43 protein-coding genes and 2 pseudogenes (1 of these 45 only partly in view) are annotated in these 57,671 nt (G+C 44.1%); 17 read left to right on the top strand and 28 right to left on the bottom strand.

The window, feature by feature from the left end:
• Positions 1-55 precede the first annotated feature (55 nt).
• Positions 56-667 carry an alpha-ketoglutarate-dependent dioxygenase AlkB family protein gene (locus BBC0178_RS00750; protein WP_078038854.1) on the top strand — a complete coding sequence of 204 codons (612 nt, stop codon included), beginning with the start codon at positions 56-58 and terminating at the stop codon, positions 665-667.
• A gap of 197 nt (positions 668-864) precedes the next feature.
• On the opposite strand, the gene BBC0178_RS00745 is transcribed toward BBC0178_RS00750, so the two are convergent.
• From BBC0178_RS00745 to BBC0178_RS00735, 3 genes are all read right to left on the bottom strand, one after another.
• A complete protein-coding gene (locus BBC0178_RS00745) occupies positions 865-1,407 on the bottom strand; it encodes a copper chaperone PCu(A)C (RefSeq protein ID WP_077969897.1) in 543 nt (180 codons plus the stop codon).
• A 119-nt stretch (positions 1,408-1,526) separates the two neighbouring features.
• On the bottom strand, positions 1,527-1,898 hold the full coding sequence (locus tag BBC0178_RS00740) for a hypothetical protein (RefSeq protein ID WP_149867387.1): 372 nt from the start codon (positions 1,896-1,898) through the stop codon (positions 1,527-1,529).
• A 43-nt stretch (positions 1,899-1,941) separates the two neighbouring features.
• A complete protein-coding gene (locus BBC0178_RS00735; protein ID WP_075869935.1) occupies positions 1,942-2,178 on the bottom strand; it encodes an Lrp/AsnC ligand binding domain-containing protein in 237 nt (78 codons plus the stop codon).
• A 445-nt stretch (positions 2,179-2,623) separates the two neighbouring features.
• Between BBC0178_RS00735 and BBC0178_RS00730 the strand changes: the two genes are divergently transcribed.
• The gene (locus BBC0178_RS00730; protein WP_077969895.1) at positions 2,624-3,211 is read left to right on the top strand and encodes a hypothetical protein; all 588 of its coding nucleotides are present in this window, start codon (positions 2,624-2,626) and stop codon (positions 3,209-3,211) included.
• A 127-nt stretch (positions 3,212-3,338) separates the two neighbouring features.
• Here BBC0178_RS00730 and BBC0178_RS00725 read toward each other — a convergent pair whose 3' ends face one another.
• Positions 3,339-3,749, bottom strand: a complete 411-nt coding sequence (locus tag BBC0178_RS00725; protein ID WP_225868328.1) for a tellurite resistance TerB family protein — start codon at positions 3,747-3,749, stop codon at positions 3,339-3,341.
• Positions 3,750-3,870: 121 nt separating this feature from the next.
• On the opposite strand from BBC0178_RS00725, the gene BBC0178_RS00720 reads away from it, so the two are divergent.
• Positions 3,871-5,535, top strand: a complete 1,665-nt coding sequence (locus BBC0178_RS00720; protein WP_078038851.1) for a lysine--tRNA ligase — start codon at positions 3,871-3,873, stop codon at positions 5,533-5,535.
• A gap of 244 nt (positions 5,536-5,779) precedes the next feature.
• On the top strand, positions 5,780-7,354 hold the full coding sequence (locus tag BBC0178_RS00715; RefSeq protein ID WP_078038850.1) for a peptide chain release factor 3: 1,575 nt from the start codon (positions 5,780-5,782) through the stop codon (positions 7,352-7,354).
• A 211-nt stretch (positions 7,355-7,565) separates the two neighbouring features.
• Here the strand turns inward: BBC0178_RS00715 and BBC0178_RS12290 are convergent, their stop codons facing one another.
• The 8 genes from BBC0178_RS12290 to ahcY all read right to left on the bottom strand — a co-directional run bounded on the left by BBC0178_RS12290 (position 7,566) and on the right by ahcY (position 21,683).
• Positions 7,566-7,742, bottom strand: a complete 177-nt coding sequence (locus BBC0178_RS12290) for a helix-turn-helix domain-containing protein (RefSeq protein ID WP_188317747.1) — start codon at positions 7,740-7,742, stop codon at positions 7,566-7,568.
• A gap of 754 nt (positions 7,743-8,496) precedes the next feature.
• Positions 8,497-8,820 carry a thioredoxin gene (gene trxA, locus BBC0178_RS00700; protein WP_077969890.1) on the bottom strand — a complete coding sequence of 108 codons (324 nt, stop codon included), beginning with the start codon at positions 8,818-8,820 and terminating at the stop codon, positions 8,497-8,499.
• Positions 8,821-8,899: 79 nt separating this feature from the next.
• Positions 8,900-12,382 carry a double-strand break repair helicase AddA gene (gene addA, locus BBC0178_RS00695; protein ID WP_078038847.1) on the bottom strand — a complete coding sequence of 1,161 codons (3,483 nt, stop codon included), beginning with the start codon at positions 12,380-12,382 and terminating at the stop codon, positions 8,900-8,902.
• Positions 12,379-15,465, bottom strand: coding sequence for a double-strand break repair protein AddB (addB, locus tag BBC0178_RS00690; RefSeq protein ID WP_078038846.1), 3,087 nt, complete (start codon positions 15,463-15,465; stop codon positions 12,379-12,381). The genes addA and addB overlap by 4 nt, the downstream gene beginning before the upstream one ends.
• Complete coding sequence (locus BBC0178_RS00685) at positions 15,462-16,181, bottom strand: nucleotidyltransferase family protein (protein WP_078038845.1); 720 nt, start codon at positions 16,179-16,181, stop codon at positions 15,462-15,464. Before BBC0178_RS00685 ends, addB begins: the two co-directional genes overlap by 4 nt.
• A 4-nt stretch (positions 16,182-16,185) precedes the next feature.
• The gene (gene tsaE / locus BBC0178_RS00680; RefSeq protein WP_078038844.1) at positions 16,186-17,673 is read right to left on the bottom strand and encodes a tRNA (adenosine(37)-N6)-threonylcarbamoyltransferase complex ATPase subunit type 1 TsaE; all 1,488 of its coding nucleotides are present in this window, start codon (positions 17,671-17,673) and stop codon (positions 16,186-16,188) included.
• Positions 17,670-20,153, bottom strand: coding sequence for an ATP-binding protein (locus tag BBC0178_RS00675; protein ID WP_078040287.1), 2,484 nt, complete (start codon positions 20,151-20,153; stop codon positions 17,670-17,672). Before BBC0178_RS00675 ends, tsaE begins: the two co-directional genes overlap by 4 nt.
• Before the next feature lie 132 nt (positions 20,154-20,285).
• Entirely contained in the window at positions 20,286-21,683 is a 1,398-nt protein-coding gene (gene ahcY / locus BBC0178_RS00670; RefSeq protein WP_075869610.1) for an adenosylhomocysteinase, read from the bottom strand.
• A 315-nt stretch (positions 21,684-21,998) separates the two neighbouring features.
• Between ahcY and rfbA the strand changes: the two genes are divergently transcribed.
• The 4 genes from rfbA to rfbD are packed head-to-tail and all read left to right on the top strand — an operon-like array spanning position 21,999 to position 25,376.
• Positions 21,999-22,880 (top strand): glucose-1-phosphate thymidylyltransferase RfbA, encoded by an 882-nt coding sequence (rfbA, locus tag BBC0178_RS00665; protein ID WP_078038843.1) that lies wholly within the window; start codon positions 21,999-22,001, stop codon positions 22,878-22,880.
• Positions 22,873-23,445 (top strand): dTDP-4-dehydrorhamnose 3,5-epimerase, encoded by a 573-nt coding sequence (gene rfbC, locus BBC0178_RS00660; RefSeq protein ID WP_078038842.1) that lies wholly within the window; start codon positions 22,873-22,875, stop codon positions 23,443-23,445. The genes rfbA and rfbC overlap by 8 nt, the downstream gene beginning before the upstream one ends.
• Positions 23,442-24,476, top strand: a complete 1,035-nt coding sequence (gene rfbB / locus BBC0178_RS00655; RefSeq protein WP_078038841.1) for a dTDP-glucose 4,6-dehydratase — start codon at positions 23,442-23,444, stop codon at positions 24,474-24,476. Before rfbC ends, rfbB begins: the two co-directional genes overlap by 4 nt.
• Positions 24,477-24,491: 15 nt before the next feature.
• Positions 24,492-25,376 (top strand): dTDP-4-dehydrorhamnose reductase, encoded by an 885-nt coding sequence (rfbD, locus tag BBC0178_RS00650; RefSeq protein ID WP_078038840.1) that lies wholly within the window; start codon positions 24,492-24,494, stop codon positions 25,374-25,376.
• Here rfbD and BBC0178_RS00645 read toward each other — a convergent pair.
• Genes BBC0178_RS00645 through BBC0178_RS00630 form a run of 4 tightly spaced genes read right to left on the bottom strand, consistent with a single transcriptional unit; the run spans position 25,364 to position 29,998 of the window.
• Positions 25,364-26,512, bottom strand: coding sequence for an ATP-grasp domain-containing protein (locus tag BBC0178_RS00645; RefSeq protein WP_077969875.1), 1,149 nt, complete (start codon positions 26,510-26,512; stop codon positions 25,364-25,366). The two genes, rfbD and BBC0178_RS00645, sit on opposite strands and share 13 nt — an antisense overlap.
• 17 nt (positions 26,513-26,529) lie before the next feature.
• Entirely contained in the window at positions 26,530-27,594 is a 1,065-nt protein-coding gene (locus tag BBC0178_RS00640; protein ID WP_078040286.1) for a Gfo/Idh/MocA family protein, read from the bottom strand.
• A 26-nt stretch (positions 27,595-27,620) separates the two neighbouring features.
• Entirely contained in the window at positions 27,621-28,835 is a 1,215-nt protein-coding gene (locus tag BBC0178_RS00635) for a hypothetical protein (protein ID WP_149867386.1), read from the bottom strand.
• 50 nt (positions 28,836-28,885) lie between these two features.
• On the bottom strand, positions 28,886-29,998 hold the full coding sequence (locus BBC0178_RS00630; RefSeq protein ID WP_077969868.1) for a DegT/DnrJ/EryC1/StrS family aminotransferase: 1,113 nt from the start codon (positions 29,996-29,998) through the stop codon (positions 28,886-28,888).
• A 768-nt stretch (positions 29,999-30,766) separates the two neighbouring features.
• Between BBC0178_RS00630 and BBC0178_RS11780 the strand changes: the two genes are divergently transcribed.
• A complete protein-coding gene (locus BBC0178_RS11780; RefSeq protein WP_188317746.1) occupies positions 30,767-30,922 on the top strand; it encodes a hypothetical protein in 156 nt (51 codons plus the stop codon).
• A 508-nt stretch (positions 30,923-31,430) separates the two neighbouring features.
• Here the strand turns inward: BBC0178_RS11780 and BBC0178_RS00625 are convergent.
• Positions 31,431-31,601 (bottom strand): 2'-5' RNA ligase family protein, encoded by a 171-nt coding sequence (locus BBC0178_RS00625; RefSeq protein WP_236823655.1) that lies wholly within the window; start codon positions 31,599-31,601, stop codon positions 31,431-31,433.
• On the opposite strand from BBC0178_RS00625, the gene BBC0178_RS00620 reads away from it, so the two are divergent.
• The 3 genes and pseudogenes from BBC0178_RS00620 to BBC0178_RS00610 all read left to right on the top strand — a co-directional run bounded on the left by BBC0178_RS00620 (position 31,602) and on the right by BBC0178_RS00610 (position 33,570).
• Positions 31,602-32,534 (top strand): glycosyltransferase family 2 protein, encoded by a 933-nt coding sequence (locus BBC0178_RS00620; RefSeq protein ID WP_078038837.1) that lies wholly within the window; start codon positions 31,602-31,604, stop codon positions 32,532-32,534.
• Positions 32,535-32,584: 50 nt separating this feature from the next.
• Positions 32,585-32,776: pseudogene (locus tag BBC0178_RS12095) on the top strand (hypothetical protein); the annotation flags it as partial.
• 188 nt (positions 32,777-32,964) lie between these two features.
• Positions 32,965-33,570: a glycosyltransferase family 4 protein gene (locus BBC0178_RS00610; RefSeq protein ID WP_078038835.1), complete on the top strand. Its 606-nt coding sequence runs from the start codon at positions 32,965-32,967 to the stop codon at positions 33,568-33,570.
• A gap of 1,110 nt (positions 33,571-34,680) precedes the next feature.
• Here the strand turns inward: BBC0178_RS00610 and BBC0178_RS00605 are convergent.
• The 4 genes from BBC0178_RS00605 to BBC0178_RS00590 all read right to left on the bottom strand — a co-directional run bounded on the left by BBC0178_RS00605 (position 34,681) and on the right by BBC0178_RS00590 (position 43,295).
• On the bottom strand, positions 34,681-35,700 hold the full coding sequence (locus tag BBC0178_RS00605) for a glycosyltransferase family 2 protein (RefSeq protein WP_188317745.1): 1,020 nt from the start codon (positions 35,698-35,700) through the stop codon (positions 34,681-34,683).
• Between the two features lie 318 nt (positions 35,701-36,018).
• The gene (thpR, locus tag BBC0178_RS00600; RefSeq protein WP_225868327.1) at positions 36,019-36,561 is read right to left on the bottom strand and encodes an RNA 2',3'-cyclic phosphodiesterase; all 543 of its coding nucleotides are present in this window, start codon (positions 36,559-36,561) and stop codon (positions 36,019-36,021) included.
• Positions 36,562-36,636: 75 nt separating this feature from the next.
• Positions 36,637-41,331 carry a translocation/assembly module TamB domain-containing protein gene (locus BBC0178_RS00595; RefSeq protein WP_078038833.1) on the bottom strand — a complete coding sequence of 1,565 codons (4,695 nt, stop codon included), beginning with the start codon at positions 41,329-41,331 and terminating at the stop codon, positions 36,637-36,639.
• Complete coding sequence (locus tag BBC0178_RS00590) at positions 41,331-43,295, bottom strand: autotransporter assembly complex protein TamA (RefSeq protein ID WP_078038832.1); 1,965 nt, start codon at positions 43,293-43,295, stop codon at positions 41,331-41,333. The genes BBC0178_RS00595 and BBC0178_RS00590 overlap by 1 nt, the downstream gene beginning before the upstream one ends.
• A 335-nt stretch (positions 43,296-43,630) precedes the next feature.
• On the opposite strand from BBC0178_RS00590, the gene BBC0178_RS00585 reads away from it, so the two are divergent.
• Complete coding sequence (locus BBC0178_RS00585) at positions 43,631-45,163, top strand: YifB family Mg chelatase-like AAA ATPase (protein WP_078038831.1); 1,533 nt, start codon at positions 43,631-43,633, stop codon at positions 45,161-45,163.
• A 663-nt stretch (positions 45,164-45,826) separates the two neighbouring features.
• Here the strand turns inward: BBC0178_RS00585 and BBC0178_RS00575 are convergent.
• The 3 genes from BBC0178_RS00575 to BBC0178_RS00565 all read right to left on the bottom strand — a co-directional run bounded on the left by BBC0178_RS00575 (position 45,827) and on the right by BBC0178_RS00565 (position 51,490).
• On the bottom strand, positions 45,827-49,027 hold the full coding sequence (locus BBC0178_RS00575) for an error-prone DNA polymerase (RefSeq protein WP_078038829.1): 3,201 nt from the start codon (positions 49,025-49,027) through the stop codon (positions 45,827-45,829).
• 155 nt (positions 49,028-49,182) lie between these two features.
• Positions 49,183-50,781: a Y-family DNA polymerase gene (locus BBC0178_RS00570; RefSeq protein WP_149867385.1), complete on the bottom strand. Its 1,599-nt coding sequence runs from the start codon at positions 50,779-50,781 to the stop codon at positions 49,183-49,185.
• Positions 50,669-51,490 carry an ImuA family protein gene (locus BBC0178_RS00565; protein ID WP_078038827.1) on the bottom strand — a complete coding sequence of 274 codons (822 nt, stop codon included), beginning with the start codon at positions 51,488-51,490 and terminating at the stop codon, positions 50,669-50,671. The genes BBC0178_RS00570 and BBC0178_RS00565 overlap by 113 nt, the downstream gene beginning before the upstream one ends.
• Positions 51,491-51,734: 244 nt before the next feature.
• Between BBC0178_RS00565 and BBC0178_RS00560 the strand changes: the two genes are divergently transcribed.
• The 4 genes from BBC0178_RS00560 (at position 51,735) to BBC0178_RS00545 (ending at position 54,638) form a co-directional block, all read left to right on the top strand.
• A complete protein-coding gene (locus tag BBC0178_RS00560; RefSeq protein ID WP_078038826.1) occupies positions 51,735-52,124 on the top strand; it encodes a YkvA family protein in 390 nt (129 codons plus the stop codon).
• A 217-nt stretch (positions 52,125-52,341) separates the two neighbouring features.
• Positions 52,342-52,800: an invasion associated locus B family protein gene (locus BBC0178_RS00555; RefSeq protein ID WP_078038825.1), complete on the top strand. Its 459-nt coding sequence runs from the start codon at positions 52,342-52,344 to the stop codon at positions 52,798-52,800.
• A 150-nt stretch (positions 52,801-52,950) separates the two neighbouring features.
• Positions 52,951-54,180, top strand: coding sequence for a dual-specificity RNA methyltransferase RlmN (gene rlmN / locus BBC0178_RS00550; protein ID WP_077969837.1), 1,230 nt, complete (start codon positions 52,951-52,953; stop codon positions 54,178-54,180).
• Positions 54,181-54,206: 26 nt separating this feature from the next.
• Positions 54,207-54,638 carry a hypothetical protein gene (locus BBC0178_RS00545; protein ID WP_149867384.1) on the top strand — a complete coding sequence of 144 codons (432 nt, stop codon included), beginning with the start codon at positions 54,207-54,209 and terminating at the stop codon, positions 54,636-54,638.
• A gap of 422 nt (positions 54,639-55,060) precedes the next feature.
• Here BBC0178_RS00545 and BBC0178_RS00540 read toward each other — a convergent pair whose 3' ends face one another.
• The 4 genes and pseudogenes from BBC0178_RS00540 to rpoN form a co-directional block, all read right to left on the bottom strand.
• Positions 55,061-55,690, bottom strand: coding sequence for a hypothetical protein (locus BBC0178_RS00540; protein ID WP_188317744.1), 630 nt, complete (start codon positions 55,688-55,690; stop codon positions 55,061-55,063).
• A gap of 50 nt (positions 55,691-55,740) precedes the next feature.
• Positions 55,741-56,207, bottom strand: a pseudogene (gene ptsN / locus BBC0178_RS00535) (PTS IIA-like nitrogen regulatory protein PtsN).
• Positions 56,208-56,330: 123 nt separating this feature from the next.
• Positions 56,331-56,915, bottom strand: coding sequence for a ribosome hibernation-promoting factor, HPF/YfiA family (hpf, locus tag BBC0178_RS00530; protein ID WP_077969828.1), 585 nt, complete (start codon positions 56,913-56,915; stop codon positions 56,331-56,333).
• Positions 56,916-57,068: 153 nt separating this feature from the next.
• On the bottom strand, positions 57,069-57,671 hold the 3' portion of the coding sequence (gene rpoN / locus BBC0178_RS00525; protein ID WP_078038823.1) for an RNA polymerase factor sigma-54. It continues 960 nt past the right edge of the window; the window shows 603 of its 1,563 coding nt (coding positions 961-1,563); its start codon lies beyond the right edge, outside the window; its stop codon occupies positions 57,069-57,071.

The raw sequence follows: 57,671 nt of genomic DNA, 5'->3' as shown, positions 1-57,671 counted from the left end.
GGCGAATGTTGCTCGGCATCTTGAAGAGCGGTCACAGTCTGTTTATTTTCAAAGAATGGATTTTTATGGCTTTGATTATTTCCCGAACTATTTCGATCGCACCGGTCAGGAAGAACTGGTTGATGAGGTGAGAGAAATCGTCCGGCAAGCGCCATTATTTGTTCCCAGAATGCCAAAAACCGGAAAGCCGATGAGTGTCCGGCAAACCAATTGCGGAAAACTGGGCTGGGTCACCGATAAAGATCGCGGCTATCGCTATCAGGAAACGCATCCTCAAACGCAAAAACCTTGGCCGGAAATTCCCCGAGAACTCCAAGAATTATGGCAAAAATTATCCGGATTTGGCGCTCCGCCGGAAGCCTGCCTCATTAATTTTTATGCGCCGGACGCACGCATGGGAATGCATCAGGACAAGGATGAGGGAGAACTTGCCGCTCCGGTCATTTCAGTATCCTTGGGCGATACATGTCTCTTTCGTGTCGGAACGCCAGTCAAAGGCGGGAAAACCCATTCCTTACGGCTGAATAGCGGCGATGTTATTCTATTTGGCGGTGATATGCGTCTTGCATTTCATGGGGTTGACCGGATTTATCCTGAAACTTCTACACTTTTGAAAGTCCCCGGCCGTATCAACCTGACTTTGCGACGTATTACGCCTGTCGGGTAAAATAGAAATATTTCTGGCAAGGCTTGCTTCCTGAAAGAAGCCCCTTGCCTATCATGGAATAGCGTTTCACGTGAAAACTTTTCTCTTGGTAATGTTTTTAAAAACTTGAATAAAAATCTTGATCAACAAAAATGCGTGACAGATTTTCGCCACGCATTTTATTTTTTCGTGAAAACTTTAATTCGAAAAGTAGTCTTTTAATGATGTTGATGTTCTTCATGATTGGCAGGCATTGAATCGGGTGCTTGTGCACCAATGCCCGAAACAGTAAAGACCACATCGACAGTGCCGGCTTTTTCAAAAACCATTTTTGCCTTGAATTCGTCACCCTTGTTCAAGGTTTTGTCGAGATCCATAAACATGACGTGGAAACTGCCCGGTTTGAATTCGACTGTTCCACCGGCCGGAATGACCACGCCATCCGCCTGATGACGCATTTTCATGACACCGTCAGCCATTTCCATTGAATGGATTTGTGCTTTATCGGATAATTCCGAAGAGAGAGACACCAGCCTGTCAGCTTCTTTACCATGGTTGACAATGGTAAAGAAACCACCGGCAACTTTTGCCCCGTTCGGGGTCGCACGTGCCCAAACATTGGTAATTTCAATATCACCAATTTTATAATCGTTGGCAAAAGCACTACCGAGCGACAAGGATAGAAACAAACAGGCAAAAGCTGCCAGAACAGCAAAGCTTGTCCTGATCAAAATCGAGCATTTTTGAAAAGCGTAAGACATATATAACTCCTGATATTTAAAATATGAATTCGTGTTGAAGATGTTTATGACCATTTGCCAAAGATCTTTTCTCAGTCCGATGAACGGAATTGAAAATTGGCAAATGATAGTAAATCGGCTCAGGAAATTATATGGGGCGGCGAGCGTGCATCATAAACAAATGATGGCTGCTCGCAGGGAAGCAACAAAACCCGAATGACAGCCATTGCCTCGCTTGAACACTTGGATATTTCAAGAACGACATTAACCGGTCCGGATATTTGAAGGGCCGCAGAAAGGATACACCCGCCGATGCAACAAGCGGGGACAGGGAAATGATCTTGGGATGAACGACCTTTTCCGGCTGCGGACGCGCAAATAATGCCGCCGTAAGCATCGCGAACAGCATATTCACCAAGCACACCGGCTTTTGCCATGACAACTGATTGAATTGTCATCACAGCAACGAGCACAAATATAAAAAATTGATGCTTATGCTTTACCAACTGCATCAGCTGACCCGGTGTTTTCTCGCTATTTTCATGGTTAAGAGGTCTAGAATGCAGTAAAAGTGAGCGTTGTCAAAGACCGTGTGATACCGGGTATATCAAGAATATTGTCATTGATGAATTTACCGATATCCTTGCCTTCTTCGATGTAGATTTTTGCCAGAAGCTCGAATTCACCACTTGTGGAATAGAGTTCCGAAACAATCTCGCGTTCATAAAGTATGTCGGCAACATCGTAAGCTGTACCCGGCGCACACTGCAACTGGATAAATATTGGCTTCATGTTCATTCTCCTTTAGCCAAACAAACACATGAAATCGAGAAGAAATCAACACAGTTTCTTCATTCAGGGATGAAAACATGTTCATCAAGCGTCTCCTGCTCTAAAATTCGTTTGTGTTGGCTTCAATTTGCGAAAGGATAATTTGTTAAACGATTTCGTCCGGCTTTTATTGGGTTAGATGGAAGAGAAAATAAATATTTTACCCTTAAAACTTAACACAAATTCCAATATTCAATTTAAAGTTTAAAATTTTATTTTAATAGTGAGATCAAGCCCAATGAATTAATAATTCACGACTAAACATATTTTATATAAATATTATTATGTTAACGGATTTTGAATTCCCTATTCGTAATTTATATTGAATATTAATATTTAAAAGCAATTGCACCTATTCCCACAATCGTTTATTCTTCGGCTTTCCAATGCCGGATAGGGAATTGCCATGATACCACCCATTCCTGTGCAACTTTATGTCACGGTAGCAGCCGCCACAGAGCTGACCAACCGTCGTGCAAAAAATCTTGATGGTGATTCAAGTTCCGACACTCTTGCAGAAACATTCAATGCTGTAACACCGAGTACCTCTTCACAGGCCGAAAATGGCGCACGTCAAGTTGCCAATCGCTTCAAACCTCTGGATAACCAGAAAAGTGCCGAAGAGATCGAGGATGAAGAAGAAAAGCTTCTCTATGTGCTTTCGGAAAAATTCGGCCTTGAAAAACCGCATGGTTTGCCAATTCAGGAAGCCGCAGCCTATTTGAAAGAAATTTTATATTCTCCGCGAAATAGTTATGATCTTCGGGCCGTTGAAAAAGACCTCGGATTTGACCTTATCGGTATTTCATTGAAAGATTTTCTTGATGCTATGATTGATAGCGACAGCGATGCGGCCGCACGTGTAAGCACTGCTCTTAAAGCTTTTCTCAACTCGCAAGAAAAAGAGTTCAAGCAAATGCGTTTGAGCGATGACCTTACTGGCAATCCGGAAGATGATCAGGATCCGGGGATATATTCGCCATTCGTGAAATAATGTTTAGTGATTGAGTGAAATAAACAAATTGAAAAGCCCATTTCGCGATTCCAAATTAAAATTAGGTCAGTCTTGGCCGGAATGAATTTTAGGGGATCAGTTCTCTTTTTTCTTCGACTATGTATCTTCAAGCTTTTCTGAAACGGATTCTCGCTGAACGCTCAATTGCCGCGACAGTCAAATCCTCAAGCTCGAATTGCTCGCGTAAAATTTGCAAAAACACCAATTCTTCCTGCCTGACATCAAGATCGCTTGCCGCAACTTCAACAGCGAGAGCATAAGCAGTATCACGAAGCTTTGGAGAAAGTGCCTTGCCGGTCACTTCAAGTATTTGTTCAATTCCATCTTCAAGAGCAAGATAAGAACAACATTTTGCAGCCAATTGATCAAGACGCTTCCGGTCGAACCCTTTAAAAACCGGAAAACGCGCAACAATTTCGCTCATCAATTCCAGTTCATCGTCGCTCACCGCCGCATCAGCGGCAGAGGTTGTGACCATGATATATATTAACGCTTCGTGTGCTGTCAGTTTTTCCATAAGTTCCTCCCTTTTACTCTCTTCGTCTATGGTTTTTTCCGCTTTTTTCTTACAATGATTGACGAAAAGCTGTTTGAGCCATAGAGCTTTCTTAAACGATTCAAATTCAGGATAAAACCCCATGGCAACAGACAATTTCGTGGCAGAAAATCTTAATCAGGATGTCATTGATGCGGCAGCCGAATCCAGAGCATGGCCGTTCGAAGAAGCGCGCAAGATTGTCAAACGTTACGAGAAAAAGGGCTACCCTGATACAGTGATGTTCGAAACCGGTTACGGTCCCTCCGGTTTGCCGCATATCGGAACTTTTGGTGAAGTTGCGCGCACAACAATGGTGCGCCACGCTTTTCATGTGTTGACGGAAAATAAAGTCAAAACCAAATTGTTATGTTTTTCCGACGACATGGACGGATTGCGCAAAGTACCCGAAAATGTCCCCAACCGTGCACTGATGGAGACTTATCTTGGTAAACCGTTAACGCGAGTACCCGACCCGTTTACGAAAGATTATCCCTCTTTTGGCGCTGCCAATAATGCGCGGCTTCGCGCTTTTCTTGACCGTTTCGGCTTCAATTACGAATTTGCCAGCGCGACCGATTATTATACTTCGGGACGTTTCGATGAAACGCTCCTTAAAATGCTTGCCAATTACGATAAAATCATGGCTGTCATTGTTCCCACATTGGGTGAAGAACGGCGCGCGACCTATTCGCCATTTTTGCCGATTTCTCCTGTTTCAGGAAAAGTTTTGCAAGTTGCAATGATTGCCCATGATGCCAAAAAGGGTACGATCACCTATATCGAGCCGGAAACCGGTGAAAAAATTGAAACCGAAGTTACCGGTGGCAAGGTCAAATGCCAATGGAAAGCCGATTGGGCTATGCGCTGGACGGCTTTAGGTATCGACTATGAAATGGCTGGCAAAGATCTGATTGATTCTGTGGCTTTGTCTTCAAAAATTTGTCGTATCCTTGGCGGGACACCGCCGGAAGGTTTCAATTACGAGCTATTTCTGGATGACAAAGGACAAAAAATTTCAAAATCGAAAGGTAATGGCCTGACAATTGACGAATGGCTTACCTATGCGCCCACCTCAAGCCTCGGCCTTTATATGTATCAGAAACCCAAAACTGCCAAGCGGCTTTATTTCGATGTGATACCGAAAGCTGTTGACGAATATTACAGTTTTCTTTCAGCCTATCCGAAGCAAAGCTGGAAAGACCGGCTTAACAATCCTGTCTGGCATATGCATAATGGCAATCCGCCCAAAGTGGATTTACCGGTGCCTTTTGCCATGTTGCTCAATCTCGTGAGTGCATCGAATGCCGAGAATGCCGATGTCTTATGGGGCTTTATTTCGCGTTATGCCAAGGGTGCTACACCTGAAAACCAGCCCGAACTTGACAGTCTTGTCGGTTTTGCAATCCGCTATTTCAATGATTTCGTCAAACCGACCAAAAAATTCCGTGCACCCGATGCTGTCGAGCGTGAAACTTTGGAAAAAATCGACCAAACGCTTGCAAACTTGCCGGCAGATGCCGATGCCCACACCATCCAGAATGCACTTCTCGACATTGGTCGTGTGACAGAGCGCTATCAGGACCACAACAAAAAAGTCCCTGACGGGGGGCCTGGCGTTTCTGTTTCATTTTTCCAAATGCTTTATGAAGTTCTGATCGGTCAGGAACGGGGACCGCGTTTTGGCTCCTTCATTGCTCTTTATGGCATTGATGAAACGCGGAGCTTGATTGCCGACGCGCTCGCCGGAAAACTTGTCAACGAATAAAAGAGGTCGAAACTCACCATGAAAGGGGCTTTTCACCCTTTCATTATGATTTTGAAACAATCCGGTACAGTTCTCGAAGACAAACTTCAAGCTTGCCGCGAATTTGTTGAAAATTTTTAGATAAAGGACACAAATTCCTCACTCTTTTTTAAAAAAAGAGGTAAAAGAAGCGGAATTTTATTATCGACCGGCCGGTTATAAAAACAATCGGGTCGCTTGGATAACGAAACAACAGGAGTGAGTTATGAACGAGGCACAAGAGGTCGCGCGGCGCCGCACATTTGCTATTATCGCGCACCCTGATGCCGGTAAGACAACCTTGACCGAAAAATTGTTATTGTTCGGCGGCGCCATCCAGCTTGCAGGTGAGGTCAAGGCCAAGAAAGACCGCATCCAGACCCGTTCCGACTGGATGAAAATCGAACGCGAACGCGGTATTTCGGTTGTCACCTCGGTTATGACGTTCGAATATGAAGATCATATATTCAATTTGCTTGATACACCCGGCCACGAAGACTTTGCCGATGATACCTACCGCACATTGACGGCTGTCGATAGCGCTGTCATGGTTCTTGACGGAGCCCGCGGCATCGAACCCAGAACATTGAAACTGTTCGAAGTCTGCCGCATGCGCGACATTCCGATTGTGACATTTGTCAACAAAATGGATAGAGAAGCACTCGACCCATTAGAGATATTGGACGAGATTGAAGACAAGCTCGCACTTGATACAGCCCCTGTGACATGGCCAATCGGATCGGGCAAAAATTTTGCAGGAAGTTTTGACCTTCATAACAATCTTGTACGCCAGAAAGACGAAGAAAAAACTCCGCGCCCTGTCAAAGGCCCCGAAGAAGCAGCCCTGTTGCTGCCGGAAAATGACCGTGCGGCTTTTGTTGAAGGCGTTGTTCTTGCACGTGACGCATGTAAAAAATTTGACCTAAAATCGTTCCGTGAAGGCCAAATGACCCCTGTCTATTTTGGTTCAGCACTGAAGAATTACGGTGTGCGTGATCTTATCGACGCTCTTGTTGCCTATGGGCCAAGTCCGAGGGCGCAAGTTGCCGATACACGCATTGTCGAGGCGACAGAGCCGAAAATGACCGGTTTTGTTTTTAAAATACAAGCCAATATGGACCCCAACCACCGCGACCGCATCGCGTTTTTGCGCGTTTGTTCGGGAATTTTATCCCGCGGCATGAAAGCAAAACTGGTGCGCACCGGTAAACCCATGACATTATCAACGCCGCAATTTTTCTTTGCCCGCTCCCGCCAGATTGCCGACGAAGCCTATGCCGGCGACGTTGTAGGAATTCCGAACCACGGAACATTACGCATTGGCGATACGCTGACAGAAGGCGAAGACATTCTTTTCAAAGGCGTTCCGAATTTCGCTCCGGAAATTTTGCGCCGTGTTCGTCTCGGTGACCCGATGAAGGCAAAGAAACTTAAAGAAGCTTTGCAGCAAATGGCGGAAGAAGGCGTTGTTCAGCTCTTTATGCCTGACGATGGTTCGCCGTCGATTGTCGGTGTGATCGGTGCTTTGCAAATTGATGTTCTGACCGAGCGTCTCAAAGTCGAATATTCTCTTCCTGTCGGTTTTGAACCGGCCCGCTTTACTGTATGCCGCTGGATTTCGGCCGATAACAAAGAGGATCTCGAGAAATTTGTTTCGACACACCGCGATGCAATTGCATCCGATCTCGACGGCAATCCGGTATTTCTCGCAGAAAACAACTTTTCGCTCAATTATGAAGCGGAACGATCACCAAAAATCAAGTTTGCAACAATCAAAGATTATCAGATACGGAGCGCCTGATCTAAATGGTCAAAATTTAAAGAACTGCCGCTTCCGATTTTCGGGCACTCGCATAGCTCGCATTTCGGAATGTGCAAGCTTGCTTCGAGCTGCCCGATAATAATTTCGATAAATTTCTATTTCTTCATAATGTTCAACGAAGAAAATCAACGACAAAGGGGAAAAGCAACCGGACGTCGTTGATTATTTGATCAAGATTGTTTAAGATTCTTCATCGCTTTGAAAATTCTTCAAAATTGATATCCAAAAAATCGAGAAGCGTTATCAATCTTGACACAGCAATCCTGTCAGCCCCTTTTTCATATTTCTGTATTTGTTGGGGACTAATACCCGCAATTGATGCCAATTGCATTTGGGTAATGCCATTTTTCTTACGAAAATGACGCAACAAGCTTCCAATTTTCAGATCACTTTGTATTTCATTCTGCTTTAATGTTGAATGTTATCTGAGGAAACGTTAAAGGCAATTTCCATATCAGTCATCATTAACTCATCCCGCAAAAATTGGGATTATGTAATTTTGATAAATCCATCGGATTATCACATACATAAGTGCCCAAGTTTGTTTAAATTCGAAATTCTATTAAAAGGAATTTGCACGACCGACCCCCAATTCGATCGTTCCGTATAATCCAGGCTCACCGGGCAAAGCTCATAATGCACCTGAAGTCTCTATCCTCATGGCAGAATAACTCCAGCCATAGAAGTAAGAGATATACTAAAAACGAGAAATAATACAATAATGAAAGAAAATAAACCTAAAATTCATGAATTTTCTTATTGAACCGCTTTCTTGCCCTCGCCTTTCTATCTCCGGTTGATTCACTTTCTTGATTTTTCTGAAATTGCGAGGGTTTTAACGATTAAAAGTGAGCCGGATTATGGTTTTGCGTGGTGGTTTTTATAAAATTTGTCTCAAAAAACAGGATTGGATAATGGCCAATCCCATTTACGCTCTCTGCTTTATAAGTCGGAATACCGCAATTTTTTTGCTCCAAATCATTTGCATCGGAACAGTTTTTGCCGACAAGCCGAGACGAAAATTGACAAGCCAAATATGTAAACGGGAAACGGATAACACAAATACAAAAACGGCACCAAATGAATTGGATGCCGTTTTTATTAAAATAAATTCTACGGACTTATTTTACTCCGTCTTTAATCCAGTCTGCCAAACGGCTTTTGGGAGCAGCACCCACCATATTGGAGACGATTTCACCATTATTGAACAACAATAATGTGGGGATTGAACGGACACCGAACTGCGTTGCAAGTTCGGGATTTTCATCAATATTGATTTTGGCGACTTTGACCTTACCCTGTAATTCGGTAGCAATTTCTTCAAGCGAGGGGGCTATCATTTTACATGGACCGCACCATTCTGCCCAGAAGTCTACAACAACAGGTTCTGCCGACTTTAGCACGTCATTTTCAAAATTGCTTGTATCGACTTTTACAGTGCTCATTGATCTTTCCTTTGTGATTCCAATTTGCCTAAATTTGGCGTGCCAGACCGATTCCGTCAAGAGCAAGCTTTTTCACCCTTTATTGTTCCGGTGAATTAGTTTTTTCTTTATTGATAATGAAATCGAGTTTTTTGCCGTCGAGTTCAAAAACTTTTGGTCCGTCACTATAGATCAACAATGTTCTAACGGTCTTATCCGGATGAATGCTCATCAATAGCGTCCGGTAAAGTGCCATTTGCAACATGTAGCTGTCGGGAATTTGCTGCTCGCGTTTTGGCGCACGACCGGTTTTGAAATCTCCCAGAACAATCGTGTCATCGCCATCATTGAGGCGGTCTATTTGTCCGGAAACAACGTATTTTTTACCCCTTATTGTGACAGTTCCCATCAATGTCACTTCGGCACGCGCTTCTTTGGTAAACAAGGGGCGCAGTGCTTCATCATCCATAACCTTGAAGGTTTGTTCAAAAGCATCCGCTCTTTGTTCCTCGCTCCATTCAGGTGCTGCTTTTTCAAGATAGGCACGGGCAAGCCTTTGCCTGTCTTCCTCCTTTATTTGCGGCAAATACTGCAAAAGCCGGTGAATGATCGTCCCCCGTTCGATAGCAAATGAAGAATTTGCCGGTTTTTCTCCCAGAACCGGCGAAATCGTAACATTATTTTTTGCCGCCGGTGCATTCTCGTCAATGTCAAGTGAAGCACCTGAAGGGGTAAGCGGCTTAGGTAAATCGGTTTCCGGTTCCATACGTCTATGGAAATAGGAAGGAAGCGGAAAAGCCGGAACGACTGCTTCATCTTCCGCAGTTTTTGTTTCAACACTTGTGCGGTTGTCATCCACGCAATAACGCCATGCCTTGATGTCGGGTGAAGGTCCGGCAATTTCTTCCGAAACCGGCTTCAATGCTTCACCGACAAGTTCACTCCATGTCCCGCTAACAACATTCTTTCCCTGATAACCACAAACAATAAGGCGGTCTTCTGCCCGTGTCATGCCAACATAAAGAAGGCGCCTATATTCTTCTTCGGCTTTTAATTTTAACGTATTGATATAATTGTCACCGAATGATGTTTTGAACTCCTTGGCGGGCTGCCACAAAAAGCTCTTCTCGCCATGATCATCAATTTCGATGAATTTCGGTTCATGTTGCGCGTTCCAGATACGCGAACCGGAATCGACCAGAAAGACAATGGCGCTTTCAAGCCCTTTTGCCGCATGAACAGTCATAATACGGACTTCTTCACGGTTCTGGTCGAGTTCACGTTTGATTTCCGGATCGGAAAGCTTGATTGTTTCCAGAAAAGCCTGCAAACCGGGCAAACCGGTTTTCTGGATGGATAAGGTATAATCCATGAACGCATCAAGGACATCGCTTGCTTCCGAACCCAATCGGGCGAGAATTTTTGCTCGTCCCTGATCTTCGCTCAATATATGGCTATAAAATTCATAGACAGGCGTTTTATCGGCGAGGTTTCTATATTTTTTGAGTAAAGCCAGAACAGTTGCAAATTCGGGCTTCTCTTCACTATGGGCTTCAAGGCTATTAAACAGGCTTCCTTCACGGTTTATAGCAATATGATAAAGATCATCTTCATCAAGTCCGAAAAGCGGGCTTTTCAAAACGGATGCGAGAGAAAGGTCATCCTGCGGTTGCAGAACAAATCGGGCAAGCGCCGTTAAATCACGCACGGCAATATGGCTCGCCAGACGCAAGCGGTCGGCACCGGCAACCGGAACATTGCGGTTTTTCAATGCGCGCGCCAAAGCCGGAACAAACTGGTCGCGTTTTCTCACCAGCACCATAATATCACTGGCTTTAACTTCTCTTCCCTGACCAGAAAGCATTTCATGATGATAAAGCCAATGGCTGATCGTCGTTGCTATTTCTTCGGCAAGGCGAACAGCCGGTGCATGAAGCTGGTCAATAGGTTTGCGCCAGTCTTCCGGTTCTTCTACATCGGTCGGCGCAATATTGTCCCAGATCACCACTTCACCCGGGTCATTGCGGCGAACCGGCTCATGCACGGTTTTGATATTTTCGGCTGAAAGACCTTTATAATTTTCAGGTTTTTCAAATACCCGATCAACACTTTTTAAAACATCGGCAGTCGAACGGAAGGAATAATTCAAACGTATGTGGCCGAAAGACTTGCCAACGGCTTCGGCTTTTCTTTCGATAATGCGACCATTCGTTGCAAAATCTTCCGGTACAGCGCCTTGGAAGGAATAGATCGACTGTTTTTCGTCACCAACGGCAAAAACAGTGCGATTGACCTCTCTTTGTCCTTCCCCGACAAAAAATTCCTGTGCAAGAAGCTGGATTATTTGCCACTGGGAAGGGCTTGTATCCTGTGCTTCGTCAACCAGAATATGGTCAATGCCCCTATCCAGTTTATATTGTACCCATTGGCCTGCACCGTCGCGTTTTAACAGATTAAGCGCCCGCTCGATCAAATCATCGAAATCAAGCAAACCTTCCGCTTTCTTCAAACTTTCATAACGCGCCAAAAGCCGGTAACAGAGCTTGAAGGCTGCCAAATTGAGCCGTACCAGTCGTACACGTCGCAACTTGTCGAGATAGGAAGCGAGCTTTTCCTGACGCTTTAACAAATCGTCTGCAAGCCATGGCAAAGCTGCAAGAAGTTTTTTTGATGCCAAATTGCTTATTTTTCGCGGATTTCCACGGGTAAAATAGGCAAGTTCGATAAATTTTATGCTCTCGCTATTATCCGCCTTTTCTACAAGCTCCAATCTTTCAACAAAATCTTGGGCGAAAGAGTGGCCGAGACTTTTGAATGCCTCAATAGTCTCCTCCGAATGAAGCGCCGTTTTACGGATTTCATCAGTGAGATTTTCTTCCGTATCTTCCGGAGATATTTGTAATGCTTTTTCCAGAATATGCTTGCCATCCGGTCCACTCACACGCGTGAGAAACGCCCTTAAAGCCTGCCGTTTTTCAATTGCTTCGTCTAACAGCGTAAAAAGTCCATTTTCTCCTGCTGTTTTCAAAACCAGCATCAATGCGTCATGAAGAGAACTATTTTTTTGCAAATAAGCTTTTTCAAGCAAGTCACGGCGCGCATTTTTGAAAAACTCGTCACGCTTGAGATCGTCCATCATCTCGAAATGGCCGGCGATATTGGCTTCCAAAGGAAATTGGTGAAGCAGGCCTTCACAAAAAGCATGGATCGTCTGGATTTTTAACCCGCCCGGTGTTTCAAGAGCACGGGCAAAAAGTCTACGCGCTTCGTCAAGCCTTTTAGTATCGGGTTTTTTACCCTCAAGCGCGATCAACACCTCTGTCAATTTGTCATCGTCAAGCTCTGTCCAGCCGGAAAGAGTCTGGAAAATGCGCGTTTGCATGACAGCAGCGGCCGCTTTGGTATAAGTGAGGCACAAAATCCGCGCCGGTTCGGTGCCATTCAATAAAAGCCTTATAACCCGAAACGTCAAAACATGGGTTTTGCCGGAGCCGGCATTGGCAGACACCCACGCACTGCTTTGCGGATTTGAAGCGGCCGTCTGATTTTTAATGGCATCTTCAGGAATTTCGCGTTTGGTCATTCTTCACCTGCCGTATCAGAACCGGCCGACCATTCAAGAACCCGCGCCAAATGGTCATAATCGCCTTCATAAGTGGTCAAAGGTGGCATTGCCCGCGACAAATAGCCATGGGCGGGATTTTGATAATATTCCACCAGTTCACCCAATCTTGCCCATGCTTCTTCGGAAAGTTCGATTGCGGTTTTTTTGGCTGTGAGAGAAATGCGCTCTTCTTTTACTTCGCCGTGGGCATTCAAACGGATATAGGCAAGTTCGGACGGTTTGATATTTTTAAGCGGAACAAAGGCATTGCGCGACAAAAGAGCTGCTTCCAACGCCAATTGCGGTGCCATGAGTGTCGCCGCCTGTTTTGCGGAAGGAGTCGAGCCGGTTTTGAAATCAAGAATTTCGGCAAAATGTCTATCCAACACATCTATGCGGTCGGCGCGCCCTGAAAGAGTCGCTCCTTCCGGCACAATATGAACCGGACGGGCTGAAATTTCGACATATCTTTCGCGTGGAGAAAGTCCTTTTTCCCACGCGATGATTGATGGCGCAAGAATTTCAAAACGCGGCCACCATATAGCTTCAACATCAAGGGGAAGCTGCATCCGGTCAAATTCGGCACGCGCAATTTCAAGAAATTTTTGCAGTGCATCCGGTTTTTCCGGATCAATTTTCAGCAATGAAAAGCCCGCAACAATTGCATGATAAAGTGTGCCACGCTCGGCAACCGACGGATCATGGATTAGGTCATCAAGTGGCTTCAGGCGCAAAACCTTTTTGGCATAAATTGCATAAGGGTCGCGGCGTAATGTTTCGATTTCGGTAACAGAAAAATGTTTCGGACGTTGTTTCAATGGCGGTGTGGGGCATGGGCGCGCAATAAAATCGACATTTTTGCGACGATCGAGTTCTCGTGCCCAGTGGACAAAAACCCCGCCATGAGCGCGCATATTAGCACTCGCTTTGGCGCCCACGACTGTTTCCAGCCTTTGTAACCAGCGCGACGGCACAGAAGGGGCATTATCAACTCTCAATGCCCTGCTCATAATGACTTTATCCATGCCCATAGCCATCTGGAAATCATGGGCAGCCAAACCGATCCGTCGCTCCGGTGGGTCAAGTGTCAATGTCATTTTCATCGGCCGTGACATGAACGGGTCATTGCGAGCTGTCGCCGGCCAAGACCCTTCATTCAAGCCACCGATGACCATTGTATCAACCGTTTGCAATCGTGATTCCAATGCACCCCAGATAAAAAGACGGGGATGACCACCGGCAGAGGGGCTGACCGAACGCGCTGCCATCAAAGCTTCAAGAATGGCCGGCCATTCGGAAATGTCAAACGTAAGGCCGGATTGATCGGCAACAAGATCACGCAGTAAAGATATAATGGCTTTTCCCGCTTCACCGGCATAAAGCGCGTGAAATGAACCCTGCTCGTTAGCCCCGAAATTTTCCAGAACTTCAGTCGTGGCACGGGCAACTTCGTTCACCGACTGCGGTTCGCTTTTTGCCATCAATGCCACCAATGGCTGAACGGCTTTCACCAGTGCAGACGCAAGATTTCTTGCTTCCTCGATCATATCGGTATCAATATCGCTCGTCCCGTTTTCATCTGTTGTGAGAGCAAGAAGACGTTCTTCAACAAACTGCTCACAGGTTGCAATATTGATTCGTCCGGTTCCCCCTCTTAATGCAAAGAGCTCGAAACGCTCGGCAATTTTTCGTAAAGCTCCGCGTTCATATCCAAGCGATGTCAAAGGGTGTTTCAAAAGCGACAGGAAAGCCACCGGATCACCAGGTTGAAACAAAGTTTGTAAAATGAGCCGCAACAAAGTTGCCGGTAACACTTCGCTTAAAGGAACGCCGCCGGAATCATTGGCCTCGATGCCGAAACGTTTGAGTTCGGCAACAACACGGCGGGCAAGATTTCTGTCCCCCGTCACAAGTGCGGCCGTTTTCTTTTTGTCTTCAATTGCTTGCCTTAGCGCAACTGCGATAGCCAAAGCCTCTTCACGCTCATTGGCGGCCTCGATCAAAGAGACATCGGCAAAAATTTCATCAAAACCATCACGTTTCAATTGTGACCATGTGTCGGTGGTGACTGCCGGTCGCAATGCTTCGGATAAAATTGCAGCGCGTTTTTTCTTGTTTTCCGAAGGCGCTCCGATCTCGTCAACGACATTTCTTGTCAGTTTCATGCGGTCGAACAATTTTTTGAAGCTATATTGCGGATGGCCGAAAATGGAGGGGTCATCATGCGTTTCATCAAGTGCTGCCCACTGGGCATCATCCATGGCAAGGTCGAGGCCTGGCAAAACAACCGCACCATTTTCCAATCCGCTTACCACTTTCAGCAAATCGGCAATAGCCGGAATCGAGCCATTGGAACCGGCCACAATAACGGGATCACGCGGTTTGTTACGTAAAAGCCTTTCAGTTTCCGCCCGAATAGCCTGATTGCGCCATTCTGCCGGATTTATTTTTTGCCGTTCGGCAAGAATATCAGGCCAGGTTTTTGTTACAATTTCAAGAAAATCAAGTGTCACCTGCCACCATTCGGCGACCATATCGGGGGCAATATCTTTAAGCTTTGCCCAATCGGCGGACTCTGTCTCGACCTCGTCCATCAAACGGGCGAGATCTTCGGCAAGCCAGATCGCATCGGCTGTATTGGCCGGTATGATAATATCTTCACTGCCGAAGAGCGAGCGCACATGGGCGGGCAAATTCTCCCGCCACGGACGAATGAGACGCGCCAATAACAAGAGCCGCTCGACATCGCCAATTTTCGGATTGAGCGATAAAGCTGCCGCTCCATTATCAAGGAAAAAAGCGGTGTCTTCATCAACATCGCCCAAAGGGCGAATTGTCGGCAAGAAACTTGAATGTGTCGTACTCATCTCCACAAAGCAGGAGCGTAGCGCACGCGCGGCACGACGAGTGGGAACATAGATAAGGGTATCTGCCAAAGCTTTCTGGATATTGCCGTCTTTGCCGAAATCTTTAATCAAGCGTCCCGAAAGAAGTGCATCAACAAAAGTCGGCAAAAACGGCGCACCGCTCGAAATCGAAAACAGCTTCGGCTTGTCTTTCACGCGATTTCCCCCCTTTGGCGCATCAGCTCCTCAACCTTGCTAATCATTGCAATTGTCCCGACAGTATACCAGTTGCCATCCAAAGGAAAACCATAAAGGCGACCACGGGCTATCGCCTCGTCAAAATAGAGGTTGAGCGATTGCGGTTCGATTTTTGCAAATGAAAATATTTTCGGATTTACAATAAGTGCACCACCATAAATAACCGCTTCCGGTGCATTTGCAGGTGCGCGAACAAGTTTTTGACCTTCACCAATCAGGAAATCACCTTTTTCCGGACCCGCTGCCTGCACGCGTTTAACCGTCATAAGCAACATATCCATTTTTTCGGGGTCAAAGCGGTTTGCCATTGCTTCAAGCGTTGGCGTGCCATGGTCGACCCAGAATGTATCGGCGTTAAGAACAAAAAACGGATTTTCTCCCAAAAGTGGCAAAGCTTTCACCACGCCTCCGGCAGAATCGAGAAGTTCCGTACGCTCGTCCGAAATGGTTACATGCGGTTTTTTACGGCTTTCGACATGACTTTCGATGGAATCGGCAAGATAATGGACATTGACCACCGCTTCCTCGACACCGGCTTTTTCAAGGGCGTCGAGAGCGCGGTTCAAAAGACTTCGACCGGCAATTTTTACCAGTGGTTTCGGTGTTTTGAAAGTCAATGGCCGCATGCGGGTGCCAAGCCCCGCAGCAAGCACCATGGCATGTGTTATTTTCATTTTATCACTCTTCAACCAGTTTCGAGGCAATATAAAATTGACGCAATGATGAAAGGGCCGGATGTTCAAGATTGCGCTTCAAATAATCGCGGCAGTGCGGCAAATGTTTCAAATAAGCGGGCTTGCCATCACGCTTGTCAAGACGAACAAAAATGCCGAGAATTTTGGAAACGCGTTGCGCACCGGCAATAGCATAGACGAGTTTGAACTGTTCTTCATCAAAGATACGCGCGCCCTTTTTGCGTTCATCGCAATAAGCCTTGATAATACGCTCCTCAAGCGAGCGGCTAATAGCAACACGCGCATCCTGGGCGAGTGACACAACATCATAGGCTGTCGGGCCAATTTGCCCGTCCTGAAAATCAATGAGACCTATTTTTTTCAAGCCCTGCTCATTCTCCCGCCAGATAATATTTGGCGAATGATAATCGCGCATAACAAAACTTCGTTCTGCCTGTTCAAAAATTTCAAAAAACGGCTCCCATTGCCGATGGAACTCTTCCTTCAGGGAATGACTTGCATTTCTTCCGGTTGAATAAGGTAAATACCAGTCAAGAAGAAGAGAAACTTCGGCCTGCAAAACACTCCGATCATAAGCCGGTATATCAAGTGTCAGATCATCGAATTTTTGATGTTTTGGCCACTCTTTCTGGTGAAATGAAGAAAGCAATTTTCCCGATTCGATATAGCGGTTTTCAATCGGCTTCCTCTCTTCATCAAGCACGCCGTCCCGCCCGAGATCGTCGGTAATGAGCAAACCGTTTTTTAAATCTTGCGCTAGAATTTTTGGCGCTACAAAACCATTTTTTAAAATCAGCCGGTCAACGCCGACAAACTGGCTGACCGATGTGGCAAGATGGGCAATTTTCCCGTAAGACTGGCCACTTTGTTCCGGCATTTCCATTGCCGGCGCATTCATCAAAATCTCATGACCATCCTTGCCATAAATAATCTCGTAGGAACGCGCCGAAGCATCACCGGTAAAATAACGGCGTTTGAAATTGCCACGGTGATTGGATTTTAAAAATTCTCTTATTTCAAGCGAACGTTGGAGCCTGTCGGCAGCACGGCCTTCCGCCTCAATCGTTATTTTTCGACCATTTCCCTGATGTTCAAGAAAAATGGCAAAATCTGCTTTTCCCAATTCTCCTTGAGCTTTTTCCGGCCATTCGACAAGAACAACCCCGGCCTCTCGCGCTTCTTCAAAGCCAAGTTCGTCAATTTCTTCCGGTTCGTTAATGCGATAAAGATCGGCATGGGTGAGGCTAAATTTGGGCATGTCATAGACTTGAACAAGTGTGAAGGTTGGACTTGGAACATCCATCCCGTCATCATCTGCTAATGTGCGAACAATAGAACGGGACAGTGATGTTTTCCCTGTTCCAAGGTCGCCTTCAAGCGTAACGAGATTACCTTTTTCAAGAGCTAGCGCAAAATCCTCGCCAAAGCGTTCGGTTGCTTTTTCATCTTCAAGAAATAAACTGAAAATCATTCTGTTTCCTCTGATTGAAGCAACGTTGCGGGCGAAGGGCGTTTGGCTGGAAAGCGGCAAAAAACAGTTGTTCCTTTAGCATTTCCGGTCTCTATCGCGACACTGCCGCCATGAAGTTCGACAAAACTTTTAACGATCGAAAGACCAAGCCCTGCTCCGGCACGTGAACCATGATGGGCATGGGATGAAAATCGCTTGAAAACAGTATCAAGAATTTCTTCCGGAATTCCTGCTCCGTCATCATGGACAGAAAAGACAATGTCGTTTCCATCCTTTTTGGCAGAAAAGGTAATGACACTATTGTCAGGCGCAAAATTGGCGGCATTGCTCAATACATTGACAAAAATCTGCCGTAGCCTTGCCTGATCTGCCGGAATCGTCGTGAGGCCGTCTTCAATTTTTTCTTCAATTTGTACCGGACGGGCACCGAGACGCTCTTTCGTTCGTTCTGTTGCAAAAGCCATTGAAGCGGCAATATCGACATCTTTAATATCAAGTTCCATAATGCCGGCATCAAGTTTGGCAAGATCGAGAATATCATTGACGATATCAAGAAGCGCACCTGATTCAGAAGCGATATGCTTGAGATATTCCTGCTGGCGGGAATTAAGAGTGCCGAAAAGTCCGCTCTGTAAAATATCCGAAAAGCCGATAATATTGGTAAGGGGCGTGCGCAATTCATAAGACACATGGCGAACAAACTCGCTGCGCAATGCGTCGGCACTGCGCAATGCATCGTTCTTTTCTTGCAATGCACGGGTGATATTGACCGTATCCGTCACATTGACAAAGGTCATCATAGTCTGCGCGTTCGGCAGAGGCACCAAGGCATAATCAAGAATAACATCGTTTGTTAAATCCATACGCCCCGAAATGGCATCCCGATTTTCACTAAAACCGGTTATAAATGCACCGAATGTATCCCATGCATTGCTCGTTGTCTTTTTTGCGCAATTCTCCTGAAGTTTTGAAATATGCGTTCCTTCAACGGTCAATTCGGTGGGTAAAGACCATAATTTGGCGAGTGCCGGATTGGAAAGACGCATACGCCCGTCCGGACCAAACAAAGCGACACCTTCGGAAAGATGGTCCAGCGTTTCGCCTTGCATTTCAATGAGGCTGTTATAACGCCGTTCAAGATCTATTTTTTCAGTGAGATTTTCAAAAAGCCATGTCACGCCGCCTTGCGGATGAGGACTTGCGAGAACCCTGAGCGTGCGACCATCCGGCAAATTCCAGATTTGCTGGCTTGGTTCACCCGAACGATAAGCAGAAAAAAGCTCTTCCTTCCACCCTCTCCAATCCGGCTTTTCAGCAATAATGCCTTCTTCCCGCAAACGATCAAGAAGAAGAGTATGACTGGGTTCGCTTTCCAGAAAAACCGTATCCAACGGCCAGAGTGTTGCGAAAGCCTGATTGGCAAATTTCAGTTTTTGATCGGGACCGAAAATGGCAACTGCCGTTGAAATCTGGTCAAGTGTTTCGGAATGTCCACGCGCCATCCGCTTCATTTCTTCCGACATTTCTTCCATGGCGCTGATATCGTGAGCAAATGTTGCAACACCATCATCTGACGTCACTTGTGTGACTTCAAGGAGCCTCCGATCCCCTTCGACAATGGCATAGGCCGGCCCTTTGAAAAGCGGCTTATTTTCTAAGAGTTTCTGACGTGTTGCTTCATTAAACAGAGAGGTTTCTTGCACTTTTTCGGGGTCGTAACCGCTTGCCTTCTGAAACGCACGATTGGCATAGATAATTCTGTTATCGCGATTGACGAGCCAGACAGGTTCATCAAGCGCTTCAAGAAGAACATTACGCATTGCAAGCATCGTCTTCGTAAAAGCGGCATCTTTTTCAAGCTTGGCAAGCTGTTCCTGTTGGCCGGAAAGATCCTGAAAACGCAAAATTGCAGCTGTTCCTGCAATAAGACCGGTTGCTTCAACCAATGTTTTTTGTTTGGTATTCAGATAAAGATCAAAAGATTGCCCGTCATGTCGCAAATGATTGAGAGCTTCATCAAGGACACGGACTTCATTATCATCAAGCCACTGCCCGAAACGCAATATATCTTTCGGCTTTACTTGCAGCCGATCTAAAGTAGCCATATGACCGATTATCTTAGGAAGAGCAGCAGGCGTTTTCCAGATAAGCGCACATTGTCCCGTATGCATGAGAAAGCGCTCGTAATTGTCGATTTCCTGAAATTTATCAGAATTGCTATTTTCCTGATCAGAAGAACTTTTTGAAAAATGGCGGAAAAATATGGCGAGGCAAATAATCAATGCCGCAACGATAACTCCGCCGATAATTGCTGTCTGAAGTGCGAGACTTCCGAAATCGGGAAGCACATCAGTGGCTGCAGCATCACTCTTCAAAGGATTTACAGAAAAACAGGCAAAAGCAGCCGGACTCGAGAAAATCCCCGACAATAATTTGCTCTTATATCCACCTCTAGCCTGCAAAGTTGACTTCTCGATCATATTTAGCCGAATCAGGCTTAACCATACATGTCTATGCTTTTCAGGTGAAGTATCTTCAAAAAAACAAAGGTCGGGCATTTCTGCCCGACCTTTAAAAACAATATGGATTAGCTTCTTTCAGCCAAACCGGTTTTAGTAGCGATAGCGATCAGGCTTGAACGGACCTTCGACCGAAACACCGATATAGGCAGCCTGCTCTTCCGACAGCGTTGTCAGTTTGACACCAAGACGATCAAGATGCAGACGGGCAACTTTTTCATCAAGATGTTTCGGCAAAACATAGACCTGATTTTTATAATTCTCGCCACGTGTGAACAATTCGATCTGGGCTAATGTCTGGTTGGTGAAAGACGCCGACATAACAAAAGAAGGATGCCCTGTTGCATTGCCGAGATTAAGCAGACGTCCTTCCGAAAGAAGGATGATACGTTTTCCATCCGGAAATGTAATCATGTCGACTTGCGGCTTGATATTCGTCCATTTCAGGTTTTTCAGTGAAGCGACCTGAATTTCATTATCAAAATGTCCGATATTGCCGATAATGCACATATCCTTGACTGCCCGCATATGTTCAAGGCGAACAATGTCACGGTTTCCCGTTGCCGTAATGATAATGTCGGCAGTCGGTGCAGCATCCTCGAGTGTTACAACCTCATAGCCATCCATAGCTGCCTGCAAGGCACAAATCGGGTCAACTTCGGTAACCTTGACGCGCGCACCAGCACCAGAAAGGGAAGCGGCACAGCCTTTACCGACATCGCCATAGCCGCAAACAATAGCAACTTTACCGGCCATCATCACGTCGGTACCACGGCGAATACCGTCAACCAGCGATTCTTTACAGCCATAACGGTTGTCGAATTTGGATTTTGTCACGCTGTCATTGACGTTGATAGCAGGGAACGGAAGCAACCCTTGTTCCTGTAAATGATAGAGGCGATGAACACCTGTCGTTGTCTCTTCGGTCACGCCTTTGATGGCATCACGTTGACGGGTGAAGAAGCCGGGTGTTTCTTTCATACGTTTCTTGATTTGGGCAAAAAAGATTGCCTCTTCTTCGGATTCCGGCTTTGAAAGAACATCTTCTCCATCTTCGGCGCGGGCACCGGTCAGGATATAAGCTGTTGCATCACCGCCATCATCAAGAATCATATTTGAAGGCTTGCCGTCCGGCCATTGAAAAATAGCATCGGTATAGCTCCAATATTGTTCAAGCGTTTCGCCCTTGACTGCAAAAACAGGTGTACCACCTGCAGCAATTGCTGCGGCAGCATGATCCTGCGTTGAAAAAATATTACATGAGGCCCAGCGCAAATCTGCACCGATCATTTTCAATGTTTCGATCAGAACGGCTGTCTGGATTGTCATGTGCAGCGAACCGGAAATGCGTGCGCCACGCAACGGTTGAGAGGAGCCGAATTCCTCACGGCAGGCCATTAGCCCCGGCATTTCAGTTTCGGCAATATCGAGTTCTCTGCGACCATAGTCGGCAAGGCCGATATCCTTGATAATATATTCTTTGGCAGCCATTATGCACTCCTTGAAGATTTTTAGCTTCCGGTGATTTAACAGATGTCGCACAATGGCGCAACAGGGATATAAAGAGATCTTTATGCCAAATGTAATTTTGACAGGTGACTAAAAAACAGTCATAAGCGGCTAAAATTACGCTTATGTTTTGGTTATATAGATGCGCCTTTATTGGTTTTATGATAAACACTGTTATAATAGATATTGGAATTTGTGATTTGATTTTTTCTCGAACTCTTTGTGGATATATTTCGTGAAACACCTAAATAGCATTTTCCTTATTTTCAAAAAAACTAATCAAATGAGGCTATCGGTATGAAGGGGATTATTCTTGCTGGCGGGAGCGGAACAAGACTCTATCCGGCGACTTTGGGAATTTCAAAGCAACTTTTGCCGATCTATGATAAACCGATGATCTATTATCCGCTTGGTGTTCTTATGCTGGCAGGAATCCGTGATATCCTTATTATATCGACGCCGCGTGATCTCCCGCTCTTTCATCATTTACTAGGCGATGGCAGCGCTTACGGAATTAATTTTTCCTATGCCGAACAAGCCCATCCGAATGGCCTTGCCGAAGCCTTTAAAATTGGCAAAAACTTCATTGAAGATAACCATGTGTCACTTGTACTTGGTGATAATATTTTTTTCGGGCACGGTCTTGCGAACCAGCTTGAAAAAGCGAAATCATTTAAAAACGGTGCAACCGTATTTGCCTATCGTGTCGATGATCCTGAACGATATGGCGTTGTAAGTTTCGATAAGCAAACAGGCATGGCAGAATCACTCGTTGAAAAGCCGGAAAAACCACGATCCAATTGGGCTGTTACCGGACTTTATTTTTATGACAATGATGTTGTTTCATTTGCACGAGATTTAAAACCTTCTGCTCGTGGAGAACTCGAGATAACCGATATCAATAGCTTATATCTTGCTGAAAAGCGTTTACAGGTTGTCCGACTTGGACGCGGATACGCATGGCTTGATACGGGTACTCATGATAGCCTTCATGACGCATCGTCTTATGTTAGAGCGATTGAAAAACGACAGGGCGTCAAGGTGATGTGTCCAGAAGAAATCGCTTATAATAACGGCTATCTGACAGCAGATCAGGTTTTACAACGGGCTGATCAGCTAGGAAAAACCGGCTATGCAGAGTATTTGAAACGTCTTGTTACGGAGATCGGTAATGATTGAAGTCAATAAAACGCCTATTCCCGATGTTTTTATAATTCAGCCTAAAAAATTCGGAGATAATCGCGGTTTTTTTTCTGAAACTTATAATGCCAAAGATTTTTCAGCTCATTGTATCAACGACATTTTCGTTCAAGACAACCAGTCTTATTCTGCTAAAGCCGGTACTTTAAGAGGATTGCATTACCAACTTACTCCACACGCGCAAACAAAACTCGTTCGTGTAACACGAGGACGTGTATTTGACGTTGCAGTTGATATAAGACGCGGTTCACCAACTTTTCTCAAATGGACAAGTGTTGAACTTTCACCTGAAAAATGGAACGAGTTCTATATTCCTGCGGGGTTTGCACACGGGTTTCTAACACTTGAGGACAATTGTGAATTTGTTTATAAAGTAACAGACTATTATGCTCCCGAATGTGATCGCTCTATTCGTTTTGACGATCCTGACATAGCGATCAGTTGGCCGATCGACCTTACCCATGTCGAGCTTTCGGAAAAAGACAAAAATGCACCATTTTTAAAAGATGCAGAGCTCTTCGATTTTGCGGAGATGACAAAGTGAAAATTCTTGTGACTGGCGGTGCAGGCTTTATCGGGTCAGCATTGTGCCGACATCTTGTTAATAAGGGATATGATGTTTTTAATGTTGATAAGCTGACCTATGCAGGAAATCTTCAATCTTTAAAAACATTGGCTGGTAAACAAAACTATCATTTCTATCAATTGGATATCTGTGACAGTAATGCTGTTTTTGAAATTTTGAAAAACGAACAAATCGACGCCATTATGCATCTTGCAGCTGAAAGTCATGTAGATCGATCGATTCTCGGTCCATCGGCGTTCATTGAGACAAATATCGTAGGTACTTTTCGTTTATTGGAAGCAGCGCGCCGTTATTTTGAAAAATTGGATCATAGCAAACAAAAGACATTCCGCTTTCACCATATCTCTACCGATGAAGTGTTCGGAGATCTGCCTTTCGACAGCGGTATTTTTACCGAACAAACACCGTATAACCCGTCTTCTCCCTATTCTGCCTCGAAAGCCTCATCGGATCATTTGGTGCGTGCTTGGCATCATACCTATGGGGTGCCAACTGTTATTTCCAATTGTTCAAATAATTATGGTCCATACCATTTTCCCGAGAAACTTATTCCGCTTGTTATTCTCTCCGCGCTTGATGAAAAGCCACTGCCTATTTATGGTGAGGGAAAGAATATTCGCGATTGGCTTTATGTCGAGGACCACGCACGGGCTTTGGAAACAATTGTCTGCCATGGCGAAATAGGCGAAAGCTATAATGTTGGTGGACATAATGAACGAACCAATCTTCAGGTTGTCGAATCTATCTGTGACATTCTTGATGGACTCAAGCCCCGTGCAAATGGAAAATCCTATCGGGAACTCATTACATTTGTTAAAGACCGAGCCGGACATGACAGGCGTTATGCGATTGATCCAACAAAAATCATGACAGAACTTCATTGGAAACCGCAGGAGACCTTTGACACAGGTTTGAAGAAAACAGTCCAGTGGTATCTTGATAATAAATGGTGGTGGCAGCCGTTAAAAGAACGCGCAAAAATCGCTTGAAAAGGGGGAACAACTGTGAAAATTCTGGTTACCGGAAGAAACGGTCAAGTTGCGCAATCTATGCTGCATTCGACACAAGAAGACGTTGAAATTGTTGCACTTGGTCGACCTGAACTTGATATCACCGATAAAACTTCAATTGCAAAGGCTGTTCAAGTTTATAAGCCTGACATCGTTGTCAACGCCGCTGCCTATACTGCTGTCGATAAGGCCGAAACCGAGATTCAGGAAGCATTTGCTGTCAACAGAGACGGTGCCAAAAATGTTGCGGAAGTTGGGCAAGACAATGGTTTGCCGATCATTCATATTTCGACAGACTATGTCTTTAACGGACAGAAAGAAAATGGCTATAAGGAAGATGATGCTCCAGGACCACTGAACGTTTATGGCCTTTCCAAGCTCGAAGGCGAATGGGCTATAATGGAAGCCAATCCAAACCACATCATTTTGCGCACCGCCTGGGTTTATAGCCAATTTGGAAATAATTTTGTTAAAACGATGATCCGGCTGGCGCAAACGCATGACGAAATAAACGTTGTGAGTGACCAGTGGGGAACTCCGACAAGTGCCGATTTTATTGCTAACAATATTATTGCTATCAGCAAGCAAGTAACAGGTAAAATTCCACCACAAAACTGGCGTGGTATTTTTCATCTTGTTCCTGATGGAAAAACCAATTGGGCTGATTTTGCAAGAACAATATTCAGTTCGTTAGTCCGTTTCCAAGCCAAATTCGGTAAAATACCTCACGTAACCGAAGCGGCATATCAGACAGTTGCGACGCGACCCAAAAACTCTGTTTTGAATTGTGATATGGTCAAGCAAACATTCAACATTCCATGTAAAAACTGGACGTGGTATTTTAATGACTTCATCCACTATAGTGATCACATCAATTGAGGATCTGTAACATCATATATTTGACGTTGCATAAAGTAATCATAGATATTTAATATGCTATCTTTATTTTGCGCTTCACAAAATAAAATTCCCGCCCGATCCTTTTGCTTGGGTTGTAAACTGGAACCCAACATTGACAAGGGATAAAAAGCACGAAGCAGAATATCTTTTTTCAAATTTAGCCCATCGAATATACAAACATCGTCAGCGGTAACAGTGTGCCTAACAATCGGTTTACTGAATTTACTCGTTGCATAAAACGTTTTTCCCAAGTGATAGGAAGCATATTTAGCCGCATATTCAAAACCTGTTGAACGTTCAATAAGCAATGAGTAAAGATCTCCCGGACAACGACGCGTTGCCTCAATAATCATCGGACCGGTATCGGACAAGATGAATTGCACATGCAGCAAACCGTCTTTCAGCTTCAAATGTTCAGCCAATTTTTCAATTGCTTTTACAAGAACACTTTCAGCGGTCTTATCCATTGCCTCGACAACATAACTTGTATCTACAGCATAGGGATTGGCCGAACATCCTTCCCTTACAAAAAAATGATCTGTCAAACTTTCATTTTCGATAAATCCGGAACAACTATAAAGTTGTCCTTCAATATAGCTTTCTATAAGAAAATCGCTGCTGGGACTGGATAAACGCGCAATTTCTGCGGCCTTTTCAAATTGCTTAATATCTTTCCCTTCAAAAATAGTAACACCACGGCCACTAAAGCTATCCACCGGCTTACAGATAAATTTGCCTTCCAGAGGCAAATCCTCCGGATCTATCAACCGTGGACAAGGTAGATCCAGTTTCTTACAAACCGACCTGAACAGCGATTTGCGATTCAAAATATCATTAACCTGGACAGAATCGAGCAACTTGTTGTTCGATGTGATTTTCACACATGTATCCATTGATACATCTGTACAACCGGGTACTATAAAGTCAAATTTATCAATGATTTTAGCAACATCATGAATTTTACTATAATCTTGTTTTATCCAGCGTTTTCCGGCATGCTTTGCAATTACGTCCTCAGCACGGTTTCCAATGGCCCACACTTCATCAGTGCACTGCCTCAAAAACTTATAAACCGGTAATGATGAAAATCCTGTATCAACAAGAAGTATCTTCATAATATTAATATCTTGCCTCACAATGCATCTTCATCAACATTCACAATCGTTTTTGTTTCTATTGATTTTAATATTGCAGAAACGACTACCAAATTCATATGCCCGTCCATTGCGCTTACTCTAGGATCACGACCATTTTTAATTACATCCAGGAAGTGTAACATTTGCAACTTTAAAGAAGGACCCTCAATGCGCTGGAGTTTTTCGTATTTGAAGCTTGACCACCAGGATCTCTCACTGCCAAGAGGATAATATCTTGCTGACATTGTCGGAAAATCGATTGAACCATTTGTACCGGCAAAATGGTAGCAATTGGCATCGTCATGTTTAGGGTAATCGGGGTTTTCTCCGGTTGTCAATTCCCAACTCTGATTGCTCGCCGCCGTATCGGACAGTATAAAATTACCCAGAGCACCGTTCTTGAATACCAATGTTATAGCTGCGGTATCCTCAACCTCATATCCCCGTATCCGGTTACTTGCTATTGCAAATACTTCCTTAATCTCACCGCAAAGATACCGCACCAAGCCAATTTCATGGATGAGGTTAATAAGGATCGGACCCCCGCCTTTTTTTGTCCTCCACGGTCCGTCAATAAAATATTGATTGGGCTTATAAAAAAGCACGCTACCTGAAAAGGTGACAAGTTCGCCAAATTTGTCAGATTCCATAAAAGTTTTAACTGTTTCCAAAAGTGGATTATAGGTACGGTGATGTCCTACTAGTACCGGAACGTTCAGCTGTTTTGCTCTTTTATAAAGCTGCAATGATTGTTTAATATTTTCTGTAATTGGCTTTTCAACCAACACAGGAATGTGCCTTTCAATGCAAGATAACGCTTGAGCATAATGATATTCGTTAGGTGAGCTAATAATGACACCATCAACATGCTCTCTATCAAGAGCCTTATTTATATCGACATAAAGCTTTACATTATATTGTCGCGCAAACTCTATATTCTCACTTGACTCGGGTGCAACAACGGCAACAAGCTCTGCATCGGGCAAGTCTTTTATTAATTGGGCATGTTTATGACCAATAAGTCCGGGTCCGGATAGGAGTAATTTCAGTTGTTCAGCCATATTGCCTGCCTTCAAGCACTTTGTACTTATTTCAATTTCTGTGAAGGAAAAATTTCAAACTTTTTGTCTGCTAACTTTCGTATTTGTTCGACGTATTCATCGTAGTTATATAGTTTGTTAAATTCTTCAACAATTTTCCTGTTCAGCTTTTTATAAGCGTCAGGATGTTTTGAAAAATACAATATCTTTTCGCATATTTCATTTTGCATTGCTTTACTGGATTCAAAGAAAACCGGATAGTCTTTATACTTTTTTGAAGGGAAAAAATCTTCGTTATATACCGTAAGACCAAGCCCACCCTGATAAATAGGTTGTGCAACGTATCCGTCAAATCCTTCGCCAAATGATATAGAAAACATACAATCAGTGGCGTATTCCATATATTTATCAAAGGTTATATCTTTGATTTCTAATAACTGGAATTCTGGCAAGTTTTTTCTGATTTTATTCAGAACGACCTCTTTAAAAGGAGCTGAATCCGGAGAATATATGATTAATTTCTTTTTTTCTTCGAATGATGTCTTGGGATAATTTGATAAATCGGTATACGCAGGCAAAAGTAGAGTTGGTAAATCATATTTGTCTGCCATCTTTTGACTGAAATATGCGTGATGTGCCACTGATTGAGTTACCGAATCCGCGATTCTTCTGAGCGGCCAGAATTTCTCTTCCTCTGGCATCAACTTTATATTTTGATTGAGAATATTTATATCGAGTTTTTTTACATGTGATAGGAAATTGAATTCATCGTCCGTTAAATTATCTACAAAGTCAACAGTTACATATTCTGGTATTTGTAAATATATCTCTTTGACGTTCTTTAGGCGTTCTATTTGTGAAAAACGATACACATTTTCACTATTAATAAAATTCGAATTTCTGAAATAAGTCAGATCTTGCTTATTAGGACGAGTCATTATGACAACGTCATAACCATGCTTAGGCTTCATACGACGCAAATGAGCTGCAATTGAAAACATGGAATAAATGCCGCCGCTCATGTCGTTCCACTCCGGTACAAGGATTATAATTATGCGTTCCGCACTTTCTAGATCCAAGGGGAAATATATATCTTGGGTAAGCTCTTGTATTTTTATCAGATCAAAATTCTGTGGTTTTTTTAAAAATTCTAATGCATATTTATCTAATATTTGTTTGCGTTTTCTGCGCCGTTTCTCTTTTTTCCCCGCAAACATTGCAACGAGATTTGCGTGAAATTTACAAAGTCTATAAATTAGCATTTAACTAAGTCACCTATTATAATTTCGTATCGACTGTTATAGACGTAATCTTACTTTAAAAATTCATTACAGATATCAGTAATGTCATCTTGTTCTACTGCACTATGGAATGGTAGACACAAGACCCTATGCTTTACCACATTTGCATATGCATGATCTCTTGCAGTAACAATACCATAACCTTTATAAGGCAAAAAATCGGTGCAAATAGGATGGAAGTATTTACGAGTAAATATCTGCTTCTTTTTCAAAGCATCATAAATTTCATCCCTACTTCTCCCGAAAACTTCTTCGTCAATGACCAACGGAAAATATTGCTCCGAATTAAACACCCCTTTTTGGCACGGTGGCAATGTAATGCCTTTGATACCCTCCAATCGCGAGCAATACTCTTGTCGCAACGATCTCCTAATTGAACGTTCTTTCTCAACTAGTGGCAAATTCAACAGACCGATTGCAGCTTGCAACTCGTTCATTTTACCGTTCAAGCCAATAGATACAACTTCTTCTTCATTTTTGATTCCAAAATTGCGCAAATTATAAATCGTTTGTTGATAAGATTTATGTGGAGTCGCTATAAGGCCACCTTCAATCGTGTTGAATAATTTCGTGGCATGAAATGAAAAAACAGATGCGTCACCAAATTTTCCGATTGCCTGTCCATTAATTTTCGTGCCAAACACATGAGCAGCATCGTAAATGAGCTTCAAATTATGTTTTGTAGCTATTTCCTGAAGCTTATCAACATCACATACAGTACCATAAACATGTACAGCCAATATAGCAGCAGTTTTTGCGGTTAAAGCCTTCTCCACCGAAGCTGGATCCAATGTTAAGGTATTCGGATCAACATCTGCAAAAACCGGTTTAAAACCATTCCACTTGATTGCATGAGCTGTAGCAGCAAAAGTTAACGGTGTAGTGATAATTTCACTTTCCTTTGGAAAGTCGAACATTTTCAATGCAACAAGCAGTCCCATGGTTCCGTTGTTAAAAAGCATTGCAGTGGGGACATCCAGATATTTCTGCAGCTCCGCTTCAAGCTTGTTATGTAATGGCCCTCCGTTAGTAACCACTCTGCTTTTCCATATTTCTTTCAAGACTAATTCGAAATCGTTTATATCCGGTAAAAGGGGACGAGCAACATATAAAGGACGAGGCAAAAATCAAACTCCGTTCATAGAGAAGTTGAGAAATTATCAGTGCTAAAACTAAATATATAAGCTGGATATTTCGTTAAGCACCCATAAACTCTATTCCCTAACAATTCCATAGTTAATTTTGAACCTCCTTGCATGATTAAGCCAGCGATTTCGTCTCGATAGGCAAAATTCACAATTTAATATTGTGATTCATTTTCGAACGATTTTATGCCAATTTTGTGAATCGGCATATATAGATTAATGTTAATTAACAAAAATAGAATAATATGTTGATTTTTTCATGACATATTTTAAATTAGATCATAATTACATCTACATAATTCATCTTTTTGTTTTATTATCATATGTATCTATTAGGTCGTCCGATATATTGTTGAAATATTTTTTTCATACTATTATTTGTTATTTTATAATTATAATTACATATAATATGTTTTATTTTATAAATATTTAATATATATAGTTTATATATATTACGTTAGTGAAAAATATACATATAAACTTCTTAATCTGACTATTCTTTATTTAAATCAGGATTTAAAAAGTTGTATTTTTTTAAAAAATTACATAAAATTTGTTATAAGCTCGGGCTCACCACCCATTAATTTTATGGATAGTCTCTATGATTGAATGATGATTCATTGGTTTTAAAGATGATTGACCAATGAATGAGCTTTTATCGGGCGTTGATCGGAAGACGTGCGCATCGCCCTATTATCCATAGCCTCACGAATTAGCGTGGCCAATGAGCGGAGCGTCGTCTATGGCTTGTCTACGTTATCAAACAAGATCGAGATGTTTTTTGTCGGCTTTTGTCTGGATAACACGCTCGCCAAACGCTTTATCTGCTGGAGAGAATTGACCGTATTTGATCGTGTCTTTCCGCCCCCATCCGGCAAGGCACAAGACCTCGATGCATTATGATTGATGCAACACATCGCAAAGCGCATCTCATGGCAGCAAGCCTTTTAAAAAAGTATGATAGTGACCCGTAGAAAAGGCGGCCTGACCTCCAAATGGCATAACGTCCGCTATGAAACGGGCATACCTATTTGTCTATTATTGTCGGAAGACCGGATGACTGACAATGAGGAGGCCGCACTCCTGTTACCCGCAAGCTGATACCAGCTAATCCCTGCTGATGGAGGGGATAGTGCCAACGGGTTCAGGCAAGCCTTGATGTCGACTGGCTCAAACAAACTTTGCATATCAGGAAGATCAAGGCCTGCATTTCTCCTAGAATGGACAGAAGCACAAAACTCGCCTTCAGCAGCCGAACATCACAAAGTTAGGAATCTGTTTACCAAGCCCGAAGACCGGAAGCCTATTGCCACATACTATGACTAACATATACACATTTTTTCGCAGCTATATGCTTCGCCGCTTTCAGTCATCTTCTGTCTTAATTGATAAGCCCTGCCCCGTGAACCAATTATATTATAAATTTGTCTTCAATAACATATGGACCGCCGCCAATTGACTCGTGCGATGACATCAACACAAAGCGGTTGACCGGAAAATACCCCGTTTCAAAATGTCCATGAGAAGAAAGATAGGGCAATAGATCATCAAGCTTCACCTGTTTCAGGCGAGCAACTGTCACATGTGGAATATATTTCCCTTTATCCGATTTGAGGCCAAGTCTTTTGGCAATCGTATAGAATGGGATGAATCAGGTAAAGAACCAATGGTATCGATTATTATACCATCGGATAACATTGAAAATATTCGTGCTTCACTCAATTCTATCCTAACTCATACAGATTATACCAATTATGAAATCCTGGTCGTTACAAACTCGAAAATTATCGACCAGTTAAAGAATGAAAATCAGACTATAAGTTTCGTCAACTACGATAAGCCCTTCAACTTTTCTGATAAGTGTAATCAAGGGGCGATGCAAGCGAAAGGCCAATTTCTGGCATTTTTCAATGACGATGTTAGAATCATAAATGATGATTGGTTGAAACAGCTCGTTCACGTGGCTCTGATCAAGGGAGTTGGTGCCGTAGCTCCCAAAATGCTGTATTCAAATGGCACTATTCAACATGCCGGCATGGTCACCGGGGTTCGTCGTTTGGTTGGTACCGCATTTCATGCAGTTCCAGACATTCAACATCCTTACTTCAATATGGCAGATCAAATACGGGAAGTTTCGCTTCTTTGCGGAGCGTGTTTACTTGTTTCTGCAAAAACATTTTCACAAGTCGGTGGATTTGACAGCGAACATACACCAATTGCTCATTCCGACGTGGATTTATGCTTTAAAATACGTGAATTAGGGCAAACATGCATATATCAACCAGATTCAAAATTAACTCATTTAGGGCATCTATCAATCGGTAAACTTGAAAAGAACGTTTCTCCCAAAATTGATAAATCGGATATTTATCTCTTGAAACGTTGGCCCGAACAAGTCGCAAATGACCCATATTTCACTCCGTTAATGCGATCATTATTATATCATGACTCGCCTGAAGATTTCTCCATCTATCCAGGAAAACGATATGACAAAAATCGAAGGGCGATGTATTGATCGTAAGCCATGATCTGACAAATAGCGGTGCTCCGCGAGTTGTTGTCGAAATGGCAAAGACGTTGGAAAAAGAAGGGTATTTTGTTGTTATAACCAGTCCTGAGGACGGTCCTTTAGCAAAAGAACTACAATCACTAGGCTTCAACGTTATCATAGATAGTTTGTTGCTAAAAATGGGCGAAAGTGTGCTATCTTTCGCACGCAATTTTGACCTCATAATTGCAAACACAGTTGTAACATGGCCAATTGTTAAACAGCTTGATCCCGTTGTTCCGGTTTTATGGTACATCCATGAAGTGGAGCTTGTCTCGGATTTGGCTGATAAGTTTCCGGATTGTGCAAAAATATTACATGATGCAGCAAATATTGTTGGTGTAAGCGACTATGCAATTGAGCATATAAAAAATATCGAAGTAATAAGACTGGACGATTGGAAACCGGTTTTCCTCAACTTCAACGCAAAAACCATAAGGGAGATCAACTCCTATTGTCTACTTTCGGATCATATGAATATCGGAAAGGTCAAGATCTTCTTTTGGCAGCAATGCAATATCTTGCACCGGAATATCGCAAAAAATTCAAACTCCGTTTTTTTGGTCGAACATTAACAAAAGAACTCAAAGCAAAATTGGAAGTTGATGCAAAAAACTACGAAAATGTCTCGGTCAATGGTGAACTATCTCACGAAGATTGTGTTATCGAAACGGAAACGTCCGATCTTGTAATTATTCCATCTAGAAGCGATACACTGCCAATAGTTTCGATAGATGCTTTAGGTGCCGGTGTGCCTATTATGTGCACAAAGCAAACCGGAACAAGTCAATATTTAGAAAATGACAAATCCGGATTTATAATTGAGCAGTCGACTCCCGAAGGTATCGCAAAGGCGTTACAACACGCATTAGAATTAAGCGATAAATGGCATAACATCGGGCTTGAAGGGCAGAAAATCTTTAAAAAATATTTTTCATTGGATGTTTTTGAAAAGAATCTGTCTACTGTTGTAGAAAACCTTTTGGCTCAGAAACGCTCTTAAGTTCGTTCAACAGTAATTGAGTTAACATGCTTTATTTTTCATAACCACATATTTTATTTATGAATATGTGGTTATGTTGTGTTATATGACGTCGTTTTAAATTTATTTATAAATAAATAATATAATGATTTATAATTTTATTTAAAATTTAAAACAGAATTATTATATTTTTACCTTTCCTCGGCAAACAATTTTGTACGGCGCTAACACAGACTTGAAAATAGTTAATTGCGTCAAATGACAACGATTAGGGAGAAAAAGCTACCTATCGGAAGAAAAACAGAACAAACGGTGTAACTAAAAGACAAAAGAACGAGGCGTGCAGGTGGAAAATTTCCCATCTTCAGGCAAATGAAACGCAATAAAAACATCCACGCTTTTCACCTTTCGAAGGTGGCATTGAAGCTTCAGATCATTATACGACAATCAATCAAACCTGTTTCTATTGTCTGAAAGCATTTTGATGTTTAAAATATTTTATCCTCAACAGAGGAACAGTTCAGAAGCTTTTGCCAGCAAACGTCATCGCCTCTATGTAGTTGAGAAATTAGTTTAAAAGCAAAACGGCATATTGCGGCACTCCAATTATAACCCTGAAGAGTCGTTCCATCTCCATCTCAAAGAGTATGAATAGTGCGGCAATAACCGACCACGAAACAATCTCAAAAAAGAATTATCACAAGGATAGAAAAATTTTACCCCTTAACCACGTAACCTCTTTCTTTTTAATATTCGCTTTGGCAAAAACAATAAATCATTAATATAATATATATCAATTAAATATTTTTCTTTATTGTTATTTTTAATTAATTTTAAGTTATTTAAATATTGCATATATGTTTATATTTTGTGATTAAAAATATATTTATTGATTCATTTGCATGATATAACAAACGACCACTTTTAATTGTATCGCCGATACGAGCATTTCAATTTCCAAACAAATTTATATATTTTATTTCTTCTCAGATCGCGTTTTTGATTTTTTAATAACAATACATATATATTGTAAATATAAAACTATGAAATTACTGTACTGAAAAATACTTTTTATTTTTTATGTATATAACGAAACAATAAACATGTTTTATGGAAAATTGATTAACTAAATTAATATTTCAAAAATATCTTTTTAATAGTTCTTTCTATTTTAATCTTTAATACAGCGCGTTTCAGCTTACGTCGGATAGGCCCTCTTAATCTTGTTTTTTGTGAAATAACGTCAATGAATTGGTCTAATAATGAAATAATTTCATCGCGGTGTTCAAACATCTTGATTTGTTGAGGTGTCTTTGGCTTTTTTACGGCCTGTCTCGCCTCTTTAATGAAAGTACCCATAAAACGTGGTACGAGGCAATCCCTTATATAACGATGCCCGTAGCCGGAAACTTCGTCAAAATTATCACATATCTTCTTTACATAACGCAAACGGCTACGACTCATTTTGATACTGAAAGATGTACTATTATTATTGATACACCACACTGTCACAGCTTTCGGTAAATAATAATTAGTCCATCCTTTGCGGAATAACCTGAGAAAAAAATCATCATCCTCATAGCCTGTAAACTGTGGATCGAACCCACCGACATCTTCAAAAGCCCGGCGACTAATTAAAGAGGCTGATGGGAGAACATACATATCGTACCTTAGCATGGTCAATATACTTGTTTTAGGATGAGAATCTTTTGTACTCCGGACGACAACATTCGTTTGAACGATATTCCCTTCCTCATCCGCTTCACATAAATCGCCGTAGACCCAACCAAATTTCGGATCTTGCCATTCGACCGCATCCATTAATTGCTTTATATGATTTGGCAAAAAGAAATCATCTTGATCAAGAAAACAGATAAATTTAGATTTTGTATGTGCAACACCGAAATTTCGCGCTGACCCCTGCCCACCGTTTTCTTTACGAAGAACAGCAAATCCCATTTTCTTTGCAATAATATTTAAGAAATCTGACTCTTCTTGAATTGATCCATCATCGATGACTAACAATTCATTCGGTTTAACAGTTTGATCGAGTACGCTTTGTACACTTCGTTCTATATATTTTGATCCATTGTAATATGGAATAATAACAGAAACAGTGCGATCGTGTTCGTTTAATGATGATTTAATCAACTCTCGCTCGCTTTGAAACAAATAATATATTGCCCACTCAAACTCATCATGAAAAACCGGTAAAATTGATTCAATTAATATGAAAAATATCCCGATAGATCAATGACTCGTAGCTATATTGCGTTAGACTTCCTTTTTGACGTGATATCATAACTCCAAATACCTAGACGAAGATTATTAACACACGCGGTAGTTATCATTGCAATCACGTTCAGCTTTAAATTGTACCCGGACAATCCTCTATGGTTCGCTTACGAAAATATAGATAGTTTCCAAAACAATTCATTAATATCTATAATATGCAGGACATATCCGAAATTATTTTATTTTTAGTGCCCATTTGTCTTCAATAACATATGGCCCGCCGCCAATTGACTCGTGCGATGACATCAACACGAAGCGGTTAACCGGAAAATATCCCGTTTCAAAATGGCCATGTGAAGAAAGATAGGTCAATAAATCGTCAAGCTTCACCTGTTTCAGGCGAGCAACTGTCACATGAGGAATATATTTTCCTTTATCCGATTTGAGGCCAAGTCTTTTGGCAATACGATCAATGTCGCTTTGCAAAAACAATAATTCCTCACATGGTTCTACACTTGCATAAATCGAATGGGGCGTTTTTGAACCGAAGACATCAATGCCTTTCAGTCGCAAATTGAAAGGCTTTCTTTCAATGTGATCAAGTGCGTGAACAAGTTCATCAGCCATCTCGTTGTTCATATCGCCGAAGAAGCGCAGGGTGATATGATAATCCTCTACTTCTATGAAACGTGCTCCAGGTAAACCGCCTCGCAAAAGTGACAAGGACAACGCGGCATCATGCGGCACTTCCAATGCGGCAAAAAGTCGGGGCATCATTATTCCTTACGCGTTGTGGGTGACGATGAAATGAACGCCGGAAGGTGATTTCCGGCAAAAGCAATATTTCTCGTTTTAATAATCTTTTTCATAGAAAACACCAACACTTGAATCACCTTGTGCGCCAAGTGCGCCTTTGGCTTTCAAGTTTTTGGAAATATCCAGATTAACAGTGCCTTTCGTGTTGCCACCGGAGCCGGCTTCGACACCGAGATAAATATTATCGCGAATATAGCGACCCGCTTTAACGCCGGTATTCCCCTGTTTATCTGTCACGACATCAAGATCATCAAGACCGGTGGTCGACCGTAAGGAACCGAGAAGCGACGTGTTGGTAACACCGGCAAGTTCGGCAGCAGCAGACGCAAGCTGGGCAATCTGGAAGGGCGAGAGTTCGCTGATCGAACGATTGAAAATCAAACGGGCGAGAACTTCGTCCTGAGGCAAGACAGGAACTGAAGTGAAGGAAACACTCAATGCATTGATCGTACCGCTTACAGTTACCGTCACCGTAATATCGCTTCCTTGCGTGGTCGCAACAAAATTGACTTCAGGATTGAGATTGCCGACAAGTGTTACCGTTCCTTCAGTGAAGGTAAGGCGTTGAGAAAGAATTTCAAACCGGCCCCGCAACATCTGGAACCCGCCGACAGGATGAATTTCATTCACCGGACCGAACAAACCGATTTCGCCACCCAATTCGACATCAAGCCCCATACCGCGAACAAAAATCTGGTTCGGTGCACGAATATGCAGTTTTAGCTGGACGACAGAAGGTTTTGCCGGAGCCGTTGCAGCTTTATTCCTGCCAGTATCGATTTTCGCCCGCTCAAGCGTTGTTTCAATATCTTTTGTAAGATTCTTGTGTTTGACATCTATAAGAGCCGCCCCTCCGAAACGATCCGGAACGGTAATTTCTGCCTTTTCGATTGTAAGATCACCGCCAATCACCGGATTATTCAACAGACCGCCCGTTACTGTTAAAGTGCCATCAACGGTCGCAACAACCATTTCGCCATCGCTATAGCGTGTATGATTGAGGCGAACGGTCATATCGGCGGGCATTCCGGCAGAAAAATCTGTCGAAATAGAACCGTTGGCGGAAATTGTACCTCCAGCAGATGATGAAGCGCTGGCACGATTGAGCACAATGCGCTCGCCACTCAAACCGGCATCAACGACAATATTGTTCAGGCGCAAATTGCTTTGCGGATCAATAAAAGTACCATTTGCAAGAGCAAAATGACCATTCAATTCCGGTTTTGAGAAGGAGCCTCTAACGGTCGCATCAATATTTGCCGAGCCGGAAATTTGCGTTCCACGTTCGGCAAGGAATTGATTGGCAATTGCCATAGGAGCCGAACCTTTGACATGAAGATCGATGCCATCACCTTTTACCGGAATGCGGCCATTTGCCGACATATTAAGCCCTTGCGCACCATTTGCATTGAATTGTTCAAGATTAAGAACATTATTGTCATAATGACCCTCAGCATTCAAACTGATTGGTGTAAGACCATTTTTTGCCAACAGATCGGCTCTCAAGCCCTGGCCTGAAAGATTGAATGTTGCCGTCGGTGCTTTCAATTGTCCACCGATGTGGGCGTGACCGGAGATGGTTCCTCCAAGATTCTGATTGGCCACAAAACTGTTTGCGAGAGTAACGGGCAAGTTTTTCAAATTGATGTCAAGATCAAGATTTCCTGCATCCAGCGGAACTTTGCCATTGGCTTCAACATCAAGACCGGAGCCGGAAATTCTTGTATCAATATTGACCGATTTGCCATTGGTTCTCCCCTTTGCATCAAGTGCAAAAGGTGCGATTTTCTTGTCTTTGAGAAGGCCAATTGATAGACCTTCGCCTTTCATATCAAAGGCAACATCAGGTTTATCCGGCGTTCCTTTTATATCGGCTTGACCGGTTAAAGCACCGGTTGCACGAAGATCCGGTTTTATCAGATTGGCAAGTGAAACGGGCAAATGGTCCATTTGCAACTCCAAATCGAGTTTTGACCCGCCATCGCCTTTAACCGAAAATTTCCCGCCATTCACATCCAATGTCAGAGGCGAAATGTGATAGCTATTATCAAACAAAATCACAGAAGCCGGATTTAATAGTTTCGCATGCAATGTATCCTGCGAAACGTTCATAGAATCAAACTCGACGGTTAGCCGCCGATTATCTTCTTGCCCGTTTTGCCCATCATCCCCGTTTGTTGCAGGGTAGATCAAGCGACCAGCAAGATCGGCCTTGATATTATTCTGGACATCGGCAGAAACCTGAAAAGCGGTTTTTCCATCCATATCTTTTGCTGTTGCTTTTATGGTATTGACGACAAAATTCGCAACGCGAATATCGGAAGCATTGACAAAGCCATTGACACGGAAAGCACCTTTCGGGTCATCGAGCGTCAAATTCATATCAAGGCTTTCAACATGATTTTCGCCAAAAACCAGTTTGTCGATATGGGCTTTCAGACGACCGCTCTGCTTTCCTTCACTTTCGCTTAAATTAAAGTCACCTGTCATAGTGCCATGACCGTCGGTGAGCAAAAGCGCACTCAATGTTGAAATATCACGTGCATCAATATGGATATTGCCGTCAATCAGCCCTTCCAGATTTTGTTTCAGATTGCCGTTCACATGGGTTTCGCCGACGAGAATGTCGAGATTGTTCAGACTTTTAAACTGGTCATTATCGGAAAAACTACCGCTTAGTTTGAGTTTTTCACCCCCGAAGAGGCCGCTACCATCTACATAACCACTCATATAGGTGGCAACAGGAGAGGTGTTATCAAGAACGGCATTGGCAAAAATTGCCGTATCCTGCATTTTCTGACCCGACAAAGTTGCATCTTTTATCTTTGCTCCAAGACTTAAAGCAACAAGACGGTTATGGCCACGGGCGGCACCCTGCAATTGGACTGCCCCATGCATACGGGGATTGACGAGATTAAGGTCGGAAAGATCAAGCTGATAGTCCATATCGGCTTCATCACTCGAGAAGCTGCCATTCGCTTCAAGCTTGATATGGTCGTTACCAAGCAGGAATTGGCGTGTTGTAATTCCGGTTTCGTCGCGTTTTATTCCGCCCGATAATTTTACATTGCCAGCCAGCAAACGATCCAGCGTTTCATTACCGGTTTTCAAAGCCACGGTTTTTCCGGAAAGATCAAGATCGAAAGAGCCACCGACAAGGCCGATTGAGCCATTTGCCTCAATATCGGCTGCACCCGAAAGCGGTTTTCCGCTCAACATTGCCAAAGGTTCCAATGTATCGGCTTGAATGCCGAGATTTCCTTTGAATTGAAACTTCTCGATTTGCCCCTTCAGCCATAAAGTGAGCCCGTTAGCGGAAAGATTGACAGTGCGTAGTGTAACCGGCTGATGGGCGAGAATATCGGCATCAACTTTCAAATTAACCGATTTTCCCAAGGCATCCGAAATCTTGCTCTTAGGCGTTGCCATGCCGTTTATTGCGCCGGTAATCTGCAAACCGACATGACGATTATTGACGTCATCCAGATTTTCCGAGTCGCCCCCCATATCGACAGTTATATCGTGGGCAATGAAATTTTCGTTTGAAAAGTTATTGACGATAAATTGGCCACTCCACATAGAGCTTTCATTGCGTCCATAATCGATATTAAGAGCAATATTATCGGCACGTGTTTTGCCTCCGGCGACAGGCAAAATAATTGACTGACCGGTTTGCGCTTTGACCGATGCTTTTACCGCCAATCGGCGTAAAAAGCCGTCTGACAATGTCTCTGCATTTGCTGCTATATGAACGCCTTCACCATTGATCGAAAATTTGTCCAGTCGAAAGCCGCCGCCCTTTTTCAGCAAAGCTGCCAGTTCAAGCTCCGTTCTTGCCCCGAAAAATGCCCGATATTCGTCAGGCATCAAAAGGACAATCGGCCCTGACAGGTTAACATTTATCGATTTTCCGCTTTCTGTGCCCTGAAGCTTGAATTTGCCATTCAGTACCGGATCGGCACCAGCTTTCATCGCAAGACCGAGCTCGAAATTATCAAGCGGTCCTTCGCCTTTTGCAATCAAAGCAACGGCGGGGCGATTCTTTATTTTTAACAGATTGGCAACAATGCCGTTTTCCGGCTCCGACACTTCGATATCGATTTTTGCCTTATTAGTACTGTTTGAGATATTGGCCAATACATTGAAATTGCCGGCTTTATCCAGACGTTTCATGACGAGTTGGGCTGCGAGATCACCATCGGCAAGGGTTATACCGCCTTGCAACGAAACTTCGGAAGGAAGATTGAATAGTGGCTCTCCGAATGCAACTTTCTTTGCGTCAAGCGATTTGATGCTTATCGCAACTGGCAAGTCCGGTATAGAAAAACCCTTGGACTGGGGACTTGGTGCCGAAGAATCAGGCAAAGGTTTCCTGAAAATATCAATTTTTTCGGCAGACAATTCGTTAATAGACACTTGTCCGCGCAATAGTGCCAAACGATTCCAGTCAAGTTTGGCATTGGTGATTTTGAGCCAGACGCCTTGTCGATCGGCAATCGTAATCGAGCCGATTGTAGCGTTAGACGACAAAGCCCCTTCAATGCCCGCAAAACGGATTTGCCGGTTAGGTGAGGAAATTTTGCTTTCAATGAATGACAAAACCCATGACTTTTCCGCCGCAGCCGTATCGTGACCGGCGGGTGAAGAAGTGTCGGCAAAACTCGCTGTCAAACCTGTAAAAATCAGGAACAATGCGGTCATAAAAGCTGAAAGTGAAAATTTTTTCATCATCAGAACGCCTGCCCTATGCCGATATAGAAACCTAAATCAGGGTCGCCCACTGCACCATCGAGAGGTGCTGCCACATCAAAACGCAATGGTCCAAGCCCTGTCATATAACGGACACCGATACCGGCACCGACTTTTGTGTTTTCCGAAAAATCCGGAGTGGAATCAGCCCCCACAACACCGGCATCGACAAAACCGACGAGACCGATTGTATCGGTCACCATTGTGCGCAACTCCGCCGAACCTTCGACGAGTGAACGGCCGCCAATTGTATCGCCGGTATCGGTTCTAATACCGATATTACGATAGCCATAACCGCGCACAGAACCACCGCCACCGGCAAAGAAGAGCATATCAGAAGGAATTTCGCGCGCTTCCGGACCGGTAATCGAACCGATCTTTGCACGTGTTGCAATAACATAGCGATCTTTCGCATCAAGCGAAAAATAGGAACGGCCTTCCAATGTCATCTTGCCGATAAAGTTTCCATAATGAATTTCGTAAATCGGCTCCAGGACTGCTTCGCCATAAAGGCCGTGTTTCGGATTGGACTTGTTGTCACGACTATCATAAAGCAATCCTCCCAAAAAACCGACCGGTGTAAAATCGCGATTGCCGAAATAGTCGTCTTCCGATTTGGTTTGGGCGGCATTAAAATAAATCCGCCCTGACAGCTCATCGGTGAATATATGTGTCAAACCGAGCTGTCCGGTAATGCCTGTGGTTGTATAATTATCAAGAACCTCACGCTGCCCTTTAAGGCTTGCAACAAAATCGGTATCCGGCGTAATGACACCGGGGCGGGTGAAAGTGGTTCCCAAAAGATAACCGAAGTTTTTCGGATTATAGGAGTCATCCTGACTGCCGCCAATGCCGCTAATCTTGGCATCAAAACGCAGGCGTTCCGCATGGCCGAAAAGGTCGCGATGCATCCAGTAAGCTTCAAGACCGGCGCCATCAAGTGTCGAATAGCTGCCGCCAACACCGAAACGATGAAGCGGACGTTCCTGTACTGTAAGATTGAGCGGCAAAGTGCCATCAGCCTTTATCTTGTCTGCCTCCCTCACATTGGCCGCACGAAATACATCAAGACGCGCGAGGCGCTTGTTGGCTTTGGCAATATCATCGGGGTCATATTCCTGCCCCTCTTTTAATCCGGTCATCCAGGCGACATAGGCTGAATCCATGCGGGGCTTGTCGCTGACGTTTTTAACTGTCAAGGGACCATAACTGGCTTTTCGACCGGGCTGAACCTCTATATTGGAATCGATAGTGCGGCTGGCATGATCGGCAACAACATCACGGTTTTTTACGCTTGCCTTGGCATAACCTTGTTGCCGCCACCCTTCGATGGCAAGTTGTTCCGCCTTGAAAACAGAACCGGATTTTGCAACATCCCCTGACGCATATCCAGAATCGGCCGGAAGAGGAACTTTGTCTTTCTTGTCGTCGGTTTTTGGAGCGAGATCATGAACGCTTGCAACACCGAAATGATATTGCGGTCCGGTATCGATTGTAATGAGGATATCGGATTGGTCGGGCAATTCTGTATCGGGACGGATATTGGCTGCCTCCGCACCGTTCACCTGAATACTGATCGTACCGCCGTAATAACCTTCGGCATAAAGGGCAGCCAGAATTTTCCTGTAATCACCGCGTGCTTTGGCCAAAAGTCCTGCAGAACCGGAGGCCGGCTTATCATCATCTTCAATGAGAGATGACGCTGCTTTGACAATTTTTACGCCCCCTTCGGGTGCATTCGGAGCATTGGTAACTTTGACCTTATAATGTTTGGGGACACCGATAACATCGGCATTTTTATCAGTCTGGTCTTTTTTACCCCATAAATGGATACCAAAAAGATCGAAAGCATTTGCTTCTTGTGGTTGATAAAAAGTCAGCGCAACGCAGGTCATGAGAGCGACAAGAGCACTCTCTGCCTTCAACCTCGATTTTGTAACTGACATTACCAAAACACTTAACTCTTAACCGTCAAACTCTTTGTTTACCTGCTTATTTACCAAATATAACGCTCCAAAATTCAGAACCCACAATTTACTTCGCACTTTAACTTCGCGCTCATTAAAATTGCTGCTTGTTCATGCGTTAGCATAGGCCAGCGTTTAATCATATACTGACGAACATGATTTTGCTTCATTTTCATCAATGAAGTGTTAACCGGCAATTTGTGCCTTATCGTGGCGAACACCATAAAAATACTTGATGTTCATGAAATGTTCTTGATTTTCAGTAAAAATAATGATTGTCTCATTTTGATACAACTCACATGAGAACAAGACAAATGGTTGCACGTATTACGACTGTTGCCTTTTCGGGCATTGAAGCTTTACCTGTGGATGTACAGGTCATGATTGCCAATGGCAAAATGGGAATGTCCATTGTAGGCCTTGCCGATAAGGCGGTTGCAGAAAGTCGCGAACGCGTGCAGGCAGCACTTCACGCCTGTGGATTGTCCATGCCGATCAAACGGATTACGGTCAATCTTGCGCCGGCCGATCTACCCAAGGAAGGTTCCCATTATGATCTACCGATCGCTGTCGGGCTTATGGTCGGAATGGGGCTTTTACCCCCTGAAATCGGGCAAAAATACGTTGTTATGGGGGAATTGGGACTGGATGGTTCTATTGCACCGGTGAGCGGTGTTCTACCGGCCGCAATGTCCGCTGTTGCTTCCGATAAAGGGCTGATTTGTCCGGAACAATGTGGTCCTGAAGCCGCCTGGGCAGGCTCCGACATCGACATTCTGGCCCCTTCGAGTTTGCTCACTCTGGTCAACCATTTCAAAGGTTCGCAATTTTTGTCGCCGCCACAGCCACGCCAATATATTGTTCAGGATAATTTGCCCGATCTTGCCGACATAAAGGGGCAAAGTGCCGCCAAACGGGCACTTGAAGTGGCAGCCGCGGGTCGTCATAATTTGTTGTTTGTCGGCCCTCCCGGAGCTGGCAAATCTATGCTGGCCGAGCGGTTACCTTCCATATTGCCGCCGCTTGATGCCCGCGAACTTCTTGATGTTTCGCTGATTGCCTCGATTGCCGGAGAAACAACGAACGGATCTGTTTCCATTCATCGACCTTTCCGTGCACCCCATCATTCGGCATCCATGGCAGCTATGGTCGGCGGCGGCATTAAAGCACGCCCCGGCGAAGTTTCACTTGCCCATAATGGGGTATTGTTTCTCGACGAGTTTCCAGAATTTTCACCGCAAGTTCTCGATTCTTTGCGTCAACCGCTTGAAAGCGGGGAATGCGTTGTTGCGCGTGCCAACCGGCATGTCAGTTATCCCGCACGTATCCAGCTTGTTGCCGCCATGAACCCTTGTCGCTGCGGCATGGCAGGTGAACCCGGACATGTTTGTGCCAAAGGCCCGAAATGCCAAACCGATTATCAGGCACGTATTTCCGGCCCCCTGCTTGACCGCATAGATTTACGTATTGATGTGCCGGCCTTATCGGCACTTGATCTCATCAAACCGGCAGAAGCCGAACCAAGCCGCGTTGTCGCCGAACGCGTTAAAAAAGCACGAGATATTCAGGTTAAAAGATATGCAGAACTGGGAATGCCCCAAATCCGCACTAATGGTGATTGTCCTGCAAATCTGATCGAAAAAGTTGCCGTTCTTGATGGTGCTGCCACAATATTATTACAAACGATAAGCGAAAAAATGCGCCTTTCAGCACGCGCTTACCATCGTGTCCTGAAAGTTGCTCGTACGATTGCCGATCTTGAGGGGGAGACGCATCTTACCAGACACCATCTTGCCGAAGCGGTTTCCTATCGTCTGGGCAATGAACGCCTGAAAGCCGTAGCTTGAATGGTAGTGCTCAAAGCGTGAAAAATGACGTTCTATGCGCGTTTTTTTGCGCCGTTCGAAATTTCCACAACAAGGCTCGCATAATTCATAGTTACCTCGCATAATTCATAATAATTCGCGAAAATGAAATATGGAGTTTGTTGTCGGAACGAAATGAACTTCCGAATGGTCTTCAAGCTTTTTCAAAACCGGTTGATCGAACATAATGCGGTTTTATCCGCGGCCTCACACCTTTACCTGCGGGTGAATGTTATGAAAGTCAGGCTTCCGGATTTTATTGTCGCTGTTTATTTTCAAAAACAACCGACAATCGATGCATTCAAATGCTTTTTTAAAACACGAATATTTTTCAAATTTCCGATTTCAAAAAATATACCTGAGCAAATGGATTCATGGACTTTTAGATCACCCTGACACAGGGGGCAAGCTTCGGCTTTCAGACCCGTTCTTTTGCTTGATCAACCCTCTATTTCCTTATTCATTTTTGACAGGATTTTGTTTTTCTTAAAAGATTGAAACAACAGTTTTAAAAATACTGAACAACTGCCGACCACGTGATGAAGCTTTCATAGGCTCCTACATTTTCAGCTTGTCATCAAACGGTTCGAGATATGCAAAATAAAAAGTTGAAAGGCATAAAAGTCTTCATGCATAAAAAATATTTCAATGGAAATCGCGGGATTTCGGCAAAGCACGGAACTGACGGGGATGGCGGGCCACAGGTTCGCTTTCAATCGCCGCAAAATGTTCGGGAATTTCGCTCAAATTGATAATGTCCATACTTCTATCTTCGATATAAGAGGCAACAAGGTGGGTAACACCGGAAGAATCCCGTTGTATTTTACCTGTTATTAATAGGAGTTTACCTCCCATGACCTCGCGGCGAAAGCGCACCATTATTTTTGGCCAGACAACAATATTGGCAATGCCGCTTTCATCTTCCATTGTCAAAAAGACCACCCCCTTGGCACTACCGGGCTTTTGCCGGACCGTAACAATACCGGCAATTGTTGCAGAAGATCCACCGGCAATTTCCATTGCTTCATGACAGGTAAGCACACCCTTTTTCACAAGGTCGTTTCGCAAAAAACTCAACGGATGGGCTTTGAGCGACAAGCGCGTTGTTTCATAATCGGTAATGACATGTTCGCTCAATTTCATCGGCGTAAAGATAAGCGGGTCTTCTTCACCGAGATCGGATTGTTGTGCTGCCGCAAATAATGGCAAGTTTCCATGATCGGGTAAACGGCGCACCGCCCATAAAGCCGAACGCCGCTCTTTATCGATACTTAAGAAACAATCGGCATCGGCAAGAAGCTCGAAGGCGCGTTTTGGTAACATCACCCGACGATGCAATTCTTCAATCGAAGAAAACGGCCCTTCAGCCTGTTGAAGTTCGATTCTTTTTCCCCATTCAATGGCAAAACCGTTGATTTGGCGAAATCCCAATCGCAAAGAAAAACCGTTGCCGTTTTTTTCCAGACAATGGTCATAATGGCTATGATTGACATCGACCGGCAAAACCTCGACACCATGATTGCGGGCATCCCGAATAATCTGGGCGGGGGCATAAAATCCCATAGGTTGGGAGTTAAGAAGAGCGGTCGCAAATATTTCCGGATGATGACATTTGAGCCAAGCCGAAACATAGACAAGGTGGGCAAAGCTTGCCGCATGGCTTTCAGGAAAACCATATTCGCCGAAACCTTCAATCTGCTTGAAACAATTTTCGGCAAAATCGCGCTTGTAACCCCGCCTCACCATTCCCTCGACCATTTTTGCCTGCATGGTATGAATGGTTCCAACCCGCCGGAATGTTGCCATGGCACGGCGCAAAAGATTGGCTTCATCGGGAGTAAATTTGGCGGCTTCTATGGCAATGCGCATTGCTTGTTCCTGAAAAAGCGGCACGCCCAATGTTTTTCCCAGAACACGTTGCAATTCGTCAGGTGGACCGAATTGTGGTGAAGGTGAAGGATAAACCACTTTTTCCATATGGTTGCGACGGCGTAAATACGGGTGCACCATATCGCCCTGTATCGGGCCTGGACGGACAATAGCCACTTCAATGACCAGATCATAGAATTGTTTCGGTTTCAATCGCGGCAACATGTTCATTTGTGCCCGGCTTTCAACCTGAAAAACTCCGATCGAATCGCCTTTTGACAACATTTTATAGACGTGCTCGTCTTCCCGCGGCACGTCATGCAAGCCATGGCTGATATTTTTATGACGCTTCAAAAGATCAAAAGATTTGCGGATCAAGGTCAGCATCCCCAAAGACAAAATATCGACCTTCATCAATTTGACAGTGTCGATATCATCTTTATCCCACTCGATGAAGCTGCGGTCTTTCATGGCAGCAGGGCCGATCGGCACGGTTTCATCAAGCCTTTGCTCGGTCAAAACAAAACCGCCGACATGCTGTGACAAATGCCTTGGAAAGCCGACCAATTCATGAGCAAGACGTAGTGTCAAACCAATCATCCGGTTTGTCGGGTCGAGTCCTCTTTGAGCAATCACCTCATCGCTTACTTTTTTGCCGGATGTGCCCCATACAGTCGAGGCAATCGCTCCTATAATATCTTCGCTCAAGCCCAAAGCTTTGCCGACATCACGAATGGCACTGCGACTGCGATAACAGATGACCGTTGCAACAATCGCAGCTCTATGGCGACCATAACGGCGATAGATATATTGCATCACTTCTTCGCGCCGCTCATGCTCGAAATCGACATCAATATCGGGTGGTTCATTACGTTCTTCGGAAATAAAACGCTCGAACAACAGATCAATCTGTTGCGGATTAACATTGGTAATGCCCAAACAGAAACATACTGCCGAATTGGCAGCCGAACCGCGCCCCTGACAAAGAATGCCTTGCGATTTTGCAAAACTGACAATGTCATAAACAGTCAGAAAATAGGGAGCATAGCGAAGCTTCTTGATAAGCTTCAATTCTTTTTCCAGAAGTGGTTTTACACTCTCATAAGCTGTTTTTGGAAACCTTTCAGCCATGCCTTTCCAGGTCAATTCTTCCAGATAGGATTGGGGCGTTTTACCGGCAGGAACCGGCTCGTCCGGATAGGAATAGGAAAGATCATCAAGTGAAAACGAAATGGGGGCTACAAAATCCTGTTGCGCTTTGATTGCACCGGAAAAATTCCGATAAAGCCGTTCTATTTCTTTCACCGGCTTCAGATATTTTTCGCTATTGGCTTGAAGCGCAAAGCCTGCTTCGTCAATTGTTTTATGAAGGCGGATTGCTGTCAGAATATCTTGTAAAATGCGCCTTTCTTCACTGTGATAGAGAATATCGGCAGCAGCAATGAGGCCGACATTAAAGTTTTTGGCCATTCTTGCCAGATATTCACTATAACGGGCATCCTTGCCGGTAAAATTCATCGGCAAACCCAGAAAAACTTGTCCCTTTGCCACCTGTTGCAAATTTTTCAACGTGTCTTCCAGTTTTTCGCCATCTGTGACAATGATCTGGAAACCGCGCGCACGAAACAAAAAATCTTCAAACTTTAATTGGCAGGCTCCTTTTTCGCCGGATCTTGCTTTTCCTTCACTCAACATCCGGCACAACATGCCATAAGCTTTTCTGTCTCGTGGATAGACAACAAGATCCGGCGTTCCATCCGAAAACACCAGCCGACAACCGACAAGATAGCGGAAAGAAGGGGCAAGTTTTAAAACTTCCCGTGCCATGGCAAAGCCGCGAACCACGCCGGCCAATGTGTTTTCGTCGGCAATGCCGATGCCTGCATAGTGAAGGCGCGCCGCCTCGCCAACCAACTCTTCGGGATGGGAAGCGCCTTTTAAAAAGGAAAAATTGCTTCTTACAGACAATGCAAACATGTTGTCGCCTTATTTTGTCTGGTCGTTTCCTTGCTGGTAGATTCTTCAACCGGACGAAAAGACATGTTTTTCAAAAGACCAGACTTTCTTATAAGAAATAAAACCACCGCTTAATGCGTAAACTTGCCTTTAAAATTTCTGGAAACCGAGAGATTTCAGGCAAATAAGCCATGCAGAAACCATTTTGTTTGCGGATATTCTCCATAACGGAATATCCAGAAACGTTCACCATTTTCATCTTCCACGCGATAATAATCACGATCAGGACCCGAATGCTTCCACCATTCGGCACTGATACGTTCAGGCCCTTCGGCAAGGTGGATTTTATGGACAACCCGTCGCCAGCGAAAAGAAGCTGGTGGATCATCCGGCAAAGCGGCAATGACATCAATGGGCTGTGGCGGGCAAAAAAGCCTGATAGGCCGTTCGGGCGGATTGGGACGAAGAGAGGAAAATCCTTGTGCCTTCAATTGTGCATCCAAAGCTTTCAAAGCTTCAGTATGCGGTTTATGGTGCTGCGCTACCCCCCAAAAAGCTGCATATTCGGGAATATGACTTTCTTTTGTACCGGCAACCAGAACATGATCTGCCCCTAAACGGGTTGACAGCCGATCAACCAGTTGCCCGATTTCTGCCGGTTCCAGATCATCATTGACAAGCTCTGTCTGAAGGGGGCGAAGGGGAGCGGAACGGCTTACCGAAAGTGCCAATGTATCATAGCCATATCCCGCATCGAGCGGTGTTTTCAAGCTTTTCAGCCGTTCCTCGAGAAGCGACAGGAATTGTACCGGATCGCTCAAAGGGCGACCGGTCTCGATACCTATCCGGTCAATATGTCCATCAACCCGATAAAGGATGATATTTATCATCAGACACCCCAGACCGAGTTTCGTTAAACGCTTGAAAAATTCTTTTGCCAGAACAAAAAACTGTTTTTCAACCATTGTTACATCAATCAATGGCTCTTCCAAACGTAATGACAAATAAAGGGATGGGGGTGGATTTATGAATGAAAGCGGCTCCTGTCTTTTTCCATAAAGCGCATCAAGGCGGGCAGGCAAAACTTCGCCGAAGCGCGCAGCCAGTGCTTTTGGCGAAACCGCCTGAATATCTTTGAGACAATGGAATCCGGCACGGCGAAGTGCCATTTGGACATCCGGCTTTGCTTCAAGTGCCGGTAATTTCAGCCGATCCAGTGTTAAAACAAAATCTTCTTTTGTGACAAAACGGTTGACACCAAAACGGGCAAAAGCCCGCGCGGCTGCCGGTGTTACTGTCAGTGCCGAGAGTGTCTCAAGCCCCAGCCCCTTATAATAAGCGGTCACTTTTTCGAGCATTTTTTGTGGCCCCCCGAAAAGATGATCGCAACCTGTCACATCAAGTATCAAACCAAAGGGAAGGCTATAGGCTACAAGTGGGGTAAACCGGCCAGCATTTCGAGCGAGATATTGAAGATAGTTCTTGTCGGCCTCTTCTGCTTCATTGACTGTTTCTATTCTTTCACAAAGGCTGCGTGCATGAACCAGAGAAAGCCCCGGATAAAGGCCGGCATGTGTCGCCGCCTCATTGACATGAGCGAGCCTCAGTCCGTGGACAGAACGGCCAACCACTGCAAAAGGTTTTGTGAAATCCGGTGCTTTTTCAGGCGGCAAAACCGTCTTCAGACGGTCTATCGGCAGGCGAGGAAAAGCGAGTGCCAGATAGAGCCGGTCGTTTAAGCCGTATTTCTTGGGGTTTTGTAAAAATCTGGTCATGGATGTTCCATTGCATCAACCAATGTCCGGTATATCCGGCCCTATTTCGCAAAAGTGTGACATCGTAATTTGTTAGTCCCGGTGCTTTTGCACCCGAACTTTCGGAAGGTGCTGCTTTGATTTGCCAACGTGTAGCAGCATTGCTGTTTTTCAAAGCTTCTTTGCCAAGCACCAGAACAACCGGCGAATGTGCTTTTTCTGCTGCCAGATGCAAACGTCGGGTAGCTGTAAAATCAAGCGCCCGACAGGCACCCGAAAGGCTCAATAATAAACCGCCCACTCTGGACGTTGCCAATGCATCATCAGCCGCTTTCAAAACATCTTCGGCCTTTTGACAACGCACCAGAATAAATCGCGCCGGATCAAGCCCGGAAGCAGAAATTCCAACAGGATAAGGAATGCCATATTCTATTTCTGTACTTTCTTCTTCCAGCCAGATGAATGGGCAGTTTGCCTTTTCATTGCGTTTGAGAAGACCGAGAGAAAAACCGGTTGCACTATTCATGGCGGCAGGACCGGAAATAACTTCATGCAAGGCATAAGAGGGAAATGGACCAGCCGCAAAATCCACCTCTTCGTGACCGAGATAGAAATAGCCTTCAGGAAGGGAATGCTTTTCCTTGCCCTTCCTATTGTCATCCATAGAAAAAGCGACAGGTTTTCCTTCCATGCGGGCAACAAGGCGACGTAATTGGGCTATATCCGGCATAAAAGACTCACAACAATGTTCTTGTTTTGTTCCATTATGGAATCGAATATAAATCAGAGTCAAGTGGGAGATTTTATAAAAGAAACTGCCTCTTCAATTCTGAAATATCCTTTAAAAAATCAATTTCAGGATGCACATGAAAAGGATTCCTGAAACCGGAAACTTGTAAAATTATCACGACTTCCTACTTCTATCATTGTTAAAAAGCGTAGTTTGAGGACATTTCTGCGGACGGAATTTTAAGATGGATAAAACAACAATCGAAAAAATTTTGAAGCCCGAATCAGAAGAAACGCAAAAAAGTCGTGCTGCAAAAGTACGGGCGGCTTTCTGGAAAACAGTTCGTAAAGCGGCAGGACACATTCCCTTTATGGAAGATGTCGTTGCCAGTTATTACTGCGCATTTGACCCTCAAACACCAACACGTGTACGCGGCATTCTTCTTGCAGCACTCGCCTATTTTGTAATGCCTTTCGATCTTATCCCCGATATGTTGGCTGTAATCGGTTTCACCGACGATATTGCAGTTCTTACAATTGCGATCTCGGCAGTGCGCGCCCACATCACCGACGCACATTATCAGGCTGCACGAAAAGCTCTGGAAAAGGCCCCGATTGAAACGCAAAAAAAATAGTTTTTCATTAAAATTGTAATTTCCGGACAAAACTTCACTTTTTGGTAACCATAAACTAGTCAAAATTGCATGTAACACTGAAAGCATGTTGTGAGAATGATATGCTAATTTTTGAAAAATCGCCGGTTTGAAGCCATCTGGCTTTGCCAATAGAAAACAAAAAGTGAGCTGAGTATACGATGTTTGGAAAATTTTTGTTGCTGCGTCTGTCTTGATTATGGGAGTTGCCGGAACTGCTTCGGCACAGACACCTACACGCATCAACCAATTTGATGCATGGGGTGCCTATTCTTATAAATCAGGAAACAATACAGTATGTTATGTGCTTTCCGCCCCGATTACTGCAGAACCCAAATCGGTCAACCATGGCGATAATTATTTCCTCGTCAGCAAACGCGCCGGAAACCCTGTTACTTATGAGCCGCAATTCATGGCAGGTTATGGCCTGAAGGACAAAGTTACGGTTTCTGTCGATGGCAAAAATTTCGAATTCTTTACCAAGGATTCCTCTGCTTGGGCAGCATCACCGGCAGCAGAGAACCAACTTGTTGCAGCCATGAAAAGCGGTTCCAATCTTTCTGTCAAAGCTGTTTCCCAGCGCGGAACAAATACAAGCTATACCTATTCCTTGAAGGGAATTACCGCAGCACTCAACGCTGCACAGAAATGCAAATAATACGAATTTTTCAATTTTTACCCGTTTCGGCACTGCATCATGATATTGTCATGGTGCAGTGCTCGTTTTATGGCACATAAGTGTGGTGACGTTGGCTTGCTTTTATGCTAAATCCGCCAAGACAGAACTTTATTCAGAGCTTTGGAAACTATGAGCGTATCCTACGATCTTAGACCTATTGGCGCGACTTCGCTTTTGCGCCCTGCCAGAATGGATGAAACAAAAGCATCCCTGATCGGCTTGTCGCGCGCCGAAATGGCAAGCGCGTTACAGGAGATAGGCGTACCGGAACGTCAGACACGTATGCGTGTTAGCCAGCTTTGGCATTGGCTTTATGTACGCGGTGTTTCAAACTTCGACGACATGTTCAATATTTCCAAGGACATGCGTGAAAAAATGAAAAAACATTTTTCCATTGCCCGTCCGGAAATTGTCGAAGAACAGATTTCTAACGATGGTACGCGTAAATGGTTGTTGCGCTTTCCTTCGCGCGGCGCCGGAAAACCTGTCGAAGTCGAAATGGTTTACATTCCCGAAGAGGGGCGTGGCACTTTGTGCATGTCCTCGCAAGTGGGATGCACTCTTACATGTTCGTTCTGCCATACCGGCACCCAAAAACTGGTTCGTAACCTCACGGCTGAAGAAATCCTCGGCCAATTGCTGATAGCGCGCGACCGGCTCGGTGATTTTCCGGATAAAGACACGCCAGATGGTGCCATTGTACCGGCAGAGGGGCGCAAAATTACCAATATCGTTATGATGGGAATGGGCGAACCGCTCTATAATTTCGAGGCCGTCAAAAAGGCACTGCTTATTGCTTCGGATGGTGAAGGGTTGTCGCTTTCAAAACGCCGTATCACTTTGTCGACATCCGGCGTTGTACCGGGGATTTTCAAAACCGGTGAAGAAATCGGCGTGATGCTTGCCATATCGCTCCACGCTGTTCGCGACGAATTGCGCGATATATTGGTTCCTATCAATAAAAAATATCCGTTGGCCGAATTGCTTGATGCCTGTCGTGCTTATCCGGGACTATCAAACGCAAAGCGGATAACCTTTGAATATGTCATGCTCAAGGATGTGAATGACAGCCTTGATGATGCCAGAGGTTTGATCAAACTTCTGAAAGGCATACCGGCAAAAATCAACCTTATCCCTTTCAATCCCTGGCCGGGAAGCAATTACCAGTGCTCCGATTGGGAACAAATCGAACGGTTTGCCGATTTGATTAATCAGGCAGGTTATGCTTCACCGATAAGGACACCGCGCGGGCGCGATATTCTTGCCGCTTGCGGGCAACTCAAATCACAATCGGAACGTTTAAGAAAATCGGAACGGTTAAAACTTGAAGCCATGATGATTGCCGGACATGGCGACTGAAAATGGTGGCTCGAATAGGAAGTGACATGAAAAGTATTACTGCATTTCACATTACATGGATTTTAGTCGGTTGTATCTTTGCCGAAGCCGCATTTATGATTGTGCAAATCGGATTAACGGTATTACTCCTCGAACATGACATAACATTACATGATTTATTGTCACCGAATAATCCGCTTTACGATGTTCCGCCGCATTTCATGATTGTGGGCGTTGTCTTTATTCTGGCGATTATTTATGGCGAACACCGGCATTTCTATAAGATGCATTATTATCTATTGTCTGCCGTTATCGCTGCTATCCTTTATTTCATTTCCCTATGGGCAACTGGAACGGCGCTCTCTTTCGGTGAAACTGTCATCAATCTCATCGCTGCTCTTGTTTCCGGCGGTGTTTACTGGTGCATCACACCGCGTCGCTATAATCGCCGCTCATTGGCAAGCCTCAAAAACAACTAGGCTTCGCAAATACACTTATGTGACCGGGTTTGCAAAATATGCATACCCGGTTTTTTAGTCTTGATTGTCCTGCTTTATATCGCCCGAATTTTTATTTTTTGATCGGCAAATTTATTTTTTGTGAAACACGCTCGATATATTTTTCCAAGAATGGACTTTTTTAAACCTGAAAACTACCCTTTGAGCCTGAGGATTACCCGACACAATGCCAACCGATACCATGTTTTGTTGCGTCCTGATGTTCCGGGCATATCCCCCAAGCGGCTAAAACTTTTTAGCTTTAAAAATTGAAACATATCTCTTCGTGATACCATTTCAAAAAATTTTTAAGCGGCTTTTTTTTAAGCTCTGTAATTGGAGCTAAGCGAAAAACGTAAGACCTACCAAAAGCCTTGAAACTGGAGGCCAGTCTTGAAACCGGATCACGAAAATTGATATCCGCGAGCCAATAGCCGCTGATGGCGTTCGGCCAGCCGGTCTTTCATCTTTCCGTCTCTGACCATCTGGCGCAGTTTTTCAATGCGTTTATGCCGTAATTTTGGCGAAGCACGACGCACCATTGGCCATAAAATCCAAGGCAAAGCAAAGATATGGAACATTGCAAAAACAATGATTGTTGCGACTTTCGAGGCCATAAGATAGTGCCCGCGCGAGCGCAAAATATAATAGGGAATAGAGGCACAGATGCCAACAATAACTGCCCACAGGGCGGGTATAAGAATAGCCAGAAGAAATACGCCGAAATTTCCGAGATTAATGAAAAATGTCAGGTTCCACGCATGAATAATCCAGTTTGATAAACCGAGGAGACCGACCAATAATGCGCCATAAATGAAAAAAACAAACATAATGAGGAAAGTAAGCGGAGCGGCGATGCCCGGCTCACGAAAGCGATCATCATTCTGATGGGCCAAAGAGGTCATTATTTTATCCTGCCATTGAAATTGCCTGACAACAAAACACAAATCCGGCGATGTGAGCCTATCAGCCACTTCTTTACCGGTCAACTCACGATAATTGGCAAAAGCTTTGCATATAAAATTTTCAGACAAAAAGAATAAAATGCCCGCATGAAAAGTTCATGCGGGCGCAAGCCGTTATATTACGCGGCGTTCGAGGCGGCCGGATGCTGTGTCAAAAAGTATGGATGGCAACCGCATCACGCGTATTGCGTAATTTTTGTACCATATCATTATCACGCAAAACGCGGGCAATTCTCGAAAGTGCCTTCAAATGATCGGCACCCGCGCTTTCAGGAACCAGAAGCAAGAAAACCAGATCAACCGGTTCATCGTCAAGCGCTTCGAAATCGACCGGCGTTTCAAGGCGGGCAAAAACACCGACAATGTGGTCGATATTGGCAAGCTTGCTATGAGGAATGGCAATACCATTGCCAACGCCGGTCGAACCGAGTTTTTCACGTTGAAGTACCGTATCAAGCACTGTTCGCTCGTCAAGGCCTGTCAGAGAGGCTGCTTTTTCCGCCATAATTTGCAAAACCTGTTTTTTGGAATTTGCCTTAAGGGCAGGAATAACCGCTTCCGGTGCAATCAAATCACTAAGATCCATGTGGTTTCCTTTTTCCATCCCGAATTCTTTCTCAAGCTCGCGACATCGAGCCAAGAACATCGAGGGTCTGGATAATCCCTTTTCCTCATAATTTGAAAAAACGGGGAAAAGGAATTTCCTTATTCAGGCTTTATTAGTAATGGATGAGGGGTCGATCCAGCCGATATTTCCATCAGCCCGCCGGTAGACAATATTGATTTTTCCATCAACCGCATTGCGGAACACCAACACCGGATTATCCATCAGATCAAGTTCGACAACAGCATTGGCGACAGACATATCGCGCAATGTCATCGACGTTTCTGCAACGATTGTCGGGGCATAATCTTCCGGCAAGCCTTCATCTTCATCGGGCACCGGCTCCATAATGTGATAGGCATATTCGGCAAAAGCGGTATTGTCATTCTGCTTGTTGCTGCGTGATTTCAAACGCCGTTTATAACGACGAAGGCGCGTCTCCAGACGTTCTGCTGCAGCATCGAAAGCGCCTTGAGGATCTTGCGCCTGACCCGTTGTCTGTAACACCGCGCCAGAACTCAAATGCAATACGCATTCAGCTGAAAAACGCGAACCGGATTTCACAACAGTAACATGTCCTGTGACACCACCGGCAAAATATTTTGAAATCGCATCATTGATACGGTCTTCAATCCGCGTACGGAAAGCTTCACCAATATCCATATGCTTTCCTGAAATGCGCAAGCTCATTATAAACCTCGTTCATAATTCGTGATCTCCGCAGTTTAACGACATCTTCAAGCGGAAGCAACTCAAAGCGTGTCTTTTCCTGAAAAGACCGGATTACTGACTTTTTAAAGCCGGCTTCTAGTCATTTATCAACAATAAGTCAATCGGCAAAAATCAATCTGTAGTTGTGTGAATCTGGCGTTTCTTTTCTCTACGCCGCAATACTGAAGATGAAATATTCATCATTTCTCTATATTTGGCTACGGTGCGACGAGCTATATCGATATTCTCTTTTTTGAGCAATTGGACAAGTGTATCATCGGAAAGCACATGATCGGCAGTTTCGCTGTCGATCAATTTGCGAATACGCTGACGTACCGCTTCGGTTGCATACTGTTCCCCGCCATCTGTGGATTGCAGAGCCGCTGAAAAAAAGCTGCGCATTTCGAAAATGCCTCGCGGAGTTGCCACATATTTATTGGCAGTTACCCGACTTATAGTCGATTCATGCATGTGAACCGCTTCGGCTACTGTTGCCAGCGTGAGAGGTTTCAAAAAAGAAATGCCCCGACGCAAAAATTCTTGCTGGTGACGGGCAATTTCTGCACTGACTGTGATGAGTGTGCGTTCACGCTGATCGAGTGCTTTGAGCAACCAGTTGGCATTCTGGTAGCAATTACTGATGAAACTGCGATCAACATTGTCCTTGCCGATTTTGACGACATAATCGCGATGAATAACAAGTTTTGGCAATACCTCGCGATTGAGTTCAACGGT

Source organism: Ditibartonella apihabitans (assembly GCF_002007485.1).
Classification (GTDB): Bacteria; Pseudomonadota; Alphaproteobacteria; order Rhizobiales; family Rhizobiaceae; genus Bartonella; species Bartonella apihabitans.
This window is presented reverse-complemented; position numbering and strand designations above follow the sequence as displayed.

Bases quoted from the DNA above. Each gene is read 5' to 3' on its own strand.
- BBC0178_RS00750 (WP_078038854.1), top strand. From the start codon at position 56: ATGGATTTTTATGGCTTTGATTATTTCCCGAACTATTTCGATCGCACC.
- BBC0178_RS00745 (WP_077969897.1), bottom strand. From the start codon at position 1,407: ATGTCTTACGCTTTTCAAAAATGCTCGATTTTGATCAGGACAAGCTTT.
- BBC0178_RS00740 (WP_149867387.1), bottom strand. From the start codon at position 1,898: ATGCAGTTGGTAAAGCATAAGCATCAATTTTTTATATTTGTGCTCGTT.
- BBC0178_RS00735 (WP_075869935.1), bottom strand. From the start codon at position 2,178: ATGAAGCCAATATTTATCCAGTTGCAGTGTGCGCCGGGTACAGCTTAC.
- BBC0178_RS00730 (WP_077969895.1), top strand. From the start codon at position 2,624: ATGATACCACCCATTCCTGTGCAACTTTATGTCACGGTAGCAGCCGCC.
- BBC0178_RS00725 (WP_225868328.1), bottom strand. From the start codon at position 3,749: ATGGAAAAACTGACAGCACACGAAGCGTTAATATATATCATGGTCACA.
- BBC0178_RS00720 (WP_078038851.1), top strand. From the start codon at position 3,871: ATGGCAACAGACAATTTCGTGGCAGAAAATCTTAATCAGGATGTCATT.
- BBC0178_RS00715 (WP_078038850.1), top strand. From the start codon at position 5,780: ATGAACGAGGCACAAGAGGTCGCGCGGCGCCGCACATTTGCTATTATC.
- trxA (WP_077969890.1), bottom strand. From the start codon at position 8,820: ATGAGCACTGTAAAAGTCGATACAAGCAATTTTGAAAATGACGTGCTA.
- addA (WP_078038847.1), bottom strand. From the start codon at position 12,382: ATGACCAAACGCGAAATTCCTGAAGATGCCATTAAAAATCAGACGGCC.
- BBC0178_RS00685 (WP_078038845.1), bottom strand. From the start codon at position 16,181: ATGAAAATAACACATGCCATGGTGCTTGCTGCGGGGCTTGGCACCCGC.
- tsaE (WP_078038844.1), bottom strand. From the start codon at position 17,673: ATGATTTTCAGTTTATTTCTTGAAGATGAAAAAGCAACCGAACGCTTT.
- BBC0178_RS00675 (WP_078040287.1), bottom strand. From the start codon at position 20,153: ATGATCGAGAAGTCAACTTTGCAGGCTAGAGGTGGATATAAGAGCAAA.
- ahcY (WP_075869610.1), bottom strand. From the start codon at position 21,683: ATGGCTGCCAAAGAATATATTATCAAGGATATCGGCCTTGCCGACTAT.
- rfbA (WP_078038843.1), top strand. From the start codon at position 21,999: ATGAAGGGGATTATTCTTGCTGGCGGGAGCGGAACAAGACTCTATCCG.
- rfbC (WP_078038842.1), top strand. From the start codon at position 22,873: ATGATTGAAGTCAATAAAACGCCTATTCCCGATGTTTTTATAATTCAG.
- BBC0178_RS00645 (WP_077969875.1), bottom strand. From the start codon at position 26,512: ATGAAGATACTTCTTGTTGATACAGGATTTTCATCATTACCGGTTTAT.
- BBC0178_RS00640 (WP_078040286.1), bottom strand. From the start codon at position 27,594: ATGGCTGAACAACTGAAATTACTCCTATCCGGACCCGGACTTATTGGT.
- BBC0178_RS00635 (WP_149867386.1), bottom strand. From the start codon at position 28,835: ATGCTAATTTATAGACTTTGTAAATTTCACGCAAATCTCGTTGCAATG.
- BBC0178_RS00620 (WP_078038837.1), top strand. From the start codon at position 31,602: ATGTGGAATATATTTCCCTTTATCCGATTTGAGGCCAAGTCTTTTGGC.
- thpR (WP_225868327.1), bottom strand. From the start codon at position 36,561: ATGATGCCCCGACTTTTTGCCGCATTGGAAGTGCCGCATGATGCCGCG.
- BBC0178_RS00595 (WP_078038833.1), bottom strand. From the start codon at position 41,331: ATGATGAAAAAATTTTCACTTTCAGCTTTTATGACCGCATTGTTCCTG.
- BBC0178_RS00590 (WP_078038832.1), bottom strand. From the start codon at position 43,295: ATGTCAGTTACAAAATCGAGGTTGAAGGCAGAGAGTGCTCTTGTCGCT.
- BBC0178_RS00585 (WP_078038831.1), top strand. From the start codon at position 43,631: ATGGTTGCACGTATTACGACTGTTGCCTTTTCGGGCATTGAAGCTTTA.
- BBC0178_RS00575 (WP_078038829.1), bottom strand. From the start codon at position 49,027: ATGTTTGCATTGTCTGTAAGAAGCAATTTTTCCTTTTTAAAAGGCGCT.
- BBC0178_RS00570 (WP_149867385.1), bottom strand. From the start codon at position 50,781: ATGACCAGATTTTTACAAAACCCCAAGAAATACGGCTTAAACGACCGG.
- BBC0178_RS00565 (WP_078038827.1), bottom strand. From the start codon at position 51,490: ATGCCGGATATAGCCCAATTACGTCGCCTTGTTGCCCGCATGGAAGGA.
- BBC0178_RS00560 (WP_078038826.1), top strand. From the start codon at position 51,735: ATGGATAAAACAACAATCGAAAAAATTTTGAAGCCCGAATCAGAAGAA.
- BBC0178_RS00555 (WP_078038825.1), top strand. From the start codon at position 52,342: ATGGGAGTTGCCGGAACTGCTTCGGCACAGACACCTACACGCATCAAC.
- rlmN (WP_077969837.1), top strand. From the start codon at position 52,951: ATGAGCGTATCCTACGATCTTAGACCTATTGGCGCGACTTCGCTTTTG.
- BBC0178_RS00545 (WP_149867384.1), top strand. From the start codon at position 54,207: ATGAAAAGTATTACTGCATTTCACATTACATGGATTTTAGTCGGTTGT.
- hpf (WP_077969828.1), bottom strand. From the start codon at position 56,915: ATGAGCTTGCGCATTTCAGGAAAGCATATGGATATTGGTGAAGCTTTC.